This is a genomic window from Kribbella sp. NPDC058245 (assembly GCF_042882005.1).
GTDB lineage: Bacteria > Actinomycetota > Actinomycetes > Propionibacteriales > Kribbellaceae > Kribbella.
The window spans coordinates 1-56,475 of the sequence record NZ_JBHVWY010000009.1 but is presented as its reverse complement, the minus strand read 5'-3'; the positions used below and the strand labels follow the sequence as shown (position 1 = coordinate 56,475).

Here is a 56,475-nt window from a genome sequence, read left to right as displayed (position 1 = left end):
AACGCGACGAGGTCGAGTCGGGGCCGGCGGACGGAGCTGGAGCCGGGGCTGGAGCGGCGGGGGCGGTCGGGCGATTCGGCGTCGGCTTCTCGGCCGTGCTGGCTGTTTCGGACGAGCCTGTCGTGTTGTCGCGCTCGGGCGGCGTGCGGTTCTCCAAGGCCGACACCGCCGCATCCATCGCGGCCCTCGGTGCCACCGCGCTCGACACCGAGGTGCGACGTCGTGATGGCAAAGTTCCCGTCCTGCGCCTCCCCTTCGAAGCCGAGGGCGAGCCGCCCACGGGCTACGACACCGCCGTCATCCTCCCGCTGCGCGACGACGCCGCGGCCTCCCTCGTCGCTCGCCTGCTCGCTGAAGCCGGCGACCCGCTCCTGCTCGCTCTCCCCGGACTCTCCCGCATCGAGATCGAGACCGAGGAGGGGACCCGCGTCCTCGAAGACGCCGAGTCCCGCTGGTGGATTCACCGGACCGCCGGCACCTTCGACCACCAGGAACGCGAGCACCTGCTCGCGGATCGCCCGATCGAAGAGCGCTCTCGCCCGTTCTACTCAGTTCTCTGGGCCCTCCCGCGCGACCCCAGTACCGCGCTCCCGAACGTGGTACAAGCACCGACGCCCACCGAGGAAGCGCTCTCCCTCCCCGCGCTGCTGCTGGCAACATTCCCCCTGGACCCAACCCGACGCCACGTAGCGAAGGGCCCACTCACCGACCGCTTGGTCCAGGAGGCAGCGACCGCCTACGCCAACCTCCTCCACCAACGCGCCGAGGCCACCAGCAACCCACAAGGCGCAGACCTCGCCGCGGGCTCCTACGGCGTGTCTGCCGGTTCCGACGGTGGGTCGTCCGGCGGCGTGCCTTCTGGCTTCGAGAGCGGCGCCTACCCAGACGCCCGTGTTGGCTCAGGTGGTCAGGGTGGGGTGCTGCATTTGGTGCCGACGGGGCTTGCGGCGGGGGTGCTGGATCAGGCGTTGCGGGAGGCGATTCTTGCGGTGCTGCCGGCGACGCCGATCGTGCGTGCGGTTGAGGACGGTGCGTTGCTTCGGCCGCGGGATGCGGTGGTTGTTGAGGGATCCGATGAGGCGTTCAATCGGGTGCTGGCGCCGATCGTTCCGGGATTGATCGGTTCAGCGCGGCAGGACCGGCTCGCGTTGGACGCGCTCGGCGTTCGGCGGTTGGAGTTGGCCGAGGTGGTGGACCAGCTCGGGTCCGCTGCGGCCGACGAGAGCCCCGAATGGTGGAGCGCTCTCTATGCGTCTCTCTCGAGCATGGTGACCGACGCGCTCCTGCGCGAATCCCTTGGTACGTTGCCGGTTCCGCTCGCCGACGGCCGGCTCATCCGTGGCGCACGTGGATTGCTGCTGCCCGGCCCGGAACTCCCCATCGACGTCCTCAAAGAGTTCGGCGAGTACGGCGTTCGCGTCGTCCATCCGGCCGCCGTCGACCCAGCGCTCGAACGACTCGGCGCGATCCCGGCCTCTCCGCGGTCCCTCCTCGAAGACAGCGCCGTACGGACCGCTGTCGAGCACTCGGCCGAGGCAGATGACCCGGAGGCGGTCGCGCACGCCGTACTCAGCCTGGTTGCAACCGACCCCACGCAGGCCGAGGGCCTGTGGTGGTTGTCGGACCTGCTCCTGCGTGATTCGGACGGCGAGCTGGTCCCAGCAAACGCTCTCGTGGTTCCCGGATCCGACGCTGAGGCGGTGCTCGACGACGAAGAGGTTGCTCCAGTCGACGCAGCAGTCCTCGAGCGTTATGGACTGCCCGCGCTCGCGGCTGTCGGCGTACTCGCGACCCTCGGCACCATCACCTCCGCCGATGTCGCGTTGGACCGGTTGCCCGAGGCACTCAAGGATCTCGACGCGATCGAGGACTGGGCGTACGACGTCGCACCGGACGGTTCCCGGTACGGCGCAACGGTCGGCGAGCTGACCGCGATCCGGGATCTCGACTGGATCAAGGACGACGCCTGGCCGCGAGTCCTCGGGATCCTCGGTACCGAACCCGACCTGCGCCGCGCGCTCGTCACCCAGGTTCGCGTGATCGGACCGGACGACCGCCCGCTCGGCGTGCCGTCGTACTCGGCCTGGTGGATCAGAGAGCGCGTTCTCCTCGAGGACGGCGAACCGCTCGCCGGCCGAGCCGATCCCGACGCGGATCCGGTTCTCGCCGCGTTCCTCGACGAAGCGCCGGGGTGGACTCGCGAACTCGATCCTGAGGTCCGTGCGGCCGTCGGGCTGGTACGCGAGGTCGGTGATCTCGACGCGGATGGAATCAGCCTGGTCCTGGAGCGATTGGCAGACCCGGAGCAAGAGATCGCAGAGAGCGATCTCTTGCGTTTCTGGCGACAGCTCGGGACGTTGCCGTTGTTCCCCGGTGACGCACCCGATCACGTCCGGGTGCTGGGGGAGGACGGCTGGACCGAGGTGGTCGAGGCCGAGGCGGCGGTCGTCGCGGACAACCCGATGTGGTTGCAGCGCTCCGATCTCGGCGGCTTCGTCATCGCCTCCGGCGCTGCGGCCGACGGGTTGAGCGATCTCCTCGACGTACCGCTCGCGCAAGAAGTTGCCGAGGGCAAGATTGACGGCGACGGTACGGCGGCCGACGTACCGGACCTGGTGCGGGAGCTCGTGCCCGAGGTGCCGTCACTCTGGTGGGAGCACGAAGAGTTGACCGTCGACGGTGTCGAGGTCTCATGGTGGGTCGACGCCGAGGGCGCACCGCACGCGGCGACCTTCGACGGCCTCGCCAAAGCCCTCGCCTGGGCCAGCTCCCGTTGGGATCGCCGCCACGTCATCCGCGCCGTCCTCAACGAGCCTGACCGAGCCTCCGAACTCCTCACCGACGCCTCCTACGACTAGGCGAGTCCCGACCGACCGGTGTGATCCGCCTTCGCCGGCGTGCGAACCACAGGTAGCCCTCACTCTGTCCGGTCCGCTCGAGGGCGCGCCGGCCGTCGAGCCCGTGAGCGAGCCCTCACCACCGGCACCGTCGGCTGGTCCCTCCTGATCAACGCCGCCTACCTCACCGCCATGGGCGCCACCGGCATGTACATCGCCTCCCGCCGCCTAGGCAAACTCCTCCTCGAGTAATCCAGCGCCGGGGGCGCCGTACCGCGTACACCTACTGGCGACCGCGGACACCCGACCAGATGTCCCCGCCCCCCATTAGGTGTCCGCAGTACCACCCATCCCCAGCCACCAGTTCCTGGTCGTACCTCGTCGGTCCTCCAAAGCGAGGACTGCTGGCCGTCGGCAACGACCTTGCTGTTCAGCACGACGCTTACCGCTTCCGTCACTCCACACACTCCATCAGTGCGGACGTATACACGGATCCGTGGTCGTCTTTGCTGTGATGTTTCCCCTTGTGGATAAGGGATTCTGGCCAGCTAGCGATTTGCATGGGTTCAATCGATGTGCGTAAACTAGAACGCATGTTCGACGATGATGATTTGACGCTGCTGTCGACGGCCGACCTGCTGGAGTCGGCCGTCGGGCAGCGTGCGTTGGCGAACCGGGCCGATGCCCGGGCGCTCGAACACGCCCTGGTCTACGCCGACCGTTTCCACCCCGACTCGTGTGCGCCGCGGTCTGGTCGCCGTGGGTTCGAGGGTCGTGAACGTGGCGTGGTGCTGGGTGGCGAGGGCTGCCCGGAGATCCTGGAGTTCGCGATCGGTGAGTTCGCGGTCGTCATGGGTGTCTCCCATCGCGTCGGTGCCGGAATCATCGGTGATTCCTTGGCATTGCGTCACCGGTTCCCCTTGACCTGGGTCAAGGTCTTGTCCGGTGAGGCGACGCCATGGAAGGCGTGCCAGATCGTGCGTGACTGCGTCGGTCTGTCCGAGGAAGCCGCCCTGTACGTCGATGGCCGGGTCGCGGACTTGATCGACTCCATTACCCCGTATCGGCTGGACAAGATCGTCAAGGCCGCGAAGATGCACGCCGACCCCGACGCCGCGCGTGCCGAGGCCGCTGCGAAGGTCCGCGAGCGCGGAGTGTTCGTAGGTCGTTCGGATGAGCACGGCACTAAAACCATCTATATCCGTACGTCGGTCGGCGCGGCGACCCGCTTCGACGCTGTCATTGACGCGCTCGGTGATGCTCAGCAGTTCCTGGGTGATACCCGCTCGCTGCAGTTCCGTCGTGCCGAGGCGGTCGGCATTCTGGCCGATCCCGTCTTCGCCCAAGAACTCCTAGCCCAAACCCGCCACGCCGCCACCGCGACGACCCCGGACACCCAAGGCGCCCCGGACACTCCAGCCCAGGCCCCGCCGGCCCCCAGTCCGACCACGTCGCAGACCCCCACCCAGGCGTCCGCGGCCTCAAGCTCCGCTGCCTCGAGCGTTCCCACTCGCAGTGCAGACGTTCCCGCTCGCGGCGCTCCAGACCCGCAGCCCCCCACCCGCACCGCCTCGGCCCCAAGCCCCACAACCCGAGATGCCCTGACCTCGGGCTCTGCGGCTTCGAGCCCTGCCACGTCAGGTGTTCCCGCGCGCGGCGCCTCGGCCCCGAGCCCTGCAACCCAGCACACTCCCACGTCGGGCTGTGCGGCTTCGAGCCCCGTCACGTCAGGTGTTCCCGCGCACAGCGGACCGGCCCCGCAGGCTCCCACCCGGAGCGCCTCGGCCTGTGCGGCTTCGAGCCCTGCCACGTCAGATGTCTCCGCACACAGCGGACCAGCCCCGCAGGCCCCCACCCGAAGCGCCCCGGCCCCAAGCCCCGCAACCCCGGATGTCCCGACCTCGGCCTGTGCGGCTTCAAGCTCTGCCACGTCAGGCGTTCCCGCGCGCAACGGACCAGCCCCGCAGTCTCTCGTCCCAAGCGCCCCGGTCTTGAGCCCTGTAACCACGCAGACTCCCGCGGTTTCGAGCTGCGCCGCTTCGGGTGCTCTCGCTCGCAGTGCCTCGGCCCCGCAGCCCTCCACCCCAAGCTCCACGGCCCCAAGCTCCACTGGCCCGAGCCTTACCGCGTCGGGGATTCCCGATCGGACTCCCACCTCGGACGGTCACGCTCCGGGCGGTCTCGCCGCGGACGCTCATGCCTCGGATGATGCAACAGCCCTCAGAGATATCGGTCTGGAGCTGCGACGGCGCTACGGCGGTGGCGAGGATGACTGGGACGACGAGTACTCGGCGATCGTCGTCGAGCCAGGGCTGGATGATGAGGCTGACCGGGATGCTCCGCACCCGAGCACCAGCAACCTGCTCGACCCCTTGGATCATGCAGATCACCCGTCCCGCTGGCCGGTGGAATCGTTCCATCCCGCCGCCGCCCCTGAAACCGACAGCGACACCGGCGAGCCGATGGACGCCGCAGCACAACGCGCACTCGCCAGCCGGCTCGCGCAGATCAAACGCGACGCCTACACCCGGCTCACACCCGCGACGACGCCAAGCGCTCCCGCGCGCCCAAGTGCTGTCGCACGCCCAGGTAAGACCGAAATCTACGTCCACCTCACCGACCGGACCCTCGCCGCCGGCGACGGCGTACTCCGGGTCGAAGGACACGGGCCCGCACTGGCCTCGCAGCTGGGCGAACTGATCGGATACGGGCCCTACATCGTCAAACCGGTCATCGACCTCAACCAGGCAGTCTCGGTCAACTGCTACGAAGCCACCGACCGGATCCGCGAACGCGTCAAACTCACCCACCCCGTCGAACTGTTCCCCTACGGCACCCGCGAAACCAGCAAATCCATCGACCTCGACCACATCACCCCCTACGACCCCCTCGGCCCACCAGGCCAAACCAGCACCACCAACCTCGCACCACTCAGCCGCTACGGCCACCGACTGAAAACCCACGCCCACGGATGGACAGCACACCGCATCAACCCCACCACCCTCGAATGGAGAACACCCCATGGCTTCGTCTTCCACGTCGGCCCCACCGGAACCCACCGCGTCATCACGTCTGATGACTAGTCGGCGGTGGAGCCCAGGCTTTCCGTGAACGGAATGACGAAGCTCCACCCCTCGACTAGCGTGTCCGCGATCTCGCCGAACCGCTGCACCGCTGGGTTCTTGATGTGCAGCTCGAAGGCCTCACGGTTCGTGTATGCCTCGTACCCGTAGATCACGCCCGGCTGGTCCTCCACCTCCCACACATCCAGCCGCAGTGTGCCCGGCTCGTCGTCGCGAGCGACCCGGGCACTCCAGCGCAGGATCTCCAGAAACTCCTCCCGCTTGCCCGGCCGCACCACGAATCGCGCGAGTCCTCCGTACATCAAGCTCCTCCAGCCCGGTCGCCAACCACCTATCGACCGAGCCTAAGACCGGCCGGGGAGCAGCGACATCAGGTGAGGAGGTCGGCCCACTCGTCCTGCGGCGGGTGGATACGCTCGGGCTCGTCGCCCTTGCTGAACATCTCCCAGTACAGCTGGGCGAGGTCGGCGGCCGCAACGGTCTGGATGTCGGCGAAGCGGGGATTCGCTGCGATCGCGTTCGCGTAGGCCCGGGTGTCACGGATGCCGGCCGCAACGGTCAGCGTTCCGGCGTAGACACCGGTACCGGCGAGTTCGGCGTGCAAGGTGTGGATCCAGTGCCGAGCGGCCGCCATCACCGGGCCGACGCCGCTCATCCCTGGCGGACTCTGGACGGCGGTGCCGCCCTGACCGAGGAGGATGCCGCCGGACCCAGCGGCCCGCATCCCCGGCAGGACTGCGCGAACGATCTCGATCGGGCTGTACAGGTAGAGCTCGGCGAATGGGCGCAGCTGGTCCGCCGCGAGGTCGGCGGCCGGGACGAAGAGCACGGTTGTGCCGACCGGGCCGTACTCGATCACGTCGATCTGGCCGAAGCGGTTGGTGATCGCAGCGATCAGGTCCGGTACCTGGGTCGAGTCGGCCAGGTCGGCGCTGAAGGCCGCGGCCTCGATACCTTCCCGGCCCAGTTCGGCGGCGAGCGCCTCGATCGGTTCCTTGCGCCGGGCAACGAGTGCGACGGCGTACCCCTCGGCCCCGAAACGACGGGCGACAGCAGCACCCAGGCCGGAGCCGGCGCCGAAGACAGCAATGGTCGGTGACATGAAAACTCCTTGCAGAGGTCGATTCTTACGTTTAGTGCGTAACCACATGATTGGTTAGAATCGGAGGGCTTACAAAAGGCACATCGGTGTGCGTGACTCACCTGGAGGATCGGATGCGACCACTGGCAGGCCCATGTGCGCGGTGGCCGGGCAACCCGGACTTCATCCGCGAGATCATGGATCGGATCGGCGACAAATGGACGATGCTGGTCGTCGCGACGTTGTCGGACGGCCCCTTGCGCTACACCGACCTGCATCTCTCGATCCCCGGGATCTCGCAGCGGATGCTCACCCGCACCCTGCGCCAGTTGACGAGGGACGGCCTGATCATCCGTACGTCGTACCCAGAGGTCCCGCCGCGCGTGGAGTACACGCTCACCCCACTGGGCGAGAGCCTGCTCAGCAACGTCCTCGCCATGGCGTCGTGGTCGGTCGACCACCACGAGACCATCCGCGCGAACCGCGGGCGCTACGACGCGGCCGAATCCGGCAACCGCTGATCGATCACTGAGAGCGACATCGTTGTCAGAGGTTGATATATCGACTGATCTGCGGGTTTGGCCTCGGTTTTGCAACGTGGCAACGAACTCTTGCCAACGTTGTCAACGCTACTTATAGTCCGTGACACCTCTCGGTCGGTTATGCCGTGGTCAACGCAACGGAAACGGAGGTGACTTTCGTCATGAACGAAAATGCGCCGCGCCCGCAGTTCGAAGACGTCGCCGAGGTCGTCCGCTACCAACTCAGTCGCCGCAGTCTGGTCGGGGGAGGTGCCGCGGCCGCTCTGACCGGTCTGCTGGCCGCCTGCTCCGGTGGTGGCTCGTACTCCGACAAACCCGCCAACAACAAGCCCGTGGCGACGAAGTCGGTCCAGATCGGCAAGGCCAACATCCCGGTCCCGCGGGATCAGTCCGTCATCATCGGCCAGGTCGAGTTCACGGTCTTCGACAGCTTCAACACGATGATCCCGAACGGCGCGCCGAGTGGCGCCGGGTTCGAGATCTGCCGCGAAGCCATGTTCTACCTGAGCTTCGCCACTGGTGAGCTGAAGCCCTGGCTGGCCACGGCGTACAAGTACAACGCGGGCCACACCGAGCTGACGATCACCTTCGATCCGTTGGCGAAGTGGAGTGACGGGAAGCCGCTCACCGCGAACGACTTCAAGTTCACCGTGATGCTGCTGCGCGACCGCCCGGAGCTGTTCGGTGGTGGCGGCGAGCTGAAGGAGTTCGTCAAGGAGATCGTTCTTCCCGACGATCACACCGCCGTCATCAAGCTGACCAAGGCGACGCCCCGTTTCCACTACAACTTCATCGCCGCGATCGCCGGCGGTTTCGATATCCTGCCCGCGCATGTCTGGCAGGGACAGGACCCGACGAAGTTCAAGAGCAACCCGCCGGTCCGCAGCGGTCCGTACAAGCTGAAGACCGCCATCCGGAACCAGAAGATGTTCGTCTGGGAGAAGGACCCGAACTACTGGAACAAGGACAAGCTCGACGTCGCCGCCCAGTACGTCGTCTTCCAGAGCGTCTCGAAACAGGCCGACCAGGCCTCATTGGCCTTCGAGCGGGCCGAGTTCGACGTCGGGTCGATCGACGAGCAGCACGCCAAGCAGCTGCGCAACACCGGTTACCCGAATCTGGTGACGACCCAGTTCCACGACCCGAACCCGCGGGTGATGTGGCTGAACTGCGACCCGGCGCGGGGTGTGATCTCGGAGCCGAAGATGCGCTGGGCGATCAACTACTGCCTGGACCGGGCGAAGATCGGCAAGTCGATCTGGCCGGTCGAAGTGCCGCCGGCGGTCTATCCGTGGGCGGACTACCCGACCAACGACAAGTGGAAGAACGACGAGCTCGCGAACAAGTACAAGTTCGAGTTCAACCTGGACAAGGCCACCGGGATCCTTGACGAGATCTGCCCGAAGAACGCCGCCGGCAAGCGGATGTACAAGGGCAAGGAGGTCAACCTCGAGATCATCACGCCGTCACCGGTCGACGGTGGCGAGTACGCGATCGCGAACGTGCTCAAGACCGATCTCGCGAAGGTCGGCGTACCGGCGACGCTGCGCAGCCTGTCGGGCAGTGTGCACGGCGAGAAGTTCGAGCGCGGTGAGTTCGACATCGACTCCAGCTGGGCCGGGTTCGCCAACGACCCCGAGCAGATGTACTCCGACTGGGAGAGCGCGAAGGCGCAGCCGATCGGCAAGAACGCGGCCGGCAAGAACAAGATGCGCTTCCGGAACACGAAGTTCGACGAGTTGTCGCACCAACTGGCCGCGATGGACCCCTCCGCCCCGGAGGCCAAGCCGCTGATGGACGAGGCGCTGGAGATCTACTTGCAGAACCTGCCGCTGCTGTCGGTGATCCAGACGGGCTACCCGTCGTACTTCAACACCGTCTTCTGGACCGGGTGGCCGACCGATGACGACCTGTACGAAGTGCCGCTGAACTGGTGGCAGCACTTCATCTTCATCCTCGGCAAGATCAAGGCCACCGGTACGAAGGGCCCGGCGTGACGGCTGAGGCGCCGCCGGAGGAAGTTGTCCGTACGACGCCGGAGTCCGCACCCTCCTCGGGGGTGCGGGCCTGGATGTCGCGGCACCCGCTGGCGGCGTACGCCGTGCGCCGGTTCGGGCTCTACCTGGTGGAACTGTGGGGAGCGCTCACCATCGCGTTCTTCTTCTTCCGGCTGATGCCCGGTGACCCGATCCAGACCCTGATCCAGAGCCTGCAGCAGAACTACATCTACAACCAGCAGGCCTCGGCCGAGATCATCGCCCGCTACCGGCACGAGTTCGGTCTCGACGGCAACCTGCTGTCGCAGTACCTGGTGTACATGAAGAAGCTGATCCTGCACGGCGATCTCGGTCCGTCCTTGATCAGCTACCCGACGCCGGCGCAGGACGTGATCCTGCGATCGTTGCCGTGGACAATCGGTCTGCTCGGGATCTCGGCGGTGATGGCCTGGGTCTTCGGCCTGGTGCTCGGTGCGGTCGCGGGCTGGCGGCGCGGCAAGCTCGGTTCCCGGATCATGACGAACCTGTCGATCGCGCTCTCGCATGTTCCGTTCTTCTTCGTGGCGCTGATCCTGGTCTACATCTTCGCGTACTCACTGGGCTGGCTACCGGCCCGATCGGCGTACGACTCCAACATCAATCCAGGGTTCAGCCCTGCCTTCATCGGCAGTCTGCTCAAGTACGGATTGCTGCCAGGGTTGTCGATCGTCGTGATCGGGACGTTCAGCTGGATCCTCTCGACCCGGATGCTGATGGTGCCTGTTCTCGGCGAGGACTACCTGGTGTACGCCGAGGCCAAGGGTCTGAAGCCGTGGCGGATCCTGACCCGGTACGCGCTGCGCAACTGCTACCTGCCGCAGGTCACCGCGTTCGGTATCTCGCTCGGCTTCATCTTCAACGGCAACGTCCTGGTCGAGCAGCTGTTCAACTATCCAGGTCTCGGTACGACGCTGGTCACCGCGATCCAGCAGCTCGACTTCAACACGATCCTCGGCGTCACGGATATCGCGATCTTCTCCGTCCTGACCGCCGTCCTCCTGCTCGATCTCCTCTTGCCGCTGCTCGATCCACGCGTCAAGTACTGGAAGTAGGTGCCGATGCGAATCCTGACAGCTGTACTACGAACGATCCGGAACAGCCGGCGGTTGGCGATCGGGCTGGTGGTTCTGCTGGTGATGGTGCTGATCGCGGTCTTCAGTCCGCTGATCGTGAAGGGGATCGGTGGGTCGACGGATCCGTTGGAGCTGGCGGCGTACGAGCGCTGGCTGGTACCGGGGCCGGGGCATCTGCTCGGCACGGATCAGTTCGGGCGCGATGTGCTGGCGATGGTGGTGAGCGCTCTCTCGGTTTCTCTGCAGATCGGCGCGATCGCCGGCGTGATCTCGACCGTGGTGGGTGTGATCGTGGCGTTCGTCGCGGGCTACAAGGGCGGCTGGGTCGACGGGGTCCTGTCGACGTTCACCGGGATCCTGCTGGTGATCCCGACGTTCCCGTTGCTGATCGCGCTCTCCGCGTATGCGAAGAACGTGAGTCTTTTCCAGGTCGGCGTGATGATCTCGATCTTCTCCTGGCCGTTCGCGGCCAAGACGATCCGCTCGCAGGTGCTGAGTCTGCGGTCCCGCCCGTACGTCGATCTGGCCCGGGTCACGAAGGCCCGCGACCTGGAGATCATCACAACCGAGCTGCTGCCGAACCTGCTGCCGTTCATCGGGGTCGGGTTCGCGTCGTCGGCGCTGGGCGCGATCTTCGGGCTGGTCGGGCTCGAGGTGATCGGGCTCGGGCCGGGTGGCGTGATCGACCTCGGGCAGATCATCTTCAACGCGATCAACACCGGCGCGCTGACGCTCGGCGCCTGGCCGATGTTCGTCGTACCGATCGTCTTGCTGACCTTGCTGTTCGCCGCGCTGAACATGGTGAACATCGGGCTGGAAGAGGTCTACAACCCACGGCTGAGGGGAGTGGCCGGTGAGTGAGTCGGTGAAGGAATCCGCCAAGCACAAGGGCGCCTCGACGGACTCCGGGACGGTGCTGGAGATCAAGGGGCTGGATGTCACCTATTCGACCAGCCGTGGCGACGTACAGGCCGTACGGGGGCTGGATCTCGCCGTCCGCCGGGGCGAGATCCTGGGCATCGCGGGGGAGTCGGGCAGCGGGAAGAGCACGCTCGCGGTGGCGCTGCTGCGGCTGCTCAAACCGCCGGGCAAGGTGACGGCCGGCTCGGTGATGTTCCACCCGGCCGGGCGGTCGCCGGTCGACCTGCTGAAGGTGAACGGCGAGGAGCTCCGGGTCCTGCGATGGAGCGCTCTCTCGTATCTCCCGCAGGGATCCATGAGTTCGCTGAACCCGGTGATGCGGGTGCAGGACCAGTTCAAGGACGTGATCCTGGAACACGCGCCCGCACGCAAGAGCGAGCTGGACACGTTGATCCCGCGGCTGCTCAGCCAGGTCGGCCTGGAACCGCGGGTCGCCCGGATGTACCCGCACGAACTGTCCGGCGGGATGAAGCAGCGCGTCCTGATGGCGATCGCGGTCGCGCTGGAACCCGACCTGGTGATCGCGGACGAACCGACCACCGCGCTCGACGTGACGATCCAGCGGGTGATCCTGCAGTCGCTGGCCGATCTGCGTACCGACTTCGGTGTCACCCTGATGGTGATCTCGCACGACATGGGCGTGCACGCGCAGCTGGCCGACCGGGTCGCGGTGATGTACGAAGGCCGGCTCGTCGAGATCGGCGACGTACGGCAGGTGTTCAAGGATCCGCAGGATCCCTACACCCAGCAGCTGATCGAGTCGATCCCGCGCGTCGGAAGGAGACCAGCATGAAGTCGGAGCTCGAACTTAGGGGCGTGCAGCAACGATTCCACGCCCGCGGGGTCGCCTCCGGCTACATCACGGCCGTCGACGACGTGAGCTTCACGCTCGCCGCCCAGCCGCCCCAGGTGGTCAGCCTGGTCGGCCAGAGCGGCAGCGGCAAGAGCACGATCGCGCGCAACGTGCTCGGTCTGCAGAAGCCGACCGCGGGAAGCGTTCTCTACGGTGGCAAGGACATCTTCAAGCTCAACCGCACCGAGTACGACGAGTACCGGCGCGATGTGCAGCCCGTGTTCCAGGACCCGTACGCGATCTTCAACCCGTTCTACCGGGTCGATCGCGTGCTGTGGAAGGCGCTCAAGAAGTTCGGGCTGACCAAGAGCCGGTCCAAGGGACTCGAACTGATCGAGGAGTCCTTGAGAGCCGTGCGGCTCGAGCCGGAGAACGTTCTCGGGCGTTACCCGCACCAGCTCTCCGGTGGTCAGCGCCAACGCATCATGCTGGCCCGCGTCCACATGCTGCGGCCGTCGTTCATCATCGCCGACGAACCCGTCTCGATGCTGGATGCCCAGGTCCGCAAGCACTTCCTGGACATCCTGCTCGACTTCCAGCGCGAGCACGGCATGACTACCCTCTTCATCACCCACGACCTGTCCACCGTCTACTACCTCGGCGGCGAGGTCATGGTGATCACCAAAGGCGAGATCGTCGAACGCGGACCGGTCTCGACAGTCATGCACGAGCCCTCGCACCCGTACACCAAGCTCCTGCTCGACTCGATCCCGCAACCCGATCCCGACAACCGCTGGACGAACCGCATCACGGTCGACGAACTCGCCGACCAGGAGCGAGCCGACGCCAAGGCCGCAGCCCCGGCGCCGGAAGCCCCCATCCTCTGACCCCGACGATCTAGACCGTGCGGATGGCCGGGTCGCTGAGGCCCGGCTGGCCGGTCTCGACGTGACCGGCGAAGCGGCGTTCGTACGACGCGTCGGTCGGAGTCGTGACGGTGACGTCGTACCAGCGTCGGGTGGTGGTGACGAGGTGTTTCGTCTTGCCTGGTTTGAGATTGAGGATCTTGGGACGGCCGCCGTAGCCGCTGGTGATAGTGACCTTGCGCGCGATGTCGGTGCTGAGGGTGAGCTCGATGTCGCCGGAACGCGTGTCGCGGGCGGTGACCTCGAGGCCCGTCGTCGGCTTGCCGTTGAACGTGCGGAGGAAGCCGTTCGCGCTGTGGACGGTCAGGTCGTAGATGCCGCCGTACGCGGTGGCGTTCCAGCTGTCCGAGACCGTCTTGCCGGCTGAGGTGGTGTACGTCCACGGGCCGTCGGTGCGGTTGAACGCGGTGACGAGGAACTGCGCGCCGGCGTGTGCGCCGGACGAGAACGTCAAGGTGTAACGGCCGCCGGCCGAAGCGCCGTCGATGGTCGATGCATAAGGCAACGGCCTGGTACGGCGGGAGCCGCGTTCCTGGGCGGGGAGCTCACCGAGCGGGGGCGACGCCGGCACGTAGGTCGGGTGCCGCTCGTTGTCCGGCGGCTGGTAGTCCGCGGTGTCGGGGAGCGGGATCTTCTGGGTGTGCGCGGTGTCGAAGTCGAACGCGGAGGTGAGGTCGCCGCAGATCGCCCGCCGCCACGGCGAGATGTTCGGCTCGTGGACGCCGAACCGCTTCTCCATGAAGCGGATGACGGAGGTGTGGTCGAAGACCTCGGAACACGTGTACCCGCCGGTGCTCCACGGCGAGATCACGAACATCGGGACCCGCGGACCCAGTCCGTACGGACCGGCGGCGTACCGGCTGTTACCAGGGAAGTTGTCCGAGGCAACGTCCACCGTGGACAGACCCTGAGCGGCACTGGCGGGCGGGAACGGCGGGACGACGTGGTCGAAGAAGCCGTCGTTCTCGTCGTAGGTGATGAAGAGCGCGGTCTTGCTCCACACCTTCGGGTTCGAAGTGAGGGCGTCCAGGACGCGGGAGATGTACCAGGCGCCGTAGTTGGTCGGCCAGTTGGAGTGTTCGCTGAAGGCCTCGGGGGCGGCGATCCAGGAGATCTTCGGGAGCCGGTCGGCCTTCACATCGGCGCGGAGCTGACCGAAGTAGTCCTCGCCGGCCTTGGCGTTCGTGCCGGTCCGGGCCTTCTCGTAGAGCGCTTCCCCGGGTTTCGCGTTGCGGTAGTTGTTGAAGTACAGCAACGAGTTGTCGCCGTAGTTGCCGCGGTAGGCGTCGTCGATCCAGCCCCAGCCGCCCGGCCCGTCCAGGCCGTCGCCGATGTCCTGATAGACCTTCCACGACACCCCGGCCTGCTCGAGCCGCTCCGGGTACGTCGTCCAGCCGTAGCCGGCCTCGTCGTTACCCAGGACCGGACCGCCGCCGGTGCCATCGTTGCCGACGTACCCGCTCCACAGGTAGTAGCGGTTGGGGTCGGTCGCACCGATGAACGAGCAGTGGTAGGAGTCGCAGAGCGTGAACTTGTCCGCGAGCGCGTAGTGGAACGGCATGTCCTCACGGGTCAGGTATGCCATCGTGGCGACGTGGCCCTTGCCCGGGATCCAGTTGTCGTAGTTGCCGCGGTTGATCGCCGCGTGCCCGTCCGGCCAGCTGTGCGGCAGCCCGGTGAGGAACTGCAGACCGAGATCGTCGGCATCCGGATGGAACGGCGGAACCTCCTTGCCGTTCTTGTCCCGCTGGTAGAACACCGGCCGCCCGTTCGGCTGCGTCACCGGCCGCGGATCGCCGAACCCGCGAACCCCCTTCAGCGTCCCGAAGTAGTGGTCGAACGACCGGTTCTCCTGCATCAGGACGACGATGTGCTCGACGTCGTTGATGTCGCCGTACCGGTGGTGCGCCGGGATCGCGGCGGCCTGCTCGATACTGTTCGCCATCGCGGCGAAACCGGCCGAGGCGCCGGCCAGTTGCAGGAACCTGCGGCGATTGAGGTCTGGCATGCGTGTCTCCTGTCGGACGGGTGGGGCGGATGGAGTGTCAACCACCAGCACTGCATCGCAGGCACCCTAACCTGAACGATTAACTGACGGAAGATGAACTTTCCTGTTTCCAAGTTGTCAGTTTCAGACTCTTTTGATCACTTCCTTGCGAAAGGAGACTCCCGATGGAGCACGTCTGGTACGTCGCGTACGGCTCCAACCTCGCCCTCGAACGCTTCAACTGCTACCTGTACGGCGGCCGCCCCACCGGCGGCGCCCGCACCTACCCAGGCTGCCGGGACCACACCGCGCCGGCCCGCATCGAGGGCGTCGAGATCGCCGGCGGCCTGCTCTTCGCCGGTGCGTCGAAGGTCTGGGGCGGCGGCTCCGCCTTCTTCGACCCGACGGCGCCACGACGCGTCGCCGGTCGCGCCGACCTGCTGACCCCGGATCAGCTGGGTGATGTCGCCGCGCAAGAGATGTGGAGAGAACCCGGGGGAGCGTTCTCTCAAGATCTCTCCGCGTTGCTTCCCGACGTTGCTGAGCTGCACACGATGGGCCCGGGGCGCTACGAGACGGTCGTCCGATTAGGCGAGTACGACGGCCTGCCGATGTTCACGGTGACTCACGGAGACGCGGCCGAGCTGATACCGGTCGCCCCGACAGCGTCGTACCTGCAATGGATCGCAACCGGCCTCGCCGAAGCGCACGGCTGGGACGCGCCACAGATCGCGCACTACCTGATGGGCGCAGCTGGAGTGAGTGAGGGCTGGACTGAAGAGACGCTGTTGATGCTCCGCCCCGGCATGAGCGCCGGGACGGAGCATCAAGGGGGCTAGCGCTTGATGGCTACGCAGGTGGCGGTGGCGGTCTTTGAGGGATCGCTCTCCGACTTTGCGGTCAGCGTGACCTTCGCGACCGGGCTGTGGCCGGCCTTGGTGTAGACGGGGACGCTGACCTGCTGGCCGGCGTTTGCTGTCGTGAGGGCGTTCGGGAGGGAGACCTGCCAGTCCTTGCCGTTCACCTTGGCGGACAGGCGGTAGACGTCACCCTTCAGGTACGCCGAGACGTCCTCGGGGTGCTGTGATGCCGCACCCGCCTTGCCGGTGTTGGTGAGCTTGAAGTTGCAGGTCTGCAGACCGGAACGATCCGGTACGGCGACAGTCGGCAGCACGCGGACACCGCGCTGCTGCGGTCCGGAGCCGTCGAGGGAGCGAATGGCGACGGTGTACGAGAGGACGCCCGCGCGGTCGCGCCGTACGTTGGTGATGTAGAAGTGCAGGCGGTTGGCGGCGTCGGTGTACTCGTACTCGCTCCCCGAATTCGTGCCTGCGTGGAAGAGCGCGTCGGAGAGTTGGCGATAGTCGCCGATCGTGATCGGGACCTTGTTGCCGTCCGGCAGGACGTAGTCGGTCATGTTGATGTCCTGCGGGTTGGCGTCGATCACCCACTCGAACGGTGCCGCATCCTGGTTCTTGGTTTTGGCCAGCAGAACGCCGGAGTCCGGGGTGAACGAGTCGGTGCCTTGCCGGTCGACGACCTCGACGGTGTAGTTCTGGTAGCCGCGGCCGTCGCAGAGCGGATCCTTCGACGTGTCGCACGCGGGCGCGAGATCACCCGCACCACCGAGCTGGATGTTGACCCCGGACAGCCCCTTCGGCCCCGGCTGGTTGGCCCGCGCGGTGACGTCGGCGATCACGACTCCGGAGGTAGCGAGCGCTTCCCGGGACAGGCGCAGGACGTTCTGCTCGTCGACCATGTTGAGCTTGATCTTGTTGCGCAGCATGTGTTGCGCGCCCATCGAGGCTCCGCCGGTTGCCGGGATCATCCACCGGCTGTGTGGACCACCGGGCCCGTTGAAGCTGCCGCGGCTGAGCATCTCCCAGATCCCGGTATACGCGCGCCGGGCGGGCACGCCGTACGGGTTGTTGTAGTTGTCACCGATGCCGAGGATGTGGCTGAACTCGTGCGCGAAGACCGCCATCCCGGAGCTCTCCGCCTGCGTGGACGAACCACCACCGGCGTTCGGCCAGATCGACGAACCGGCGGCCCACGACGTCCAGTCGACGTACCGGGTGTCGGACCAGTTCGGCAGCGCGGGGTCCGGCGGGCCGAAGTCGTCGGTCACGTCCTCCTTGGTCGGGAACTTCATCATCCCGAACTCCTGCCAGGTCGACGACTCGTCCTGACCGGCGCTGAGGAAGAAGACGAAGTCGAACCCGGCCGGTACCTCAGGTCCCTGGTCGGCGACCCACGCCGCGCGGCCGTCGGTGCGGATGTTCCGGTTGCAGTTGTCTCCGGCCGGGCAGTCGCTCGGCTTCTGGAACTCCATCGCGTACTCGTGCGACTTCCCCGGCAGCCGATAAGGACCGAAGCCGGTGAGATCGACGCCGTACCGGCCGCCCGAGTCCTCCATCCAGTACTCGTGCAGCGTGTGACCACGATTCAACGAGCCCGGCGTGTTCAGGAAGTTCTGGTAGAACTTCGCGACCTGATCACGCGGTACGCCGTTCGCCTCGGCACTCGGATTGCCGAACACCGTCGACCCCTTGGGCTTCGTGACCACGAAGTCCTGGTTCGGGTAGTCCAGCAGCACCAGCGCACCCTTGAACGTCCGCTGCGACCCCTTCACGTTCGGGTCGGCCCAGTTCGTCCCGGGCGGCTTCTTGTAGTCCGACCACGTCATGTGGTCCGGGTTCTCCCAGTTCTGCGGATCGATCGCCCCCGGCAGCCCACCGGCTGCCGTCTTCGCCACCCGCTGATCCACCCCCGACTGCTGCCAGGGCTGTTGCTGCGGCCAATGCGGGTACTGCCAGGCATTCACGGGATCCGGGGGAGCGGCCGGCGCGGCGAGGGCCAAGGTCGGCACCGAAACAGCAGCCAGTACGGCGGCCAGTCGCAGGGCAAGACGGTATTTCCGTTGCTCAGACACGGGCGGGCATCCGATCGACGAAGGAGCGGGGGACGGTTGCCCAGCATCTCCCGCCAACGACTGTCACCACAACTCATCCACGTGAAGGAAAACCCCGGACTACCGAGGATTCATGCCGCCGCCCCGAACTCCCCGAGATAGGCCAGATGATGCGAGGTGGCGAACGAGACCACCTTCGTTCTGGAGCCGAGACCGCGGCCGCCGCCGTCGGCCGCCTCGGCCAGCCGATCGTCACCCCACGAGTAGGCGGAGCCGAAGAAGCTCCCCGAATCGATCAGGTTCCTGGAGACCAGGCGGACGGTTCGTTCGGTTCGTAGCTCGACGCCCGTGCTGGCCTCGGGTACGCGCTCGCGAAGGTAGAGCCAATGGTCGCCGCAGGTGTATTTGAGGTTGACGTGTTTGGGCGGGAATCCCTTGGGGTCCCAGACAGGATGTGCGGTTCCGTAGTCGCCTAGACGAAGCTCACGCCTGCCGCCGCTGATCAGCGAACGCCACAGCAGTTCCTCGAAGCGCACCTGTTCCGTCTGGTGGAGGTGGCTGAGCATGCGCGGCACCGATCCGCTGAGAATGGTGGTCGATCGGAACGGCCCGTTGCGGTCGAAGGCTTCGATCAAGGACGCGATCTCGTCGACGCGGAAGTCGTGTGCGCCGGCGATGTACTCGAGGTCGACGACGACGTCGAGGTTGGCGGGATCCACGCCGAGCTGTTCGATCGCGGCTGCTGCCGAAGGAGCTGTCGCCGACTTCGTCAGGATCCGGAGCCCACACCCGTGGGCGAGCTCCCGGGCCAAGTGGCCGACCTTCGCCAGGGTCTGCTGGTCGGCCGCGTGATTGACGACGGGGATGAACGGAATCGGGTCGAGGTGGAACAGGTCGAGCGGCTCGCTCAGGCGGTCCGCGAGCTGCTCGAGGACATCGGCGGGTCCGGAAAAGCCTGGTGCGGCTGCCATGTTGGTCGCGTCCAGCATGACGACTCGACCGAGGTCGAACAGTCGACGAGTGGTGGCGAGCACCCTGTCGAGCAGATTGGCGGTGTCGCCTTTCTCGTCGTACCCCAGCGAGAGCATCGGCTGGACCTGACGGTCGCCCCTGAGCTCGGCGAGAGCATCTAGCTCACCCTGCCTGGCTCGAAGGGCGACGAGCGTTTGGAAGTCACCGGGTGCTGACATGTCCCCCTCCCGTCACTCTGCGTCATTCGAGAGTAACTGGGAGAGCGCGATCCTGCCCAGGACACGGAATGAGATGACTGTATACAGTATGTCGTCGAATGGTTAGTCTGGCCGGGCACTGGCGGCGGCGGATGGAGGAGTTATGTACACGGTCACCGACCCGGCGACGGGTGTGCTGGTGGAGGAAGTGCCGAACTCGACCGAGGCGGAGGTCCAGGACGCGGTCGGGCGGGTGCATGCGGCGTACCCGGCCTGGCGGGGGCGGACCGTTGCGGAGCGGGCGGCGATCGTCGCGCGGGCGGCGGAGCTGTTCGAGCAGCGGGCCGGTGAGCTGGCAGCGATCATGACCCGGGAGATGGGGAAGCGGGTCAATGAGGGACTGGGCGAGGTCGGGATCGTCGTCGACATCTTCCGGTACTACGCGGAGCACGGGCCGGAGTTGTTGAAGGACGAGCCGCTGGAGGTCAAAGGCGGTCGGGCGGTGATCACGAAGGGGCCGATCGGGCCTCTGCTCGGGATCATGCCGTGGAACTTCCCGTGTTATCAGGTGGCACGGTTCGTGGCGCCGAATCTCGTGCTGGGTAACACGATTCTGCTTAAGCACGCGTCGATCTGCCCGTGGTCGGCGCGGGTGATCGAAGAGGTTCTGCACGAGGCCGGCGTACCGGCTGATGTGTATGTGAACACGTTCGCGTCGAGTCGGCAGATCCCGGCGATCCTGGCCGACGACCGGATCGTCGGCGTCTCGCTGACCGGAAGTGAGCAGGCCGGGATCTCGGTCGCGGCCGAGGCGGGGAAGAATCTGAAGAAGACCGTGCTCGAGCTCGGCGGCTCGGACCCGCTGATCATCCTCGACACGGCTGACATGGACGAGACCGTCAATGCCACCGCGACCGCGCGGATGCGGAACTGCGGCCAGTCGTGCAACGCGCCGAAGCGGATCATCGTGCTCGCCGACCTGTACGACGAGTACGTCGACCGTCTGACCAAGCGTGTCGCGGAGTACTACGTGCCGGGCGATCCGTCTGATCCCGAGACCAAGCTCCCGCCACTCGCCTCGATCGCGGCCGCGAATGAGGTCGCAGGTCAAATCACCCGGGCGGTCGAACAGGGCGCGACGCTCAGAGCAGGCGGGCAGCGGATCGGCCCCGGCGCCTACCTGGAGGCGACTGTCCTGACCGACGTCGCACCTGGCACGGACGCTTACTACGAAGAGATCTTCGGCCCGGTCGCGATCGTCTTCAAGGCGACCGACGAGGACGACGCGATCCGGATCGCCAACGACACTCCGTTCGGACTCGGAGCCAGCGTCTGGGGCACCGACCCGCAACAACTGCGTCGCGTCGCCGACCGCATCGATGCCGGCATGGTCTACTTCAACCGCGCCGGAGGTTCCCAGGCCGACCTGCCTTTCGGCGGCATCAAACGCTCCGGCATCGGCCGCGAACTCGGGCCCGCGGGTATCGAGGAGTTCATGAACCACAAGTCGATCAGGCTCTGATGGCAGGTTGGCGCCACGGCGCGTGACGGGGGTTCACGGGCCGTCAGACTTGCGGCATGAAAGACGATCGGTTGGCTGCTGCTGTCGGGAACGCCTCGCTGCTGGGTATCGGCTACGTGCTGTTGCGCCGCTGGCGGTTGGCGATCGCTGCTCCGTTGATCTCGATCGCGCTCGTGCTGCTGGTGGTGGCGCAGAAGGCGCTCTGGTGCGAGATCGTGCTGTTGGTGTGGTGGGTTGCTGTCGTCGTACACGGCTGGCTCCTGGGGGGCAAGCCGGGGACGCGGTCGGCGACCGAGCAGCGGCTGATCGCCTTGTGTGTAACGGTTCCTGTCCTCCTGGCCGGCGTCTTCTTCCGCGTCGAGGCCGTCGGAATCCAGAACGACGTCGCTGACGCGCGCGCAGCCGGCGACTGCGCTGGTGTGACGGCCGCACAGCAGAAGGCCCGGTACGGCGATCGCGTGGCGGATGCGCCGGGGATTGAGCGGCTCGGCGTTGATGTCGAGGCTTGCCAGCAACTGCAGGAGATCGCGCTGCGGTTGGAGGGGACCTGGTCGGGTGATGTCGACCTCCTGGGCGAGCAGTTCGCGAAGCTCGGCGAGGTGCTGGCGAAGCCGGGGCAGGAGAAGACGGTGGAGAAGGTACTCGACCAATACCTCGGCACGGTGACCAAGGGCGGCCCGTGCCCGACGGTCGAGCTGGCGACCTGGCTGCGCGGTCGGCACCAGACCCAGAACGTGCTGGACAAGGCGAACTCGGTCGGCGACGGCCTCGTGCCTGAGGCTCAGTTCGAGTGCGCCCAGTCCGAGGCCAAGGCGGCGAAGTGGCGCGCGGCGCTGGGGCGGTACCAGGAGCTGATCGGGCAGTACCCCCACGCCGCCATCACGCCGAAGGCGCGCGCCGCAATGGCTCTCGTGGCGGTGAAGGTCGAGCTGCTCGACGTCCGCGGCCTGGTCACCTCGGGGGAGTACTGCGACAAGCCGGCGAAGTACAGCGGCGCGCCGCTCTACCGCCGCGGCGTGAACCGCGCGCTGTTCCTCGGTGAGACCAACGAGTACCTCGATCAACTGCCGCGCCAATGGAAGACGGACGTGCCGACCAACGCGTCGGTGGTGATCTGCACTGAGGCGGTGGAGGACGGACCGGCCATCCGGACCTGCCCTTACACCCGCGAAACCGATCCGAACCTTCACTTCAACCGCACCTTCCGCAAGGTCGTGGTCCCGGTGCGGATCTACGCGTTGCGCACCGGCAAACTCGTGCGGACCGGCAAGGTGACGATCACCGGCGAGGCCTGCCCGCTCGTCTACACCGACGACTCGGGTCTGACGCCGGTCTACGGCAGCACGATCTCGACGCCGGTCGATCCCTCGGACGCGAACGTGCGAGCTGCGTTCCAGCCGTTGCTGGTCAGGCGCTGAGCTCTAGGTCTCGTTGACAGACTCAGCTGGGAGCTGTGAGGCTCGGCGCATGACAGAGATCGAGGACGGCCCGCGCTCCCGCACCTTCACCTGGCCGGATCCGGCGGAGATCGCGGCCCGGGTCGGGACGACGTCCGGCCTTGAGATGCTGCAGGCGCTGCGCGACGGGGAGCTCCCGCCGCCGCCGATCCTGCAGCTGATCGGCGCGACCGGCATCGAGGTCGAGGAGGGCCGGATGACGGTCATCATGCCCGCCCAGGAATTCCACTACAACCCGCTCGGCACGGTGCACGGTGGCGTGATCGCGACCCTGCTCGACACCGCCGCGGGCTGCACGGTGCACTCGACGCTGCCGGCCGGTGTCGGCTACACGTCACTCGATCTGAACACGCGCTTCATCAAGCCGGTCACGGTGAAGTCCGGTGAGCTGCGCTGCACCGGTCAGATCATCAGCCGCGGCCGCCGTACCGCCGTCGCCGAAGCGCGGCTGGTGGACGAGCGCGGCACGCTACTCGCGCACGCCACGTCCACCTGCCTGATCTTCGACCTACCTAGCTGAGGAGCTTCTCGACCGCGGACAACCGCACGCAGACCGTCAGTCCGGCGACCGCGGTCTCGAGCTCGTCGAGCTCCGGGTACGTCGGGGCGATCCGGATGATGCTGTCCGACGGGTCGTCGCCGTACGGGTGGGTGGCGCCGGCCGGGGTGAGCGCGATCCCGGCCGCCTTCGCCTTGGCGACGACGTCCGCGGCGCAACCGTCCGGCACCTGCAGCGTGATGAAGTAGCCGCCGGCCGGCGCGTTCCAGGACGCGAACCCGGTGTCGCCGAGGTCGGCGGTGAGGATCTTGTCGACCGCCTCGAACTTCGGCCGGATCAGCCCGGCCAGCTTGCGCATGTGCTCGGCCAGGCCGTCGGCGTCGCGCAGGAACCGCACGTGCCGGAGCTGGTTGACCTTGTCCGGCCCGATGCTCCGCTTCACCGTGTGGCTCGCCCACCACTTCAGGTTCGCCGGCGAGGCGCCGAAGAACGCGACCCCGGCCCCGGCGAAGGTGATCTTCGAGCTCGACCCGAACACGAAGACGCGATCCGCGTACCCGGCCTCAGCAGCCAGCGCCAGTACGTCGGCCAGCTCCGCGTGCTCGTCGGTCAGGTGGTGCACGGCGTACGCGTTGTCCCAGAAGATCCGGAAGTCGGGCGCGGCCGTGGTCATCGTGGCGAGCCGGCGGACCGTCTCGTCCGAGTACGTCGTGCCGGTCGGGTTGCTGTACTTCGGCACGCACCAGATGCCCTTGATCGAGGCGTCGGCGGCGACCAGCCGCTCGACCTCGTCCATGTCCGGGCCATCGGCGGTCAGCGCGACCGGGATCATCTTGATGCCGTAGCGCTCGCAGATCCCGAAGTGCCGGTCGTAGCCCGGCACCGGGCACAGGAAGCTGATCTCGCCGTCGGCCCAGCGGCGCTCGGCGCCCGGCACCTGGCCGAGCAGCGCGAACACGATCGCGTCGTGCATCAGCTCGAGGCTCGAGTTGCCCAGAGCGAGCAGCTGGTCGGCCGGGACCTGCAGTCCTTCGGCGAAGATCGCGCGCAGTTCGGGCAGCCCGTTGGTCCCGCCGTAGTTGCGCAGGTCGGTGCCGTCCGCGCCGACCGGACGCTCGATCGCCCCGAGAATTCCGTCGGCGAGATCGAGCTGTCGCGGCGACGGTTTACCACGGGTCAGATCGAGCTTCAGCCCCTTCGCGGCGAGAGCGTCGTACTCCGCCTGGGCGCTGTCCCGCTGCGCCGTCAACTCTTCCACCGTCAAGGCCGAACCACCCACGACATTTCCCTTCGCTGCACTCGTTACGCACAGCTTAATGGGAGCCGACAGGCAGCTATACCACGGGTCAACGCCCTCCGCAGTTCGGGAACTTCGGGTCCCACGGCGGGCAGGCCGGCTTGGTCGGCTTCGTCGGTGGGACCCCCGGACCGTGCGGAGGGATCGGCGGGATGCCGGGCGTGACCGGCGGCGTCGGGGGAGTGGGCGGCGGCGCGTCGCTGCCGTCCGACAGCCAGAGCGTGATCGTGGCCCCGGGCAGGGCGCCGTCCTCGGTCCGCGGGCTGGTGTAGGCCACCGTGCCGGAGACCGCGTCGGACTTGACCAGGTCGTCGGCGACCGTGACCTTGAAGCCGAGCGCCACGAGCTTGGCGGTCGCCTCCTCCGGCGTCATCCCCTTCACCGACGGCAGGTCCTTCACGTTGCCGCGGATGGTCTTGTCGTCCGGCTGCACGAACTTCGACGTCGCCATCCCGGCCAGGGCGCCGCGCATCGCGGTCTCCCAGATCGGGCCCGCCGTACCGGAACCGGACGCGTCGTGCAGCTGCTTGCCGTTGAAGATCTGCCGGATCAGGTTGTTGTACGGCGGGGTCGCGTCGGCCACGACCGACGCGGCCGCGAGCTTCGAGGAGTACCCGGCGAACCACACCGAGTGGTTCTCGTCGGTCGTTCCGGTCTTGCCGGCCAGGTCGCTGCGGCCGAACTTCAGCTTGCCACCGGTACCACCCGGCTCCATCACCTGGTGCAGCACGTAGTTGACGCCGTCCGCGACCTGCTGGGTCATCACCGGCTTGCAGCTGCGGCCCGGTGTCGCGATCGACTTGCCGCGGACACTCGCGACCGCGGTGATCACCTGCGGGTTGCAGAACGTGCCCCGGGCCGCGAACGTCGCGTACGCACTGGACAGCATCATCGGCGTGATCAGACCCGCCGAGCCCAGTGTCATCGACGGAACCTGCAGCAGCGGCGTCTCGCTCTGGGCGTCGCGCATGCCCATCTTCGCCGCGAGCGTCGCGATCGGGCACAGGCCGACCTGCTCGGACAGCTGCAGGAAATAGGTGTTGGTCGACGCCCGCGCCGCCTCGATCATCGAGGGATCGGCCACGGTCTTGGTCGAGTTCTTCGGGACGTAGTGCGGGTCGGAGGCGGTGCCCTTGCAGGTCTTGAACTCGCGGCCGCTCAGGTCGAGGGTCTGCGGCGAGGTGATCCGGAAGTTGAGCGGAACACCCTTCTGGATCGCGGCGGCGATGGTGAACGCCTTCATCGTCGAACCGTTCTGGAACCCGCCGAAGCCACCGGGGTAGGACTTCTCGACGTTGTAGTTGTACGCCGTCTGGTTCTTCTTGAACCCGTACGGCTTGCTCTGCGCCATCGCCTTCACCAGACCGGTCCCGGGCTCGACGATCGTGATCGCGGCGACGGCCTGGTCGGTGGGCTTGGAGTGCTGGTCGATCGACTTCTGCGCGGCGGCCTGGATCTTCGGGTCGAGCGCGGTCTTGATCGTCAGGCCGGCGGTCTCGATGTAGTTCTCCCGCGCCTCGTCGTCCTTGCCGAAGACCGGGTTGTCCTTCAGCTTGGCCACGACGTAGTCGCAGTAGAACGGGTACTTCGAGTTCGCGCAGCCGTTCGGCACGCTCTGCACCTTGCGGGTGTCGATGACGGGGGTCTTCATCGCGGCCGTCGCCTGCTTGGCCGAGATCATGCCGAGGTCGCGCATCCGCACCAGCACGGTGTCGCGCCGGACCTTGGCCTTCTTGGGGTTGTCGGTCGGGTCGTAGCCGACCGGGTTCTTCACCAGCCCGGCCAGCAGCGCGGCCTGCGGCAGCGTGAGCTTCGACGCGGGGACCCCGAAGTAGTGCCGGGCGGCGGCCTCGACGCCGTACGAGCGGCCGCCGAAGAAGGCCAGGTTCAGGTAGCGGTGCAGGATCTCTTCCTTCGGGATCTTCTGCTCGACCGCGATCGCGTAGCGCAGCTCGGCGAACTTGCGCTCGTAGGTGTCGGCGGTCGCCGCCGCGCGCTCCTCGGGAGTCTTCGCCTTCGCGACCAGACTGAGCTTGACGTACTGCTGGGTGATGCTGGAGCCGCCCTGCGACACCCCACTGCCCGACTGGTTGCGCAGCAACGCGCGGAGGGTGCCCTTGGCGTCCAGGGCGCCGTGCTCGTAGAACCGGTCGTCCTCGATCGCCACGATCGCCTTCAGCATGATCGGGTTGATCGCCTTCAGCGGGACCTCGGTCCGGTTCTCCTGGTAGAGGGTCGCGATCAGGGAGCCGTCGCTCGCCTGGATGACCGTCTTCTGCCGCGACGGCGGGATCTCCAGGTCCTGCGGGAGGAACTGGACCGTGTTGTGCGCGGTCGCCGTGGTCACCCCGGCCAGACCGGCCAGCGGGAGCGCCAGACCGGCCACGAGCGCGCCGGACAGTGCGCTCACCAGGAGGAAGAGGAGCACCGACCGGAGGGCATTCGGGCGGGCCGGCTCACTTCTGTGCATGGTCCGGCACAGTACGGCAGGAGTGGGGGCTTCGGCAGGCCTGAGATCACGGAATTAACACATTCGACGCGCGATCTCACCCTCTGTGATCTCACTTTCACGCGCCGCTGCTCACTGTGCGCTCTTTCTCAGGGAAGCTACCAATCCGTGACCCAACCAGTAGACCGTGACCGGCGTCTCATCGGCAAGAGCAACAGTTGGGGAGGAAATGATGAAGCGATTGATGATCGGGCTGGCCGCACTCGCCACCACGGGGGTGGCGCTGCTGGGGGTGGCGCCGGCCGACGCGCAGGTTGTTGCTGCCAGCAACAGCTCGGCGCTGACCTACGGCCAGCGGAACTTCGACTGCGACCCGGAGTACGGATGCCACGCGTCCGCGGTGCTGCCGAAGTCCTGGAAGTACACCGCGCTGGGTCACGGTGAAGGCCGTTTCACCGACCGCGCCGTACCGCGGATGATCCGGATCGACGCCGATCTGGACAGCCACCCGGGGACGGCGACCGCCGCGCTGAACAAGCAGAAGGCGCTCAAAGGCACCCGGGGGCTGAAGATTCTCGGTCTCCAGAACGGCACGATCACGTCGACGATGCAGCAGGGACCGCTGCGGATCTCGACGCTCGTCTACACCTACCGCAGCGGGTCGGAGACGCGCTGGGTGGCGACGCGCTACGTCGGCTTCCACGGTGACAAGACCGCGAGCGCCGAGGTCACCGTCGGCGGTCGCCTGCAGGACCGCACCCTGCTGGGTACGGTCCTGACGAAGGCCACGCAGTCACTGGCCCTGTACGGCTAGAACCTGCGGTAGGTCGCCGTCGGCCAGCACACCAAGGCGTTTGGTGGCGCGGGTGACGGCGACGTACAGGTCGGAGAGGCCTCGAGGGGACTCGGCGATGATGCCGGCGGGATCGGCGATCAGCACCGAGTCGAACTCGAGGCCTTTGGCTTGCGTGACGTCGAGCAGCGCGACCGGTGCGTCGAGTACGCCCGGGTCGTTGCTGCGGGCAACATCATCCAGTACGGCGGCCAGTTCGGCGTACCGGGGTGACGGGACCAGCACGACGAGCCGGCCGTCGTCCATCGCCGCGCGCTCGGTCTTGATCGCGGTGGCGAGCGCGTCGGTGAACTCCTCGGTCGGTACGGCGCGGATCCACGGCTCGCTGTCACCCTCGCGGACCGAGACCGGTGGCTGGAGGCTGGGATCGATGGCCTTCAGTACGTCGGCCGCGACCGTCATGATCTCGGTCGGTGTGCGGTAGTTGACGGTCAGCTCGGCGCTGCGCCAGCGACGTGGTGCATAGCGCTCGAGCAACTCGGCCCACGATTTCACCCCGGCATCCGTGCCGGTCTGGGCGATGTCGCCGACCAGCGTCATTGACCGGCGCGGGCATCGGCGCATCAGCAACCGCCAGTCCATCGCCGACAACTCCTGTGCCTCGTCGACGATGAGATGCCCGAAGACCCAGCTGCGGTCCGACGACGCGCGCTCGGAAACCGTGCCCGGGTTCTCGATCAGCTCCTGGCGCTTGTGCACCAGATTCTCGAACTGCTCGATCTCCCACGGCATCACCACGATGTTCTCGGCCTCCATCTGCACCTGGACGACCTCGCGCGCGTACTTCCACGCGTCCGCAGCCTCGGCCTCGGCGGCCGCGGCCTGTTGCCTTCTCGCCGCGACGGCAGCATCCAGCTCACCGATCAGTTCGGCGGCTTCGTCGAGCAGCGGTACGTCGGACGCCGTCCAGGGCGCGTCGATCGGGCGGAGGATCGCGGCCCGATCGTCCTCGCTCAGGTGCGGCGCCGCGGCGGCCAGTCGCTCGGGCGACGACAGCAGCACGCTGACCAGGAGCTGCGGAGTGAGCTCCGGCCAGAGATGGTCCAGAACGCCTTGCACGCGGTCATCCTCGGCCAGCTCTTTGTGGATGTCCTCGATGTCCTCTTCGCCGACGTACTGCCGGCCGATCTTGTCGACGACCTGATCGGTCAGCACCTTCAGAATCCTGCGGACGAAGATCCGGCGGGCCGGATTGTGCGGCCCGTCGGATTCGAGTGCCTTCTCCTTGGCCTTCCGGACAGCGGCCGGTCGCAGCACGAGTTCATGCTGATCGACCTTGAACTCCATCGGCGCATCCGGAATCCGCCGGAAGTTCTCCACCGCTTGGGCGAGGACATCGACCATCGCCAGGTCGCCCTTCACCCGCTGCGCAGCAGCCCCTTCCGTAGCGGTCGCCTCCACTCCGGGATAGAGCTCACCAACAGTCGCCAGTACGACGTCGGTCTCGCCCAGCGACGGCAGCACCTGATCGATGTAGCGCAGGAACGTCGTGTTGGGCCCGACCACCAGTACGCCGGTCCGCGCCAACTGCTCGCGATGCGTATAGAGCAGGTAGGCCGCGCGATGCAGCGCGACGACCGTCTTGCCGGTACCGGGACCGCCCTGAACCACCAGTACGCCGGGCAGCTCGGAGCGGATGATCTCGTCCTGCTCGGTCTGGATCGTCGCGACGATCTCGTTCATCCGGCCGGTCCGGCTGGCGCCGAGCGACGACATCAACGCGGCCTCACCGATCAACGTGCTGCGGTCGGTGTCCTGAAGCGCGTCGAGATCGAGGACGTCGTCGTCCACGCCGACCACGGTCCGGCCGTTCAGGCGGATGTGCCGGCGCCGGGTGACGCCGAGCGGCGCGGCCGGAGTCGCGCGGTAGAAGGACTGGGCGAGCGGCGTGCGCCAGTCGATCAGGAGCGGGTCGTACTCCTCGTCGAACAACCCGATCCGGCCGATGTGGAACCGTTCGCCGTCGGTCTCGTCGATCCGGCCGAAACACAGGCCGCGTTCCACCGACGACAGCTGAGCGAATCGGTTGGAGAAAAGCTTGGTGAATGATTCGCGTTCGCTGCTGCCCTGCAGATTGTCGACGGTGTTCTCGCGCTGCACGCGACCGAGCTCACCCCGTGCCCTTTCGCGCAATACGTCGAGCCTTTCGTACATGATCGCCACATGCCCTTGTTCTTCGGCGATTTCCTGTGCCAGCAAGTGATCCGTCACGCTGTCCCCGATCTTGCAAACCCTTGGACTGTCTGATAATCTGGTCTTAGTTGCCCCACCAGGGCAACTTTTCTTGTTTCAGACACAAACACCCAACGGTAGCTATTCCCGGGGTTACTGCGCAAGTAATGCGATCAATTCGCCGTGAATTGGGTGGCGGAGTCGCGGATGATGAGGGTGGTGGCCAGTTCGACGTGGTGCGAGTCGACGGAGTCGCCGGCGGCCAGGCGGAGCGCGGTGCGGAGGGCGACGGCGCCCATTTCGCGCAGGGGCTGTTTGACCGTGGTCAGTGGTGGTGAGGCGAGGCGGGCGACCTGGGTGTCGTCGAAGCCGACCACGCTGAGGTCTTCGGGGATCCGCAGGCCGCGGGAGCGGGCCGCCTCCATCACGCCGAGGGCAACCTCGTCGCTGCCCGCGAAGATCGCGCTCGGCCGGTCCGACAGGTCGAGGAGGGCGGATCCGCCGGCCACGCCGTCGTCGTACAGGAAGTCGCGTTGCCAGATGTAGTGCCGCGGTACCGAGGCGCCGGCGGCCTCCATCGCGCTACGGAAGCCGCTCAGGCGCGCCTGGTTGCAGCCCGAGGTGGGTGGGCCGCCGAGGTAGGCGATCTGCCGGTGCCCGAGCTCCAGCAGGTGTTGGGTCGCGGCCATGCCGCCGGCGAAGTTTGTTGAGCCGACGCTTGTCACGTCCGGCTCGGGGATGTTCGCGGGATCGATGACCACCAAGGGAAGTCGGGCCCGTGAGAGGGCGGCGAGGTCGGCGTCGGTGAGCTCGCTGGTGATCCCGATCGCGGCCCGGCGGCCGCCGGCGATCAGCTCGCGGATCCACCGGCTCGCGCGGTCGGTGACGGTGGATTCGCGCCGCGGATGCGCATTCAGTACGACGTCGACGTCGGCGGACTGGCCGGCCTCGACCACTCCCTGGATGATCTCGACCGAGTAGTTGTTCAAGGCGCCTTGGTAGAAGAGCTCGACCGAGTCCCGGACCACGGTCTCGGGACGGCGGCCGACGTACCCGTGCTGGTTGAGCAGCTCCTGCACCCGGGCGCGGGTCGCGGAGGAGACGTCGCTGCGGCCGTTGAGCACCTTGGAGACGGTGGCGATGGAGACCCCGGCGGTGGTCGCGACGGACGCCAGCGTCACGGCGGCCTTCGGTCGTGGCATCGTGTTCCCCCTGGTGATCGAGGGTTGATTATCGAAAGTTTTCGAAGCGGTTGGCAAGCGGGAAAAGCCTGCTGTGCAAGGCGAGTAGGAAAACTCGCTGACGTCTTGACAGTGGTATCACCGAAACCTACGTTACGAAACACCTTCAGGGAGACGGAGATCACAGTGGATGCCATGACGCCGTATTCGAATGGCATGGCCCGGCGGGCCTTTCTTGGTTTGGTCGGAGCGGGGACGCTCGCGGCCTGCGGCAGCTCCGGACCGACGACCACGCCGGGTTCCACCGGTGGCGGCGCGGCCGGCAGCGGTGCGACGTACTGGTTCCTCACCGGGCAGCCGCAGCAGGGCATCCGGGAGGGGCAGGTCAAGCGGTTCAACGATGCGAACTCGGGCACGCAGCTGAAGACGACCGAGTTCCAGAACGACGCGTTCAAGCAGAAGATCAAGACCGCCATCGGGGCCGGGCAGGGGCCGACGCTGATCTGGGGCTGGGGTGGCGGCGGGCTGAAGAGCTACGTGGATGCGGGTCAGGTCGAGGACCTGACCGACTTCTTCGGGCAGAACGCTGCGCTGAAGGAGTCGATCTTCCCGTCGGCCTTCGGGGCGGCGACGGTCGGCGGGAAGATCTACGCGATGCCGGTCGAGACCACGACGCCGATCGTGCTGTTCTACGACAAGCGCGCGTTCGACAAGATCGGCGCGCAACCGCCGCAGTCGTGGGGCGACATCATGGATCTGGTGCCGAAGTTCAACGGCGCCGGGATCGCGCCGTTCTCGCTCGGCGGGCAGTCGCGCTGGACCAACATGATGTGGCTGGAGTTCCTGTTCGACCGGATCGGCGGCAGTGAGGTCTTCCAGAACATCTTCGAGGGCAAGGCGAACGGCTGGTCGGATCCGTCCGCGCTGAAGGCACTCGACGAGATGCAGAAGCTGATCAAGGCCGGCGGTTTCATCAAGGGCTTCTCGTCGATCACCGCGGACTCCAACGCCGACCAGGCGCTGCTGTTCACGGGCAAGGCCGCGATGATGCTGCACGGCGCGTGGACGTACGGGAACATGAAGTCCTCTGGTGGGGACTTCGTGACCGGCGGGCATCTGGGCTACATGAACTTCCCCGGGGTCGATGGCGGCAAGGGCGATCCGAGTGACACGGTCGGTAACCCGGGGCAGTACCTGTCGATCTCGTCGAAGGCGAGTGCGGCCGACAAGGAGATCGCGAAGAAGTTCCTGGCCAGCAACACGCTCGACGACGCATCGGTGGACGCGTGGGTGAAGTCGGGGAACATCTCGGTCGCGAAGAGCTCGAAGGACCGGCTCGCCGGGATCACCGACAAGAGCGACTCCGAGTGGCTGAACTTCGTCTACAACACGTCGGCGAACGCGAAGACCTTCGCGCAGTCGTGGGACCAGGCGCTGAGCCCGACCCAGGCCGAGACGCTGCTCGACAACATCGCCAAACTCTTCCAGCTGTCGATCTCACCCCAGCAGTTCGCCGACAGCATGAACGCGGTGATCGGCAAGTGAGCTCTGGTACGGCGGGTGGCCCGGGCCGAGCGGCTACCCGTCGTACTGGTTCCTCGCACGGAACCGGTGCGGTCGGGTGGATGGTGTTTCCGGCGCTGCTGATGTTCGTGGTGTTCGGGGTGGTGCCGCTGGTCGGCGTACTGGTGCTGAGCTTTGCGCAGTGGGACGGGTTGGGCGCGATTCACCCAGCAGGGTTCGCGAACTGGGGATCGGTACTGTCCGATCCCGGGTTGCCGCATGCGATCTGGGTGACGTTCGAGATCATGATCCTGTCCTGGGCGGTGCAGACGCCGCTGAGTTTGCTGATCGGAACGTTTCTAGCCGGCCGACAGCGATACCGCGGGCTGCTCGCCGTTCTGTACTTCGTACCGCTGCTGCTGAGCTCGGCCGCGATCGCCATTACGTACAAGGCTTTGCTGGACCCGAACTTCGGGCTCGGGGCCGGCCTCAAGATCGGGTTCCTCACCCAGGACTGGCTCGGCCGCAGTGGGCTCGCGGTCGGTGTGGTGATCTTCGTGGTGTCCTGGCAGTTCATCCCGTTCCACTCGCTGATCTATCAGGGTGGTGTCCGGCAGATCCCGACCACGATGTACGAGGCGGCGGAGATCGACGGGGCCGGCCGGATCCGGCAGTTCTTCAGCATCACGGTGCCGCAGCTGAAGTACACGATCATCACGTCGTCGACGCTGATGGTGGTCGGGTCGCTGACCTTCTTCGACCTGATCTTCGTGCTCACCGCGGGTGGTCCCGGCGATGCGACGCGGGTGCTGGCGTTGGACATGTACAAGCGCGGGTTCCAGGCGAACCTGATGGGCCCGGCGAGCGTGATCGCCGTACTGCTGGTCTTGATCGGCCTCGCGCTGGCGTTGCTGCTGCGCCGGCTGGGCGGCAGTACGACGGCCAGTCAGCAGGAGGGAGCCTGAGATGCGGAAACTGCTGCGGTTGAACTGGCTCGGTGGCTCGGCCGGGTGGTTGTGGCTGGTCGTCGTGATGATCCCGCTGTACTGGATCGTGGTGACGAGTTTCAAGGACCAGTCGGCGTACTTCAGTCAGAATCCGTTCGCACTGCCGGATGCTCCGACGGTGGCGAACTATCAGCTGGTGATCCAGTCCGACTTCCCGCGGTACTTCGTGAACAGCGTGATCGTCACGGCGGGCACGATCATCCCGGCGGTGGCGATCTCGTTCCTGGCGGCGTACGCGATCGTGCGCGGAGCCGGCAGCCGCTTCCTGGCCGGTGTGAACGGGTTGTTCCTGATGGGGCTGGCGATTCCGCTGCAGGCGACGATCATCCCGGTCTACCTGCTGATCATCCGGATGCATCTGTACGACAGCCTGCTCGCGATCGTGCTGCCGTCGATCGCGTTCGCGATCCCGCTCTCCGTGCTGGTACTGACGAACTTCATCCGCGACGTACCGAAGGAACTCTTCGAGTCCATGCGCGTCGACGGTGCAACCGAGTGGGGCATGCTGCGCACCCTCGCGCTGCCGCTCACCCGGCCGGCGCTGGTGACGGTCGCGATCTACAACGGTCTCGGTGTCTGGAACGGGTTCCTGCTGCCGCTGATCCTCACCCAGAGCCCCGAACAACGCACCCTGCCCCTGGCACTGTGGACCTTCCAAGGCCAATACAGCGTGAACGTCCCCGCGGTCCTCGCCTCCGTCGTCCTCACCACCCTCCCCATCGTCATCCTGTACGCCGTCGGCCGCCGCCAACTGCTGAGCGGCCTGACCGCCGGCTTCAGCCGCTGAGTTATTCCTTGCGGTCGGCGATGGCCCGGGTGGTGAGGAGGGCAGCGGCGAGGAGTGCTGCGCTGAGGATTGCTAGGAGGGTGAGGGGTGCGGCGGCTTGGATGGGGGAGCGGTTGCTGTCGGAGAGGAGGCTCATGAGGGCGCGGATGGGGGAGATCCAGCGGATGAGGAGTACGGCGAGGATGGCGGCGGCTGCGGTGAGCATGGCGATGCCGATGCGTGGGATGACGAGTCGGGAGCAGAGCAGGCCGATGGCGATTCCGACGAGGGCTGCGGTGAGGTGGGCGACGACGCCGATGGTGAGGATGCCTGCGGTCACGACGTGCTTGCCGGTGATGAGCGGGTAGCCGAGGCCGATCGCGATCAGAGGGACGCACCAGGTGAGGATCACCGCGACGGTCATCGCGAGGACCTTGGCCGAGCTGCCGATCATCACGAGGGTGATCCGGCGTTGGGTCGGGTCCTCGTGGTTGACGATCGAGACGGTCAGCCAGGTGGTGCACACGAGCATGGCGAGTACACAGAACGCGTACGACGACTGGAGCGGTCCGTTGTCCGACGTCGTACCGACCGCGAGCGCTGCAAGGAAGATCAGGGTCGGCGGCAGATACCGCTGGGACAGCAGCACGCTGGTCATCAGAAACCGGTAGAGAGCGCTCACCGGGCGTTCACCTTCCGTACCGAACAGCCTTGGGAGAGCGCGGCCAGCAGTACCGCGTCGTGTTGCCCAGTCGGTACGACGAGCGTCGTACCGGCGGCGCCGTGATGAACCTCGACCACCTCTGGCCGCGTGGACCAGTCGAGTTCGGGACCTGACGCCAGCACGATCTCGGTGAGTGCGGCTGAGTGGGAATCTGAGCGGGAAACTGAGCGGGAATCTGGGCGGGAAACGTCGTGGAGCGCTCTCTCGTGCAGCTCGCAGGTTCTGGTCGCGGTGGAGCGGACGGTTTCGGTGGAGTGCTCGGTGAAGGCGACGGCGGCACCCGCGTGGGCGGTCTCGGTGAGAAGCTCGCGGAGGGTCGCGTGAGCGGTGGCGTCGAGGCCGGACCAGGGCTCGTCGAGCACAAGCAGCTCAGGCGGTGTCAGCAACGCCTGCGCGAGCGCGACCTTCTGCGCGTTCCCCTTGGACAGCTTCCGCATCGGCGTATCCGCACCACCGGTCAACGCGAGCCGCTCGAGCAACACCGAGGAGCGCTCTCTCGCCGTTCCCGAACCGAGCCCGCGGATCCGGCCCATGTGCCGCAAGTACGCCGACGCCGACAACCGATCGTGCGACGTGAACACATCGGGCACATAGCTGACCACCTGCGCGGACCGACGTACCGTCCCCGACGTCGGCCGGGACAACCCGACCATCAGCTTCAGAACGGTCGACTTCCCCGACCCGTTCGCACCGACCAGCGCCAGCAGCTCACCGGCCTCGACCTGCAGATCGACCTCACTGAGGATCTGCCGGCGCCCGTACCGCTTCGAGACGTTCGTCAGCCGCACAACCTCCATGCCCAGACCCTATCCGCGTCGGGTTCATCACCCGGGAGAGCGGAACGGTCAGAGCGGCCGAGGCGACGAGCGAGGCGGCGGCGAAGAGAGCGATTGCCGGGGCCGGAGCGGTGAGGTCGGCGAGAGTACCGGCGAGGATGGCGCAGATGCCGAAGGTCGTCATCCGCAAGGCGGACTCGATGCCGAGGACCTGGCCGCGTTGATCCGGGGGAGTGAGTTCGACGAGCACCTCTTGCTGAGCGAGGGAGGCGGCGTAGCCGCAACTGCCTAGCGCTACGGCGGCGGCGAGGAGGACGAGCGGGAGGTCGAGGGCGAAGGCCAGGAACGGGACTCCCAGGATGAACCGGAGGTACTGACCGGCGCGGCGACGTTGGGTGCGGGTGAGGAAGCGTCCGACCACGAGGTCGCCGGACAACATGCCGGCGGCTCCGGCCGCGAGCAGCCAGCCGGCGTGCGCACCGGCGTACGGGACGAAGAGGGCTTCGCAGCCAACGACCAGGCCGTTGGGGATCGTGAGGGCGAGGAGGAGTGGTCGGGTACGGGGCTGGCTGAGGAGGCGGCGGTTGCCGCGCCAGGTTTCGGCGAGGCTGGTCCGGGCGCCGCGACGCGGGGCGCGGTCGCGGAGGCCGAAGCGGATGACCGGGATCGTGAGTGCGGAGCACGCGGTCGCCAGCCAGAGGACCGTGGACGGACTCATTGCCTGCAGCAACAATCCGGCGACGCCGAAGCCGGCGATCTGCATGGCGCCGACGGACAGGTTCATCGCCGAGCGGCCGAGGATGAACTGGTCGGCGGCGACGATGTCGTTGAGCAGCCCCCAGCGAACGCCGGAGCCGATCGACAACCCGTAGGCGACCACGAGCGCGAGCGCCAGTCGTGCCGCGGACGGGAGCTGGAAGGCAGCCTGAGCGGTGACGGCCGCGGTCGAGAGGACGGCGAGGACGACGAGGATCCGGCGCGGGCGGGCGGTGTCGGCCGCCGACATCAGCGTCGAGACGCCGAGTACCTGCGCGAGCGACGGACCGAACATGACGAGCGCGGCGAGGAGGGCCGAGCCCGTTGCCGCGTTCACGAGTAGGGCGAGCGTCAGGCTGGTCATGGTCGAGGAGGCGTTGCCGAGCGCGCTCCCGATCCACAGACTGCGGAACTCGGCGTTCGCAAAGATCTGCCGATAGGTCGGTGTCCCCTGGGTCATGTCTGGAAGCTTCGGTGGTGGCACCGTGGGGTCCTACAGTTTCGGGTGGAGGCGAAACCTTGTCCGAATTTCTCGTCGACGCCGACACGCTGGCGAACGCCCGCTTTGCGACGTCCGAGCTCACCGAGACCGTGTCGGCACTCAAGTTGCTGCTGCGTCCGGTCGAGCCGTGGTTCCGCGCGTGGAAGGACACGCACCGGCCGGCCTTCGAGGCGCGGCTTGCCGCCGAGCCGGTGTGGGCGGCGTTGCTGGAGAGCGCTTTCGGGCGTAGCTGGACGGCGGACTTCCTGACCAGCCTGCCGCTGGATCCCGACGCCAAGCTCGCTGACGAACTCGACGCGCTCTTGCGCCTGGACGACGACGAGATCCGCGCGGATCTGCGAGTGGTTCGTGACCCGCTGCCCGCGATCCTGGACTCGGAGAGCGCTCTCGCCGCCAGCGTCGCGGATCTCCTGACCTGGGTCTGGACGCACACCGTCGAACCGGACTGGCCGCGACGCAGACGTCTGCTGCAGGCCGACATCGTGTCGCGGACCTCGCGACTCAGCGAGCAAGGCTGGTCCGGCGTACTGCGCGGGCTGGGACCCGACGTGCAGTGGCTCGGCGACGGGCGGATTCAGGTGAACCGCTGGGACTACCCGGTGACCGACGTCCGCGGTCGTTCGCTGATGTTCATCGCCACGCACACCCAACGCGTCAGCGTCAGTTGGCGACTGCCGGACCGGTTCGCCCTGACCTACCCCGTGACCGGCATCTTCGCCGGCACCACCGCCTTGGCCGAGCCTCTGGTCGACCTCCTCGGCCGCAACCGCGCCCGCATCCTCACCGCCGCCATCGACCCGATCAGTACGACGGCCTTGGTCGCCGCCACCGGCCTGTCCCTCGCGACCATCTCCGACCACCTCCGGATCCTGACGGCGGCCGGGCTGCTCGAACGGCGTCGTTCCGGTCGCTCGGTCCTGTACTGGCAGTCCGACACCGGCCACCGCGTCACCCAGATCCCACCGGAACCTCCCCAGCAACTCGCCTAGGAATCCGGAAGCAGGATGTCCGGAACGAGCCCTAACATCGGCCCATGAACCAAGAGTTCAGGGAGCAGGTACGGGCTGAGCAGCTGACGATCGTGCCGGCCAGCGAGGCGACGTGGGCGGACTTGCGGGCGATCTTCGGTGCGACCGGGGACACGTCGCGCTGCTGGTGTCAGCGATTCCGGATGTTGCCGAAGGAGACCTGGCGGTCTGAGGGTCCGGAGGAGCTTGCTGCTCGGCTGCGCGATCAGACGGCATGCGGTGATCGGAAGGCGTCGGCGACGAGCGGACTGGTCGCGTATCTCGACCGTGAGCCGGTCGGGTGGTGCGCGGTTGCGCCGCGCGCCGATCACCCGAGGTTGTTGCGCGACAACCGCGTCCCCTGGGAGGGACGCACTGAGGACAAGACGGACGCCACTGTCTGGGCCGTGACCTGCTTCGTCACCCGCGTCGGCTATCGGCGGCGAGGTATCAGCAGCGCACTCGCCCGAGCCGCCGCCGACTTCGCCCGCGACCGGGGTGCCCGAGCAGTGGAGGGCTACGCGGACTTCGTGGACGGCGGATCCGTCGGGACCCTCGCCATGTTCACCGACGCCGGTTTCACCGAGGTCAGCCGCCCAGGCCGCCGCCGCGCCGTACTCCGCATCGACTTCGGAGCGAACTCTTAGACCGGTCACAACCTGGGCCGGGATGGTGGATCGCATGACGGAAACGATGATCCGGCCACGATCCCGGACGAAGCGATGGGCGTCGCGACTGGTCGCCGATCTGATGGGGCTGCTCGCGATCGCCGCGGTCGCGGTGACGACCTGGATCTGGGCGCGCGATGGTGGCCTGCTGCAGACCTTCGTGTACCCGCAGTACCTGCTGGAGTCCCAAGCGCTCTACACCGGCCTGCTCTCACAGGTACTGATGGTGTTGATGGTCCTGTTCATGGCCCGGATCCCTTGGGTGGAACAGTCCTGGGGGCACGATGTCCTCGCGCGAAGACACAAGTGGCTCGGATACGTCTCGTTCTGGCTCGCCCTGGTGCACACCGCGTTGTTCGCGCTTGAACGAGTGCAGCGTCGGCCGGCGGAGTGGGCGGGTGCGCTGTGGCAGCTGTTCATCACGGACTCATGGATGCTGTGGGCAACGATCGGTACGCTGCTGATCATCGCCGTGGTGATCACCTCGATCCAGATCGCCCGCCGGCGGTTGCGGTACGAGTCCTGGCACCTGCTGCACCTGTACGCCTACCTCGGCATGGCCTTCGTCCTCCCGCACGAACTTGCCGACGGCATCCATTTCCACGCCGCCTGGACCCGCGCTTTCTGGTGGGTCCTGTACGCCGGTTCGCTGGCCGCCGTACTGATCTGGCGGATCGGATGGCCCTTGTGGGTCTCGTGGCGGCACCGGCTGGTCGTCGAGGCCGTCGTCCCTGAGACAGAGAGCGCTTTCTCGGTCGTTCTCCGGGGACGGCGGCTGGAGCGGCTGCGGACCGAGTCCGGCCAGTTCTTCATCTTCCGGTTCCTGGGTGGGCGGGGCTGGACGCGGGGCAATCCGTACTCGATCTCCGCGGCCCCGACGGACGACGGACTGCGGATCACCCTGGAGGCCGGTGGCGACGGCGCCGAACGGGCGCGCACGTTGGTTCCCGGGACCAGGGTGCTGATCGAAGGCCCGTACGGGACGATGACCGCCGCCCGGCGCCGGCATCCGCGGATGGTGATGCTGGCAGCCGGTGTTGGCATCACACCGTTCCGGGCGTTGCTCGAGGACGCTGACTACGGTCCGGGCGAGGCGACGCTGATCTACCGCTACACCGATGCCGAGCACGCGATCTTCCGGACCGAACTCACCGAGCTCGCCGAGCAGCGTGGCGTTGAACTGATCCTGCTCCCGGGCCGACGCCGCGACGACGGTTCGTGGCTGCCCGCGGACGTCGAGGGGACCGATACCGACGTACTGCTGCGGTGTGTGCCGGACATTGCCCACTGCGACGTCTTCGCCTGCGGCCCGGTGCCGTGGCTGAAGTCCGTCCGGCGTGCCGCCCGCCGGGCCGGCGTCAAGACCCGCGACTTCCATCACGAGGACTACGCCTGGTGATGGCAACCCCCGCAAGAGAAATCACAGGAGGAACCATGAAAAAGATCATCGCGTTCGCCATCGGTACGGCGGCGCTCGTGGCCGGCGCGATCGGCGTCCAAACCTTCGCGACCTCAGGACCGGAGGACGGCAAGCAACCGCCCGCCGCCACCTCCTCCGAGGACCCGGCGAAACCGGGCGACACCGCCCGTCCCGGCTATACCGAGGATCACACCGGCAAACCCGGCGAATCCAAGTAGTCCCCCGTGAACGTCAGGACAGCGGGAGAGTGAGGATGGCTCGGAGGCCGGCGGTGGGGGAGGCGGTGAGGGTGAGGGTGCCACGGTGCAGGTCGGCTTGTTGCTGGGTGAGGGCCAGGCCGAGGCCGGAGCCGGGCGCGCGGGGGGACGGGCCGCGGGCGAAGCGTTCCTTGAGGGAGTCGCGGAGGTCGGCGGGGATGCCGGGGCCGTCGTCGTCGATGGTGAGGAAGACCTGGTGGTCGTCGCGGTGGAGCATGACGTCGACGCGGCCTTCGGGACGGCCGTGCAGGGCCGCGTTGTCGAGGAGGTTGTCGACGGCGGTGCGGAGGCCGGCCGGCCAGCCGTCGAGGATGGGGGCCCGGCCGTCGTCGACGGTCAGCCGGAAGGTGATGGCCGGGTGGCGGTGGCGGGCGCGGCGTACAGATTCTTCGACGAGGTCGGTGAGATCGACGTTCGCGCGGGCCGGCAGGGCGCCGGCGTCGCCGCGGGCCAGGGTTTGCAAGCCCTCCAGGAGTGCGGTGATGCGGGCGTGCTCCGCGAGGGTGGCGGCCAGGACCTGCTGCCGCTGGTCGGTGGGGAGGCCGGGGTTGCGGTGCATGGTCTCGAGATTGATGCCGAGGGTGGTCAGCGGTGTCCGGAGCTCGTGGCCGGCGTCGGCGGTGAAGCGGCGGGTGGACCGGGTACTGGTCTGGAGCTGGGCGAGCATGTCGTTGAGGGCGGCGGTGAGTTCGGCGACCTCACGGGTGCGGGTTTCCGCGGGGAGGCGCCGGCCCTCGTCCATCGTGCGGATACCGGTGGCCGCGGCCCGGAGGCGTTGCAGCGGGCGGAGCACGACAGTGATGATTAGCCACACACCGGAACCGGCGACGACGGTCGCACCGATCGCGATCACGGTGACCAGTTGTGTGTTGGCGGTCAGGCGTTGCTCGACCGGGCCGAGGTCCTGAAGGACCTGCAGGCGGTTACCGTCGGCAAGCGTCTGGGTGAGCGAACGCCAGGTCTGGTCACCGGCGTGGAGCGTGACGTAGCCGTCGGCCGTGGGGATCGGCAGGTCGACGGTCGGCCGGTCGCCGCGGGCGGAGACCTGGCCGTCGTGGATCAGCCGGACGAGCGACTGACTGCCCACCAGCAGGCCGCCGTAGTCGTCATCGGGATGGCCGTCGCCTTGGTCGAGCAACTTGCCGACGTCCTCGCGGACCTTCGCGGCGCGCGAGCCCAGCTGGTTGTCGAGGTCGGCCCGGTCGCGATGGTCGATGCGTACGGCGATGATCAGACCGGTCAGCGCGACCACGACCATCACGAGCAGCGCGACGCTGGCTGTGATCCGGGCGCGGAGACTGCGCGGGACGATGCTCATGGCCGCAGCACGAATCCGACACCGCGGACGGTGTGCAGCAGCCGGCTCTCACCCGCGAGCTCCAGCTTGCGGCGCAGGTAGCCGATGAAGACGTCGACGACATTGGTGTCGACGTCCCAGGTGTAGCCCCAGACCTGTTCGAGGAGCTGGTTGCGGCTGAGCACCTGACCGGAGTGCTGGGCGAAGACGAGCAGGAGGTCGAACTCGCGGGTGGTGAGGCCGAGATCGCGACCGGCGCGGGTGGCAGTACGCCGTACTGGCTCGATGGCGAGTTCGCCGGTGACGACCGGTCGCTGCGTACTGGTCTCGTGGAGTCGGACCAGCGCGTGCAGACGGGCGGCGAGCTCGCCGAGCGAGAACGGTTTGACCACGTAGTCGTCGGCACCGGCGGCCAGGCCGGCCACGCGGTCGTCGATCTCGTCGCGGGCCGACAGCATGCAGATCGGCAGCGTCCGGCCGGCGGCGCGGAGCCGACGGACCACCTCGACGCCGTTCAGGCCGGGCATCATCACGTCCAGCAGGACGACGGCCGGCAGCCGGGCGTCGATTGCGGTCAGCGCGGACTCGCCGGTCGGCGCCGCGCGGACGGTGAAGCCCTCGGCGCTCAGCCCGAACTCCAGTGATTGCCGCAGGCCCGCGTCGTCGTCGACGACCAGAACCTCCGGGATGCGGGCAGCGATAAGACGACCTCCTCGCCGGGTCCGGCGTACCTGGGTCTCAGTCTGCCAACCGATCTACAAAACAGCTTAAGAATCCGCCTGGTGTGACGAGACCGTGTGGAACGGGCGGGGATAGTTGGGGGTATGACGAGTTCGGTGGGCGAGCCAGAGGCCGGTACGGCGGTGGTGGCGTCTCGCGGGGTGTTGTCGCGCGAGGTTTGGTTGGTGCTGGCGCTGTCGCTCGGGGCATCCGGGGTGGCGGCGCTCATCTCGTTTACGGGGATCTTGACGTCGGCGAAGCCGATCAGTGGGCAGACGGCGGTGATTGTGGGGTCGCGGGCGCCGGGGCGGCCTTGGCTGGATCTGGCGTGGCAGGTGTTCGCGGTGGTGACGGCACTGGTGCCGGTGGCGTTGGTGGGGCACTTTCTGCTGCGGGGTGGGGAGTCGCTGCGGACGATCGGGTTCGATCTGGGGGAGCGGCTGCGGGACCTGGGCCGCGGGACCGCGGTTGCGGCGGTGATCGGCGGGGCCGGGCTGGGGTTCTATCTGCTGGCTTATGCGTCGGGTGCCAATTTGAGCGTGGATCCGGCGCAGCTGCCGGACTACTGGTGGCGGATCCCGATTCTGATCGCCGTCGCCGCGCAGAACGCCGTACTGGAGGAAGTCATCGTCCTGGGGTACCTGAACCGGCGGCTGGATCAGCTGGGGTGGTCGGTACGGCGCAGTACGGCGGCGAGTGCGCTGCTGCGGGGGTCGTACCACCTGTATCAGGGGGCCGGCGGGTTCGCGGGGAACGTGATCATGGGGGTGATCTTCTGCTATCTGTACCGGCGGTGGGGGCGGGTGATGCCGCTGGTGGTGGCGCATACGGTGATCGACATCGTGGCGCTGGTGGGGGCGACGTACCTGATCGGGAAGGTCGGCTGGCTACCCGGGTCGTAACCGATCGATGCTTCGTCAGGTTGAGAAGGGCGTGACACTCAACGGGGAAATCGAAATCGCTCACGAAACCGCGCCCAGCCAGCCCGAGATCCATCCGCCGGACGTGGATCCACCGGCCATCGACCCGGGGCTGGCCGCTGCGGCCCTGGCCGTATTCGCCCATCGGCACGAGGTCGTGCATCTGCTGTATGCGGCGACGGACGAGCCGGACGCGCTCGCCCGGATCGCCAACCTGTTGAAGGTGGACGAGTCGACCATCGGGCGGGTGCTCGACCAGCCGCTGCGCTGGATGCTGCCGCAGTTCCGCGCCGAGCTGGAGACAATCTCCGCGACGCCAGGGTGAGATCCGGCTACCGTGTCCCGGTGCAGAGCTATCAGGCGGACATTCTCGAGATTGCTGATGAGCTGACCGAGGCGTACGTGGAGGTGTTCACGGCACCGCCGTTCGAGCACCGGGACCCGGCCGAGACCCGCGCCGCCTTCCGGCAACGGCTGGAGGGCGACGCGCTGCGCGACGGCTTCCAGGCGTGGATCGAGCGGTCCGACGATGGACGGATCTCCGGATTCGTCACGGGGTGGACCACGCCTGCGCCGTTTCGGACGGACCGGTCGTACGGGAGCGTCCTGAAGCGGCTCGGCCCGGAGCAGGTCGACGAGCTGCTGGTCGGCGCGTACGAGGTCGACGAACTCGGCGTACTGGCGCATGCTCGCGGTACCGGCCTCGGGCGCAGGCTCCTGGAGACGGCGACCGCCGAGCGCTCCCGAGCGTGGCTCCTGGCCTGGAACCAGAACTTCGACACCCTCGCCTTCTACCGCCGCCTCGGCTGGATCGAGCCCGAGGTCCGCGGCCCCGAAACCGACATCATCGTCTTCGTCGCCCCCAACTGACCGGCCCCGGCCACTAGTGGTGGCAGGAGACAGGTAGTGGTGGCGTGAGACCGGGTGCCACAGGTCTCCGGCCTTCGGAAGGTGTCTCCGGCCTTTAGTGGTGGCCGGGGACAGGCAAAGGGGGCGGGGCGAGGAGCGCCGTTCACAGGTTGAAGAGGGTGGTGGCGTTCTGCCAGTGGATGGCCTCGGACTCCACCGGCGTGAGGGCGGCGGCGGTGAGGGCGCCCAGGGCTACTGAGGGGTCGATGAGGGTGGCGTCGGTGCCGAACATGAGGCGGCTGGGGCCGATGCGGTCGAGGATCCAGCGGATGCGGTCGGCGTCGGGGGCGGACCAGCAGGGTTCGAACCAGATGTTGCCGGCGCGGCGGGCGGCTTCGGGGACCTGGCGCCAGGCGCCGGCGCCCATGTGACCGGCGATCAGGCGGGAGTCGGGGACTCGGGCCGCTAGGTCCGCGAGGTCGAGGACGGTGTCGCCCCAGGTGTGAACGAGGGTGGGGAGACCGAACTCGGTGGTGAGTTCGATCGCGGCCCGCATGGCAGGGGTGGCGATCGGGGTGCGGCTGTACTCGGTGTGGATCTTGGCGCCGACCCAGCGGTCGTTGCCGGTGACCAGGTCGCGGAGGTCGGCGCGGGCCTCGTCGAGGCGGCGGGGGTCGACGACGAGCATGCCGCGGAGACGATCGTCGGCGGGGAGTTGTTCGGCGAGCGCACGGTTGCCCGCGGGAGCGTCGTACACGATGGACTCGATCGAGGAGACCAGTTGCAGGTCGATGCCGAAGCGGTCCATCAGGTCGAGGTTGACCTCGATCGGGCCGACCTCCATCGAGAAGAACCACGGACCCCAGTGGGCGTGGACGTCGATCAGCATCAGGGCTCCAGCAGCTTGGTCAGGGACTGACTGCCCGCCTGGGCGATTTCGGCCGCGGTCAGCTTCGAGCTGAGCAGGCGGCCGAGCACCGAGTAGGTCTCGTGGAAGGGCGTGCGGGTGCCGAAGACCAGGCGGTCCGCGCCGACCTCGGCCGCGACGATCTCCAGCGAGTCCGGGCCGGTCAGCATCCGGGTCGAGGTGTGGAACCCGGCCTCCGCGCGCGCCAGCAGCACGAAGTCACCGAGGTAGTAGAAGTGCGTGTCCAGGAACACCACCCGCGCTCCGAGCCCTCGCAGCGCCGGCCCGACCACTCGGACGTCGCCCTCGACAAACAGCGTCAGCCCCGCCGCCACGACCAACCCCGCCACATGCCCGAACGACGGGTACGACGGATCCACCGCCTGCGCCGTCGGCGCCAACCGAATCCCAGCGGGCCGGTCGGTGGCGAGCAGCCGCTCCAACTCCCGCTCGGCCCCCAGCGGATCGCGCAAGTCGAGCACTGGGCAGTTCGTCCAACCGTTGCCCTCAGCAACTTCCCGGGCTTCGTCGTTCCCCGACGGTACGTCGAAATGCACCGCCCGCAACGAGGACACCACCCCACCGGAGATCCCGGTCCCGGCGAACACCTCCCGCACCCGCTCCGGACGGCTCCACCGGCCGGTGGTCACGTCATGTCCGACCAGGATGTCGCAGTCGAGCAGCAGTGGGGTATCGGTCATGAGTTCTCCTGGGCGAAGGCGGTGTGCACCTTGCGGATCGCGGTGGCGATGTCGTCCACATCCGCGCCGCTGTAGTTCTCGTTCCAGGGCAGCACGAGCAACCGGCGCTCGATCAGCTCCTCGGCGTTCGGGCACAGGCCCGGCGGGTACTCGACGTCGCCGAGCGGGAAGCCGGATTCGCCGTACGTGATCTTCGAGCGGAGGGCCGGAGCGGCGTACAGCGGCTCCGTGAGGTATCCGGGAGTGCAGGGGACGCCTTCGGCGGTGAGAGCAGCCGCCCAGGGGTGGATGTTGCCGTCCAGGATCAACGGATACTGCCAGTAGACGTGATCGTCGTCGTCCCGGGGCGGGAGGATGCCGAGCAGGTCGCCGATGCCGGCGGTCAACTTGCCCGCGTTGGTACGGCGGTCGTCCACGATCTGCGCGAGTCGGGTCAGCTGCACCCGCGTGACCGCGGCAGCGAGCTCGGTCATCCGGTAGTTCAGCGCGAGGAACAGATACGTCCGCTCGTCCGTGTCGCGTGGCCAGCCCTTGTCGGTGAACAGCCGCATCCGCCGCGCCAGCGCCGCATCGTCGGTCACCACGAGCCCGCCGTCACCCGCGCTGATGTGCTTGCTCTGCTGCAGGCTGAAGCACCCGATGTCACCGATCCGCCCGGCGTACACGTCTCCCACCGGCGCCAGATAAGCCTGCGCGCAGTCCTCGATCAGCAGCAGACCGTGCTTGTCGCACAGCGCCCGCAGTGCGCGGATCGGCGCCGGCTTGCCGAACAGATGGACGGCGAGCACCGCCTTCGTCCGCGGAGTGATCGCAGCCTCGACAGCGGCCGGATCCAGGTTTCCCGTCGCCAGATCAACATCCGCAAACATCGGTACGGCGTTCTGCATCAGGATCGGGAAGACCGTCCCCATGTCACTGATCGGCGTGGTGATGATCTCGTCACCCGGCTCGGGGTTGACCGCGGCCACGGCCAGGTGCAGAGCCGCCGTACCGGAACTGCAGGCAACGGCATGGCCCGCGCCCAGCAACGAAGCGAACTCCTGCTCGAGCGCCGGCACTTCGGAACCCCAGGTGGCGGACAAGATGCCGCTGCGCAGCACTCGCTCGGCCGCCGCGACCTCTTCGTCGCCGAAGCGCCGGCCGGAGGCGTTGAAGACCGAAGGCAAGGGAGTCGACCGGACCGGGGTCCCGCCGTTCACGGCCAGCTCAGGCATATGGCCCCCTGATGGTAATTACGGTCATGGCTGTAATTACCACCGACCCTACTAGATCAGAGGTGCACGCGGTAGACGACCAGCGGCCGTCCGCTGCCGGTACCGATCTGGGTACCGGTCGCATCCGCGAGACCGGCCCGCTCCAGCCGGTTCAGCACGCGGCGGGCCGTGCGCGGCTGGATGCCCAGGTGCTCGGCCACCGAACGCGTGGTCACTCCGTCCTCCGGCTCCGCGTGCACGAGCTCCTGCAGCCGCTCGAGCGTTGCCTTCGACAACCCCGCGCGCTGAGCAAGGAGCTGAAGCTTCGACCGCTGCTGTGCCCGCGGCGTCGCGCCGCCGACCAGGATCAGGTCGATGTCGTTGCGCAGCGAGACGACCGCCGCGGTCCGCCCGGCCGTCTTGGCGCGTCCGAGTGCACGCTTCGCCAGTGCCTCGGTCTCGATCCCGGAACCGCCGATCCCGAACCCGATCCGCACCGGGCCGAACTGTTCCTTCAGCCGGTTCAGCATCCCGAGCTCGGTGAATGACGCGGTTGCCTGCTCAAGCGGACCGCGCGTCGCGACCACGAGATACCGCTTGTCGTCGTACGGGATGACGCTGCCGCCGAGCGAGCCGGCCTCGCGCCGGAGAGCGACCTCACCGGCTGCGGCGATCTCCACCAGGCCGAGTGCGATCTGAGCGTCGTCGCTGCGCAATGAGTCGTGGACAAGCAGCAGGCTGTTCAGCGCGCTGCGCACGGAGTGGATCGACGGCGCGAGCCGGATGGTCGGTCGCTCAGTGCGAAGTTTGTCGTACGCCGATCGCAGGCAGGTGATCGCCACGGTCGCCTTAGCGGCCCGGTGAAACTCCAGTACGTCGTCCGAGCTCAGCCCCGGCCGGTACGGCAGTACCTTGACCCCGCGGGTCGGCAGCCCTGCCTCGGCCAGTGTCTCGTGCACCTGCGCCTCGTCCAGTACGTCGATGCTCATCGACTTGATGTCCTGGCCGTCACCGAGCAGCTCGACGAGCGCCCGCAGCAGCGTGGCGCCGGTGTACTCGACGTGGGTCGCCGGGCGGTCGAGCAGGTCGTGCGCCGCGGCGATCTGGTACGGGACGACGCCCGTGAACAGCCACGCGTCGACACTCGGCGGCGCCGCGGCCATCACCTTCGGGGTATCGGTCTCGCGGCGGTACTTCAGCGGCAGGACCTCGATACCGCGCTGGGATCCGATGATCTTGCACGTGGAGGTGACCAGGTCCGACGGCCCGACCACCCCGATCGTCGTCACCATTGCCGGTCTGCCTCTCTCACCGGGTCAGTCTCGTCAGATCGCCGAGCCCTCGCAACAACCCGCGCCGTACGGCGGCCCTCGTGGTTCTGGACCAGCCGGTACAGTCGAAGCCGTGCTGACTGCCAAAGGGAAGGCGACCCGGGACCGAATCGTGGCCGCGGCCGCTCGGGAGATCCGCGAACGGGGGATTGGCGCGGTGACGCTCGACGACGTCGGGCAGCGCAGCCGGACCGGGAAGAGCCAACTGTTCCACTACTTCCCTGGCGGCAAGGAGCAACTGCTGCTCGCCGTCGCCGAGCGCGAGGCCGAGCGGGTGATCGAGGATCAGGAGCCACAGCTCAGTCGATTGACCAGCTGGGACGCCTGGCAGGAATGGCGCGATGTGGTGGTCGAGAAGTATCGACGGCAGGGCGTGCACTGCCCGCTCGGCGTACTGATCACCGAGATCGGACGGCACACGCCCGCCGCGCAGGCGGTGACCGGCAAGCTGCTGACGCAATGGCAGCAGGCGTTGCAGGCCGGGATCCATCAGATGCAGGCGGCCGGTGAGATTCGCGCCGACGTCGACGCGAATCGGGCGGCCGGGGCGTTGATGGCGGCCATCCAGGGCGGCGTCGCGATCCTGATGGCGTCCGGATCGGCCCAGCATCTCGAGTACGCCCTGGATCTCTGCTTGGACTATCTGCGGGTCAAGACCAGTTGACGACCGGCGGTTGGTAACCCGCTGGCTTGTCGCCAACCTTCGCGCCGGGACTGACCAACCAGCCTTGGTACTCCGGCGTGAACATCCGGTACACCGATTCAGCCGGTACGGCGCTCGCCGTGTCGAGGTCGGCTCGGAGGCCGGCGGGGATCTCGAAGTCGAGCGCGGCCATCGTCGAGGTGAGCTGCTCGGGTGAGCTGGCTCCGACGATCGCCGAGGCGACACCTGGCTGGGTCGCGACCCAGTTCACCGCGACCTGAGCCATGGTTACGCCGAGCTCATCCGCGACGCTCTGCAAGGTCTTCAGGAGATCCCAGTGCCGATCACTCCACGAAAGCTCCGGACCGCCGGCCACGGTCAGGCGGCCTTCTCCGGCCACCTTCTCGAGCTCGTCGCGCCGGTATTTCCCGGTGAGGAATCCACTGGCCAGCGGGCTCCACGCAGTGATGCCGAGACCGAGCGTCTGGGCCATCGGGACGTGCTCGGTCTCGATGGCTCGGTCGGCCAGGGAGTAGGGGAGTTGCAGGCTGACCATCGGTACGGCGTCGTTCTGCGCCCGAGCCGCATACCAAGCCGGTACGTCGGACAGTCCGGCGTACCGGATCTTTCCGGCGCGGGTGAGGTCGTCGAACGTGCGCAGAACCTCGTCGACCGGCGTGATCCGGTCCCAGGTGTGCAGGAGGAAGAGGTCGAGGTAGTCGGTCTGCAACCGCCGGAGCGAGTCCTCGACCGCGCGGATCATGTGCTTGCGGCCGTTGCCGCCGGCGTTCGGATTGCCGGGGTCGACGCTGTTGGTGAACTTGCTGGTGAGCACGACGCGATCGCGGAGAGCGCTCTCTGTGATCAGCTGGCCGAGGATCTGCTCACTCTCGCCCGCGGTGTAGAAGTCGGCGGTGTCGATGAAGTTGCCACCGGCATCGATATAGGTATGGAAGATCGCACCGGCCTGGTCGGGGGTGCGGCCGTAGGGTGCGTGGAAACCGCCGGTGCCGAAGTTCATCGTGCCGAGTGCGAGCGGGCTGACGCGGAGGCCGGAACGGCCGAGCAGGTAATAGTTGTCGAGTGCCATGGAGCCAGCGTTCCTCGGGAAAAATGGACCGGCAAGTACAAACCTTTCGGAGGCGGATGTGGTCCTGAGCGAGGCGCAGCAGCAGGTGCTCACACGGTTGGCGGAGTTCGTCGTACCGGCTGACGCCTGCCCAACCGACGCCTGCCCAACCGACGCCTGCCCAACCGACGCCTGCCCAACCGACGCCTGCCCAACCGACGACAGTCCGTCCGCGGCGGAGGCTGGAGCGGTGGCGTTCATCGAGCGGGTGCTGACAGTGGACCGGCCGGACTGGCGTCCGCGCGTCGAGCGTGCACTTGCGGCGGCGCCGGATCTCGAGACAGCGCTGGCTGATGCGGATGGGGCGTGGCTCGTCCGCCTGATCGCCCAGGGCTACTACGCGGGAGAACCCGCTTGGGCGATGGTGGGGTGGCGGCCGGACGCGGCGGGTGCTTGGGATCCGGTCGCGACTGAGCTGAGGGTTACGCCGCGGAGTGCCTTGGTCGATCGGTACGACGTGGTGGTGATCGGGTCGGGCGCCGGTGGCGGTACGGCGGCCCAGGTGCTGGCCGAGTCCGGCCGGACTGTGCTGGTGGTCGAAGCGGGGGAGTACCCGACGACCGAGTCGCTGGCGCGCGACCACCTCAGGAACCCGCGGTCGGTGGCCGGACTGCCGGCCGGGACCGATCCGGATCCGCAGGGCCGGCCCCGGACCGCGGTCGTCGACGGCGTCACGTCGTACCCGCTGCCGCCCGACGGCGACTGGGGCAACAACGCGTTCACCGTCGGCGGTGGCACGCGGGTGTACGGCGCACAGGCGTGGCGGTTCGTGCCGCGCGACTTCCGGATGGCGACGACGTACGGCGTACCGGAGGGGAGTGGACTTGCCGACTGGCCTATCTCGTACGACGACCTGGCGCCGTACTACACGTTGGCCGAGCAGCGGTTCGGGGTGAGCGGCGGTGGAACCGACCCTTGGCACGAACCACGTGAACTCCCGATGCCCCCACTGCCGAGAACGGGTCCGGCGCATCGACTCGCGGCTGCGGCGGCAACCCTCGGTTGGGGCACGCTCGACGTACCGCTGCTGATCAATTCGGTCGACTACCAAGGCCGCGCCGGCTGCGTCCGCTGCGGCCAGTGCGTCGGCTTCGCCTGCCCGGTCGAGGCCAAGGCAGGCACCCACAACACGGCGCTCCCGGCCGCGCTCGCCACCGGCAACTGCACGCTGGTCACCGGGACCACGGCCGAGCGACTGGTGGTCAGCAACGGGCGGGTCGTCGGCGTCGCACTGGTTGACGGACAACTCTGGCGCCGCACGATCGAGTGCGCCGAAGTCGTCGTCGCAGCCGGTGCCTCCGAGACCCCACGCCTCCTGCTCAACAGCGCTCACCCCGCCGAGCCGCACGGCCTCGGCAACAACCAGGACCAGGTCGGCCGCTACCTCCAGGCCCATGTGTACGCCGGTGCTGTCGGACTGTTCGACGACGAGTTGGCCGATCTGATCGGGCCTGGCGTTTCGATCGCGACCTGCGACTTCCGGCATGGCAACGACGGCATCATCGGCGGCGGCATGCTGGCCAACGAATTCGTGCCGACCCCAGCAGCGACGTACGACTATCTAACTGGCGCCGGCCTCATCCCACGAGCAGGCCTGGCCGCGAAGCAGGCGATGCGCCGCGAGGCCCGCCGCATGCTGCGCGTCGTCGGCCCCATCCAAGAAGTCACCTCAAGCGACTCTCGCATCCAGGTCGACCCGGCAACCCGCGACCGCTTCGGCAACCCGGTCGCCAAGATCAGCGGCTCGATCCATCCCGAGGACGTCCGCGCACAGGCGTTCCTGAGCGCCAAAGCCGAAGAGTGGCTCCTCGCAGCCGGTGCCGTCCGCACCGCCATCAACACCCCCAGCCCAACCGGCCGCGCCAGCACCGGCCAACACCAAGCGGGCACTTGCCGGATGGGCGACGACCCAGCGCGGTCAGCGACCGACCCGTACGGACGGGTCTGGGGTCACGACAACGTCTGGATCGCCGACGCCTCCGTGCATGTGACGAACGGCGGCGTAAACCCAGTCCTCACCGTCCTGGCCAACTCCCTGCGGATCAGCGACCACCTAGTCCGTGGATCAGCGTGAGATGCCGACGCCGCTCTTGGTGTCGCGGCCGTACTTGGCCAGTTCGGCGTCGAGGTCGAGGCGGGTGACGCCGCCCTGCTCGCGATCGGCGTCGGTGAGCTGGTCGGCCGGGATGATCCAGACGATCTCGAACTCGAGGCCGTCCGGGTCCTTGCCGTACAGGGACTTCGTGGTGCCGTGGTTGGACGAGCCGACCAGGGCGCCGGCCGCCTGGAGCTTGGTGGCGAGCTCGGCCAGATCGCCGAGGGTGTCGACCTCCCAGGCCAGGTGGTACAGGCCGACAGTGGTCTTGCCTGCGCCCGAGGCGCCGGCCTCACCGCCGAGCTGGAACAGGCCCAGGTCGTGGTCGTTGGTGGAATCGGGAGCGCGCAGGAAGGCTGCGGTCGGGTGCGCGTCGCCGCCATCGATGTAGTCGAAGCCGAGGACGTCGCGGTAGAACGCAACGCTGGTGGCCACGTCGCGCACGTACAGCACCGCATGGTTGAGCCGGAAGATCGCCATCCGACGATCATAGTTGAAGGCTCAACCTAGGACCAGGTCAGCGCTTGTACTTGCGCTTCGGGGTCGGCTGACCGGGCTTCCCCTTGACCTTGTTCGGCCTGATCTGCTGCTTCTTCGGTGCGGCCTGCTTCTTAGCAGCAGCGGCCGTCTTCTTCGGCTCGGGGGCCTTCTGGCTGCCGCGGGTGCTGTTGGCGGTGCGACCGCGGACGATGCCGACGAACTCCTCCATCAGCTCCGACTCCGCATCCTCGGGCCAGGTCAGCGCGACCTGCGACACGGGCGCGTCCGTCAGCGGCCGGAAGGTCAGATCCTTGCGATGGTGCAGGCGCGCCAGCGACATCGGTACGACGAGCAATCCGGTGCCCATGGCAACCAACGCGATCGCATCCGCAGTGGTCGCAGGACGTTCGTCGATCACCCGGCCCGGCAACGGCTGCTCCCACTCCAGTACGTCGTCCTGCGGGTGCAGCATCAGCTCGTCGGCGAGGTCCTCCAGCGTGACCTCCTCGACCGCCGTGACGACGTGATCCTTCGGGACCACGACGACCGTCTGTTCGACGTACAGGGGGATTGCGTGCAGGCCGGTGCGGTCGATCGGCAACCGCACCAGGGCCGCGTCCGCATCCGCGGAGTGGACGAGGCTGACGGCGTCGGCGGTGCCGACCTGGATCAGCTCGATCGGTGTCCGGGGCAACCTCTCGGCCCAGATCCGCGCCCACTTGGCCGGTGTCACGCCGGGTACGTACCCAAGACGGAAGGAAGAGGTCACGCGGTCAGGCTACCGGTCGGGCCGGGATACCCTGATCCCATGACCGTGCGTAAGACCTCTCAGGACATGAAGCCGGCGACCGCGGCGAAGAAGCTGGATATCTACCTTCCGGCGACTCCGGCCGAGTTCCAGGAGGGGTTCATCTCCCGCGAGGAGCTGACCGCGCTGCAGAACGACCCGCCCGAGTGGCTGCAGGAGCTCCGCAAGAGCGGACCGCACCCGCGCTCGGTGGTCGCGGCCCGGCTCGGGGTGTCGATCAGTGGCCTGGCCCGCGCCGGCGTCACCGACGCGCTGACCACGGACGACATCGACGCGATCCGGGAGGACAACCCGGACTGGCTCGAACACGAGCGGGGCATTCAGGCGGACGTCCTGGCCGAGGCCGCCCGCCTGAAGGACGAGAAGAAGAAGCCCCGCGCCTAGCTCTTGACGCCGGGACCGTAGGGGAAGCGCTGCGCCGGGTCGTACGTCGAGCGCACCGCGTCCAGCCGGGCCAGCGTCTCGGGTGACCAGCACGCCTCGTACGAGCCCGGTATGGCGAAACCGTCGGCGAGGTTGACCGTGTTCTCGGCCGAGGTCCACTTCTGCACACTGGCCAGCACATGCTCGGCCACCCCGGGCAGGACGGTCTCGAACAGGCTCGGGTCGGGAACGCCGACGAAGAAGAACGAGTAGGCCCCGCCGCGCCCGCCGACCGCACTGCCCTCCGGTACGTCGCGCCGTACCGCGCCACCGAGGTGCCGCAGCTCGACCGCGATCAGCGGCACCTGCTGGTCCGGGCCGACCGCACCGAGGAAGGCGTCCGCGAAGTCGCCGTCCAGCTCGTCGAGCAGGACGCCGCGGTCGAACGACGGGCCCGGGTCGGTCGGGTCGTTGTGGATCGACGCGATGTTCGCGGCCGGGATCTCACCGAGCGCGTCGATCAGCACGGCTCCGGCCGCCCGGATCGGCGCGAACAACTGCTCGCCCTCCGCGGCGTCACCGACGTACGCGAACCGGACGTTGAGGACGGTCTTGCCGCGCAGCGGTTCGGGGATGAACGGCAACGGCGGAAGCCGCAGGATCACGGCCGACGTGGTCGCGGCCTCGGGCAGCGTCGTGGTCCAGTCGATCCAGGTCCGGACGACCGTGTCGATCTCGGGTGCGTCGAAGAAGACCGAGCCGCCGTACAGCGTGCTCAGTTCTACCAGCTCAACGTCGACTGACGTGACGACGCCGAAGCCGCCCTTGCCGCCGCGCAGGGCCCAGAACAGGTCGGGATGCTCGGTCGTGCTCGCGGTGACCACCTCACCGGCGCCGGTGACGAGCTCGAAGCGACGGGCCCAGTCGGAGGCGATGCCGAACGTGCGCGCCATCGGGCCGTACCCGCCGCCGAGCAGCAGCCCGATGCAGCCAACCGATGCGGAGGCGCCGGCGATCGGTGCCAGTCCGTGCTCGGCCGCGGCCGCGATCACCTCACCCCAGCGACAGCCGGCCTCGATGTGCGCGATCTTCGTGGCCGGGTCGATGCTCACACCCTTGAGGCGCGACGTCGTGATGACGATGCCCTCGGTGACCGGCTTCGGCAGGCCGTGCCCGGTGGCCAGCACGCGGACCGGCGTACCGGTCTCGTTGGCCGTGGCGACCACGGCGGCGGCGTCGGCGGCCGAGGTGATCGCGACGACGACCTCCGGCCGGTGCACGACATTGGTCTTGAATCCGGCCAGTTCCGCGGTGAACCCCTCGTCACCGTCGGTCAGCACCGGTCCGGCGACGGTACGGCGCAGCTCAGCGGCCAGTTCGGTCGCGTTCGGCACGATCTTCCCCTCTCGATCCACGATTCCTCGCCTCGGAGTCTTTCGCACTCGCAGGTCAGCGCCGGGCCAGTTGCCCCGAGCAACGAAAACCGTGCCGGCAGGGGCCGGTCACGCCCGGTGACGACGCACCGAAACAACACCCCGACTCGACGGTAATAGCGTTGTCCTGAAAGTCTGTGGCAGCGGCCCGGCCAAATCTTGTGTCTCACAAGGGCCGGGCCGTTATACACGCAGGGTGCGACAGGGAGGCGGTCGATGTTCAAGCGTATCGCAGTTGTGAACCGAGGCGAGGCCGCGATGCGGCTCATCAACGCGGTCCGGGAGGTCAACGCCGAGGGTGGCGAGCCGATCGAGACGGTGGCCTTGTTCACGGACGGCGAGCGTACGGCGACCTTCGTGCGCGAGGCGGATCTGACGTACCCGCTCGGTCCCGCGTCGGCGCGCCCGTACCTGGACCTCGCCGTACTGGAGCGGGCGCTGCGCGAGAGCGGCGCGGACGCTGCCTGGGTCGGCTGGGGATTCGTCGCCGAGGACCCGGCCTTCGCCGAACTGTGCGAGCGGATCGGGGTCACCTTCATCGGCCCGTCGCCCGAGGCGATGCGCAAACTCGGCGACAAGATCGGCTCCAAGCTGATCGCCGAGGAGGTCGGCGTACCGGTCGCTCCCTGGAGTCGTGGACCGGTCGAGTCGCTCGAAGCGGCGCTGGCCGCGGCCGAGAACATCGGCTACCCGTTGATGCTCAAGGCAACGGCCGGTGGTGGTGGCCGCGGTATCCGCATGGTCAGCTCCGCCGATGAACTGTCGGACGCCTACGCCCGGACCAGCGAGGAGGCTGCGCGCGCCTTCGGCAGCGGCATCGTCTTCCTGGAGCGGCTCGTCACGGGCGCGCGGCACGTCGAGGTGCAGGTCATCGCCGACGGCCAGGGCACTGCGTGGGCGCTCGGCGTCCGCGACTGCTCGGTCCAGCGCCGCAACCAGAAGGTCATCGAGGAGTCCGCCTCACCGCTGCTGTCCGCCGGTCAGGTCGAGGACCTCAAGGCGTCGGCCGAGCGGCTGGCGCTGGCGGTCGGGTACCGCGGCGCTGCCACAGTCGAGTTCCTGTATCACCCGGGGGAGAAGACCTTCGCCTTCCTCGAGGTGAACACCCGCCTCCAGGTCGAGCACCCGATCACCGAGCTGACCACCGGGTTCGACCTGGTCAAGGCCCAGTTGCACGTTGCAGACGGCGGTCGCCTGGACGGTTTGAAGCCGGCCGAGCTGGGGCACGCCGTCGAGGCCCGGCTGAACGCCGAGGACCCGGACCGCGACTTCGCGCCGTCACCCGGGCGCATCGCCGTACTGGATCTGCCGTCGGGGCCTGGTATCCGGGTGGACACCGGGGTGAGCGCCGGCGACAGCATCCCGGCCGACTTCGACTCGATGATCGCGAAGATCATCGGCTACGGCCGCACGCGGGAAGAGGCGCTGGCC

The 56,475-nt window shown here is 67.6% G+C and carries 51 protein-coding genes (1 of these 51 only partly in view); 28 read left to right on the top strand and 23 right to left on the bottom strand.

The features are described from left to right. A protein-coding gene (locus ACFVWG_RS21655) for a sacsin N-terminal ATP-binding-like domain-containing protein (RefSeq protein ID WP_391545146.1) crosses the window boundary here: on the top strand, positions 1–2,858 show its 3' portion. Its footprint begins 298 nt before the window's first position; only the last 2,858 of its 3,156 coding nucleotides appear in the window; its start codon lies beyond the left edge, outside the window; the stop codon is at positions 2,856–2,858. A gap of 39 nt (positions 2,859–2,897) precedes the next feature. Further along, a complete protein-coding gene (locus ACFVWG_RS21650) occupies positions 2,898–3,089 on the top strand; it encodes a hypothetical protein (RefSeq protein WP_391545145.1) in 192 nt (63 codons plus the stop codon). A 332-nt stretch (positions 3,090–3,421) separates the two neighbouring features. Here ACFVWG_RS21650 and ACFVWG_RS21645 read toward each other — a convergent pair whose 3' ends face one another. Next, positions 3,422–4,183: a hypothetical protein gene (locus tag ACFVWG_RS21645; RefSeq protein ID WP_391545144.1), complete on the bottom strand. Its 762-nt coding sequence runs from the start codon at positions 4,181–4,183 to the stop codon at positions 3,422–3,424. Positions 4,184–4,828: 645 nt separating this feature from the next. Here ACFVWG_RS21645 and ACFVWG_RS21640 point away from each other — a divergent pair. Next, on the top strand, positions 4,829–5,920 hold the full coding sequence (locus ACFVWG_RS21640) for a hypothetical protein (protein ID WP_391545143.1): 1,092 nt from the start codon (positions 4,829–4,831) through the stop codon (positions 5,918–5,920). Here the strand turns inward: ACFVWG_RS21640 and ACFVWG_RS21635 are convergent. Both ACFVWG_RS21635 and ACFVWG_RS21630 read right to left on the bottom strand, forming a co-directional pair. After that, positions 5,917–6,222 carry a putative quinol monooxygenase gene (locus tag ACFVWG_RS21635; protein ID WP_391545142.1) on the bottom strand — a complete coding sequence of 102 codons (306 nt, stop codon included), beginning with the start codon at positions 6,220–6,222 and terminating at the stop codon, positions 5,917–5,919. The two genes, ACFVWG_RS21640 and ACFVWG_RS21635, sit on opposite strands and share 4 nt — an antisense overlap. Before the next feature lie 68 nt (positions 6,223–6,290). Continuing rightward, on the bottom strand, positions 6,291–7,022 hold the full coding sequence (locus ACFVWG_RS21630; RefSeq protein ID WP_391545141.1) for an SDR family NAD(P)-dependent oxidoreductase: 732 nt from the start codon (positions 7,020–7,022) through the stop codon (positions 6,291–6,293). Between the two features lie 113 nt (positions 7,023–7,135). Here ACFVWG_RS21630 and ACFVWG_RS21625 point away from each other — a divergent pair, with 113 nt between their 5' ends. The 6 genes from ACFVWG_RS21625 to ACFVWG_RS21600 all read left to right on the top strand — a co-directional run bounded on the left by ACFVWG_RS21625 (position 7,136) and on the right by ACFVWG_RS21600 (position 13,253). Next, entirely contained in the window at positions 7,136–7,522 is a 387-nt protein-coding gene (locus ACFVWG_RS21625; protein ID WP_391545140.1) for a winged helix-turn-helix transcriptional regulator, read from the top strand. A gap of 182 nt (positions 7,523–7,704) precedes the next feature. After that, positions 7,705–9,540 (top strand): ABC transporter substrate-binding protein, encoded by a 1,836-nt coding sequence (locus tag ACFVWG_RS21620; RefSeq protein ID WP_391545139.1) that lies wholly within the window; start codon positions 7,705–7,707, stop codon positions 9,538–9,540. Then, complete coding sequence (locus tag ACFVWG_RS21615) at positions 9,537–10,631, top strand: ABC transporter permease (protein WP_391545138.1); 1,095 nt, start codon at positions 9,537–9,539, stop codon at positions 10,629–10,631. The genes ACFVWG_RS21620 and ACFVWG_RS21615 overlap by 4 nt, the downstream gene beginning before the upstream one ends. A gap of 6 nt (positions 10,632–10,637) precedes the next feature. Next, complete coding sequence (locus ACFVWG_RS21610) at positions 10,638–11,513, top strand: ABC transporter permease (protein WP_391545137.1); 876 nt, start codon at positions 10,638–10,640, stop codon at positions 11,511–11,513. Further along, positions 11,506–12,366, top strand: coding sequence for an ABC transporter ATP-binding protein (locus tag ACFVWG_RS21605; protein ID WP_391545136.1), 861 nt, complete (start codon positions 11,506–11,508; stop codon positions 12,364–12,366). Before ACFVWG_RS21610 ends, ACFVWG_RS21605 begins: the two co-directional genes overlap by 8 nt. Beyond that, positions 12,363–13,253 (top strand): ABC transporter ATP-binding protein, encoded by an 891-nt coding sequence (locus tag ACFVWG_RS21600; RefSeq protein ID WP_391545135.1) that lies wholly within the window; start codon positions 12,363–12,365, stop codon positions 13,251–13,253. The genes ACFVWG_RS21605 and ACFVWG_RS21600 overlap by 4 nt, the downstream gene beginning before the upstream one ends. Positions 13,254–13,263: 10 nt before the next feature. Here ACFVWG_RS21600 and ACFVWG_RS21595 read toward each other — a convergent pair whose 3' ends face one another. Continuing rightward, complete coding sequence (locus ACFVWG_RS21595; protein WP_391545134.1) at positions 13,264–15,300, bottom strand: phosphocholine-specific phospholipase C; 2,037 nt, start codon at positions 15,298–15,300, stop codon at positions 13,264–13,266. A gap of 164 nt (positions 15,301–15,464) precedes the next feature. On the opposite strand from ACFVWG_RS21595, the gene ACFVWG_RS21590 reads away from it, so the two are divergent. After that, the gene (locus tag ACFVWG_RS21590) at positions 15,465–16,118 is read left to right on the top strand and encodes a histone deacetylase (RefSeq protein WP_391545133.1); all 654 of its coding nucleotides are present in this window, start codon (positions 15,465–15,467) and stop codon (positions 16,116–16,118) included. On the opposite strand, the gene ACFVWG_RS21585 is transcribed toward ACFVWG_RS21590, so the two are convergent. Together ACFVWG_RS21585 and ACFVWG_RS21580 are read right to left on the bottom strand one after the other, a co-directional pair. Further along, positions 16,115–18,211, bottom strand: coding sequence for a M6 family metalloprotease domain-containing protein (locus ACFVWG_RS21585; protein ID WP_391545132.1), 2,097 nt, complete (start codon positions 18,209–18,211; stop codon positions 16,115–16,117). The two genes, ACFVWG_RS21590 and ACFVWG_RS21585, sit on opposite strands and share 4 nt — an antisense overlap. 110 nt (positions 18,212–18,321) lie before the next feature. After that, positions 18,322–19,380, bottom strand: coding sequence for a hypothetical protein (locus ACFVWG_RS21580; protein ID WP_391545131.1), 1,059 nt, complete (start codon positions 19,378–19,380; stop codon positions 18,322–18,324). Between the two features lie 142 nt (positions 19,381–19,522). On the opposite strand from ACFVWG_RS21580, the gene ACFVWG_RS21575 reads away from it, so the two are divergent. The 3 genes from ACFVWG_RS21575 to ACFVWG_RS21565 are packed head-to-tail and all read left to right on the top strand — an operon-like array spanning position 19,523 to position 22,858. Further along, positions 19,523–20,881: an NAD-dependent succinate-semialdehyde dehydrogenase gene (locus ACFVWG_RS21575; RefSeq protein WP_391545130.1), complete on the top strand. Its 1,359-nt coding sequence runs from the start codon at positions 19,523–19,525 to the stop codon at positions 20,879–20,881. Positions 20,882–20,937: 56 nt separating this feature from the next. Further along, positions 20,938–22,299 carry a tol-pal system YbgF family protein gene (locus tag ACFVWG_RS21570; RefSeq protein WP_391545129.1) on the top strand — a complete coding sequence of 454 codons (1,362 nt, stop codon included), beginning with the start codon at positions 20,938–20,940 and terminating at the stop codon, positions 22,297–22,299. 49 nt (positions 22,300–22,348) lie between these two features. Then, positions 22,349–22,858 carry a PaaI family thioesterase gene (locus tag ACFVWG_RS21565; protein ID WP_391545128.1) on the top strand — a complete coding sequence of 170 codons (510 nt, stop codon included), beginning with the start codon at positions 22,349–22,351 and terminating at the stop codon, positions 22,856–22,858. Here ACFVWG_RS21565 and ACFVWG_RS21560 read toward each other — a convergent pair. Continuing rightward, positions 22,851–24,101, bottom strand: a complete 1,251-nt coding sequence (locus ACFVWG_RS21560; protein ID WP_391545127.1) for an aminotransferase class I/II-fold pyridoxal phosphate-dependent enzyme — start codon at positions 24,099–24,101, stop codon at positions 22,851–22,853. The genes ACFVWG_RS21565 and ACFVWG_RS21560 overlap by 8 nt on opposite strands. Before the next feature lie 82 nt (positions 24,102–24,183). Further along, on the bottom strand, positions 24,184–26,604 hold the full coding sequence (locus ACFVWG_RS21555; protein ID WP_391545126.1) for a penicillin-binding protein: 2,421 nt from the start codon (positions 26,602–26,604) through the stop codon (positions 24,184–24,186). A 211-nt stretch (positions 26,605–26,815) separates the two neighbouring features. Between ACFVWG_RS21555 and ACFVWG_RS21550 the strand changes: the two genes are divergently transcribed. Then, positions 26,816–27,397, top strand: coding sequence for a hypothetical protein (locus tag ACFVWG_RS21550; protein WP_391545125.1), 582 nt, complete (start codon positions 26,816–26,818; stop codon positions 27,395–27,397). Here ACFVWG_RS21550 and ACFVWG_RS21545 read toward each other — a convergent pair. After that, positions 27,377–29,647, bottom strand: coding sequence for a HelD family protein (locus ACFVWG_RS21545; RefSeq protein ID WP_391545124.1), 2,271 nt, complete (start codon positions 29,645–29,647; stop codon positions 27,377–27,379). The two genes, ACFVWG_RS21550 and ACFVWG_RS21545, sit on opposite strands and share 21 nt — an antisense overlap. A 134-nt stretch (positions 29,648–29,781) precedes the next feature. Next, complete coding sequence (locus ACFVWG_RS21540; RefSeq protein WP_391545123.1) at positions 29,782–30,810, bottom strand: LacI family DNA-binding transcriptional regulator; 1,029 nt, start codon at positions 30,808–30,810, stop codon at positions 29,782–29,784. Positions 30,811–30,984: 174 nt separating this feature from the next. Between ACFVWG_RS21540 and ACFVWG_RS21535 the strand changes: the two genes are divergently transcribed. From ACFVWG_RS21535 to ACFVWG_RS21525, 3 genes are read left to right on the top strand one after another with little or no spacing between them, the layout of a single operon-like run. After that, positions 30,985–32,334 (top strand): extracellular solute-binding protein, encoded by a 1,350-nt coding sequence (locus ACFVWG_RS21535; protein ID WP_391545122.1) that lies wholly within the window; start codon positions 30,985–30,987, stop codon positions 32,332–32,334. Next, entirely contained in the window at positions 32,331–33,257 is a 927-nt protein-coding gene (locus ACFVWG_RS21530) for a carbohydrate ABC transporter permease (protein ID WP_391545121.1), read from the top strand. The genes ACFVWG_RS21535 and ACFVWG_RS21530 overlap by 4 nt, the downstream gene beginning before the upstream one ends. Before the next feature lies 1 nt (position 33,258). Then, the gene (locus ACFVWG_RS21525; protein WP_391545120.1) at positions 33,259–34,086 is read left to right on the top strand and encodes a carbohydrate ABC transporter permease; all 828 of its coding nucleotides are present in this window, start codon (positions 33,259–33,261) and stop codon (positions 34,084–34,086) included. A 1-nt stretch (position 34,087) separates the two neighbouring features. Here the strand turns inward: ACFVWG_RS21525 and ACFVWG_RS21520 are convergent, their stop codons facing one another. Genes ACFVWG_RS21520 through ACFVWG_RS21510 form a run of 3 tightly spaced genes read right to left on the bottom strand, consistent with a single transcriptional unit; the run spans position 34,088 to position 36,781 of the window. After that, positions 34,088–34,747 carry a hypothetical protein gene (locus ACFVWG_RS21520; protein WP_391545119.1) on the bottom strand — a complete coding sequence of 220 codons (660 nt, stop codon included), beginning with the start codon at positions 34,745–34,747 and terminating at the stop codon, positions 34,088–34,090. Further along, complete coding sequence (locus ACFVWG_RS21515; protein ID WP_391545118.1) at positions 34,744–35,586, bottom strand: ABC transporter ATP-binding protein; 843 nt, start codon at positions 35,584–35,586, stop codon at positions 34,744–34,746. The genes ACFVWG_RS21520 and ACFVWG_RS21515 overlap by 4 nt, the downstream gene beginning before the upstream one ends. Continuing rightward, on the bottom strand, positions 35,525–36,781 hold the full coding sequence (locus ACFVWG_RS21510; protein ID WP_391545117.1) for a hypothetical protein: 1,257 nt from the start codon (positions 36,779–36,781) through the stop codon (positions 35,525–35,527). Before ACFVWG_RS21510 ends, ACFVWG_RS21515 begins: the two co-directional genes overlap by 62 nt. A gap of 59 nt (positions 36,782–36,840) precedes the next feature. Here ACFVWG_RS21510 and ACFVWG_RS21505 point away from each other — a divergent pair, with 59 nt between their 5' ends. From ACFVWG_RS21505 to ACFVWG_RS21490, 4 genes are read left to right on the top strand one after another with little or no spacing between them, the layout of a single operon-like run. Beyond that, complete coding sequence (locus ACFVWG_RS21505) at positions 36,841–37,812, top strand: ArsR/SmtB family transcription factor (RefSeq protein WP_391545116.1); 972 nt, start codon at positions 36,841–36,843, stop codon at positions 37,810–37,812. A gap of 44 nt (positions 37,813–37,856) precedes the next feature. Continuing rightward, entirely contained in the window at positions 37,857–38,477 is a 621-nt protein-coding gene (locus ACFVWG_RS21500; protein ID WP_391545115.1) for a GNAT family N-acetyltransferase, read from the top strand. A 34-nt stretch (positions 38,478–38,511) separates the two neighbouring features. Then, positions 38,512–39,897 (top strand): ferric reductase-like transmembrane domain-containing protein, encoded by a 1,386-nt coding sequence (locus ACFVWG_RS21495; protein ID WP_391545114.1) that lies wholly within the window; start codon positions 38,512–38,514, stop codon positions 39,895–39,897. Positions 39,898–39,932: 35 nt separating this feature from the next. Then, a complete protein-coding gene (locus ACFVWG_RS21490; protein ID WP_391545113.1) occupies positions 39,933–40,136 on the top strand; it encodes a hypothetical protein in 204 nt (67 codons plus the stop codon). A gap of 13 nt (positions 40,137–40,149) precedes the next feature. On the opposite strand, the gene ACFVWG_RS21485 is transcribed toward ACFVWG_RS21490, so the two are convergent. Both ACFVWG_RS21485 and ACFVWG_RS21480 read right to left on the bottom strand, forming a co-directional pair. After that, positions 40,150–41,493, bottom strand: a complete 1,344-nt coding sequence (locus ACFVWG_RS21485) for an ATP-binding protein (RefSeq protein ID WP_391545112.1) — start codon at positions 41,491–41,493, stop codon at positions 40,150–40,152. Further along, complete coding sequence (locus tag ACFVWG_RS21480; RefSeq protein ID WP_391545403.1) at positions 41,490–42,149, bottom strand: response regulator transcription factor; 660 nt, start codon at positions 42,147–42,149, stop codon at positions 41,490–41,492. Before ACFVWG_RS21480 ends, ACFVWG_RS21485 begins: the two co-directional genes overlap by 4 nt. A gap of 147 nt (positions 42,150–42,296) precedes the next feature. Here ACFVWG_RS21480 and ACFVWG_RS21475 point away from each other — a divergent pair, with 147 nt between their 5' ends. From ACFVWG_RS21475 to ACFVWG_RS21465, 3 genes are read left to right on the top strand one after another with little or no spacing between them, the layout of a single operon-like run. Then, entirely contained in the window at positions 42,297–43,094 is a 798-nt protein-coding gene (locus ACFVWG_RS21475; RefSeq protein WP_391545111.1) for a CPBP family intramembrane glutamic endopeptidase, read from the top strand. Between the two features lie 31 nt (positions 43,095–43,125). Beyond that, positions 43,126–43,437, top strand: a complete 312-nt coding sequence (locus ACFVWG_RS21470) for a hypothetical protein (protein WP_391545110.1) — start codon at positions 43,126–43,128, stop codon at positions 43,435–43,437. 20 nt (positions 43,438–43,457) lie between these two features. Then, positions 43,458–43,982: a GNAT family N-acetyltransferase gene (locus ACFVWG_RS21465; RefSeq protein WP_391545109.1), complete on the top strand. Its 525-nt coding sequence runs from the start codon at positions 43,458–43,460 to the stop codon at positions 43,980–43,982. A gap of 142 nt (positions 43,983–44,124) precedes the next feature. On the opposite strand, the gene ACFVWG_RS21460 is transcribed toward ACFVWG_RS21465, so the two are convergent. The 4 genes from ACFVWG_RS21460 to ACFVWG_RS21445 are packed head-to-tail and all read right to left on the bottom strand — an operon-like array spanning position 44,125 to position 48,054. After that, on the bottom strand, positions 44,125–44,850 hold the full coding sequence (locus ACFVWG_RS21460) for an amidohydrolase family protein (protein ID WP_391545108.1): 726 nt from the start codon (positions 44,848–44,850) through the stop codon (positions 44,125–44,127). Then, positions 44,850–45,569, bottom strand: coding sequence for a hypothetical protein (locus tag ACFVWG_RS21455; RefSeq protein ID WP_391545107.1), 720 nt, complete (start codon positions 45,567–45,569; stop codon positions 44,850–44,852). The genes ACFVWG_RS21460 and ACFVWG_RS21455 overlap by 1 nt, the downstream gene beginning before the upstream one ends. Then, on the bottom strand, positions 45,566–46,783 hold the full coding sequence (locus tag ACFVWG_RS21450) for a DegT/DnrJ/EryC1/StrS family aminotransferase (protein ID WP_391545106.1): 1,218 nt from the start codon (positions 46,781–46,783) through the stop codon (positions 45,566–45,568). The genes ACFVWG_RS21455 and ACFVWG_RS21450 overlap by 4 nt, the downstream gene beginning before the upstream one ends. A gap of 56 nt (positions 46,784–46,839) precedes the next feature. Next, on the bottom strand, positions 46,840–48,054 hold the full coding sequence (locus ACFVWG_RS21445; RefSeq protein ID WP_391545105.1) for a helix-turn-helix domain-containing protein: 1,215 nt from the start codon (positions 48,052–48,054) through the stop codon (positions 46,840–46,842). A gap of 112 nt (positions 48,055–48,166) precedes the next feature. Between ACFVWG_RS21445 and ACFVWG_RS21440 the strand changes: the two genes are divergently transcribed. Continuing rightward, positions 48,167–48,757 (top strand): TetR/AcrR family transcriptional regulator, encoded by a 591-nt coding sequence (locus ACFVWG_RS21440; protein ID WP_391545104.1) that lies wholly within the window; start codon positions 48,167–48,169, stop codon positions 48,755–48,757. Here ACFVWG_RS21440 and ACFVWG_RS21435 read toward each other — a convergent pair. Then, complete coding sequence (locus ACFVWG_RS21435) at positions 48,744–49,826, bottom strand: aldo/keto reductase (RefSeq protein ID WP_391545103.1); 1,083 nt, start codon at positions 49,824–49,826, stop codon at positions 48,744–48,746. The genes ACFVWG_RS21440 and ACFVWG_RS21435 overlap by 14 nt on opposite strands. A gap of 58 nt (positions 49,827–49,884) precedes the next feature. On the opposite strand from ACFVWG_RS21435, the gene ACFVWG_RS21430 reads away from it, so the two are divergent. Beyond that, the gene (locus tag ACFVWG_RS21430; RefSeq protein WP_391545102.1) at positions 49,885–51,939 is read left to right on the top strand and encodes a GMC oxidoreductase; all 2,055 of its coding nucleotides are present in this window, start codon (positions 49,885–49,887) and stop codon (positions 51,937–51,939) included. Here the strand turns inward: ACFVWG_RS21430 and ACFVWG_RS21425 are convergent. Together ACFVWG_RS21425 and ACFVWG_RS21420 are read right to left on the bottom strand one after the other, a co-directional pair. Further along, positions 51,931–52,440 carry a VOC family protein gene (locus ACFVWG_RS21425; protein WP_391545101.1) on the bottom strand — a complete coding sequence of 170 codons (510 nt, stop codon included), beginning with the start codon at positions 52,438–52,440 and terminating at the stop codon, positions 51,931–51,933. The genes ACFVWG_RS21430 and ACFVWG_RS21425 overlap by 9 nt on opposite strands. A 37-nt stretch (positions 52,441–52,477) precedes the next feature. Next, entirely contained in the window at positions 52,478–53,209 is a 732-nt protein-coding gene (locus ACFVWG_RS21420) for a LysR substrate-binding domain-containing protein (protein ID WP_391545100.1), read from the bottom strand. A 39-nt stretch (positions 53,210–53,248) separates the two neighbouring features. Here ACFVWG_RS21420 and ACFVWG_RS21415 point away from each other — a divergent pair, with 39 nt between their 5' ends. Further along, positions 53,249–53,632 carry a DUF5997 family protein gene (locus tag ACFVWG_RS21415; protein ID WP_391545099.1) on the top strand — a complete coding sequence of 128 codons (384 nt, stop codon included), beginning with the start codon at positions 53,249–53,251 and terminating at the stop codon, positions 53,630–53,632. Here the strand turns inward: ACFVWG_RS21415 and ACFVWG_RS21410 are convergent. Further along, positions 53,629–55,026: an FAD-binding oxidoreductase gene (locus ACFVWG_RS21410; protein WP_391545098.1), complete on the bottom strand. Its 1,398-nt coding sequence runs from the start codon at positions 55,024–55,026 to the stop codon at positions 53,629–53,631. The genes ACFVWG_RS21415 and ACFVWG_RS21410 overlap by 4 nt on opposite strands. Positions 55,027–55,260: 234 nt before the next feature. Between ACFVWG_RS21410 and ACFVWG_RS21405 the strand changes: the two genes are divergently transcribed. After that, a partial coding sequence (locus ACFVWG_RS21405) for an acetyl/propionyl/methylcrotonyl-CoA carboxylase subunit alpha (RefSeq protein WP_391545097.1) occupies positions 55,261–56,475 on the top strand: 1,215 nt, incomplete at its 3' end.

Coding starts and splice junctions, on each gene's coding strand:
- ACFVWG_RS21415 (WP_391545099.1), top strand. CDS start 53,249: ATGACCGTGCGTAAGACCTCTCAGGACATGAAGCCGGCGACCGCGGCG.
- ACFVWG_RS21580 (WP_391545131.1), bottom strand. CDS start 19,380: ATGTCAGCACCCGGTGACTTCCAAACGCTCGTCGCCCTTCGAGCCAGG.
- ACFVWG_RS21510 (WP_391545117.1), bottom strand. CDS start 36,781: ATGACCCAGGGGACACCGACCTATCGGCAGATCTTTGCGAACGCCGAG.
- ACFVWG_RS21500 (WP_391545115.1), top strand. CDS start 37,857: ATGAACCAAGAGTTCAGGGAGCAGGTACGGGCTGAGCAGCTGACGATC.
- ACFVWG_RS21620 (WP_391545139.1), top strand. CDS start 7,705: ATGAACGAAAATGCGCCGCGCCCGCAGTTCGAAGACGTCGCCGAGGTC.
- ACFVWG_RS21445 (WP_391545105.1), bottom strand. CDS start 48,054: ATGGTGACGACGATCGGGGTGGTCGGGCCGTCGGACCTGGTCACCTCC.
- ACFVWG_RS21535 (WP_391545122.1), top strand. CDS start 30,985: ATGACGCCGTATTCGAATGGCATGGCCCGGCGGGCCTTTCTTGGTTTG.
- ACFVWG_RS21490 (WP_391545113.1), top strand. CDS start 39,933: ATGAAAAAGATCATCGCGTTCGCCATCGGTACGGCGGCGCTCGTGGCC.
- ACFVWG_RS21540 (WP_391545123.1), bottom strand. CDS start 30,810: ATGCCACGACCGAAGGCCGCCGTGACGCTGGCGTCCGTCGCGACCACC.
- ACFVWG_RS21435 (WP_391545103.1), bottom strand. CDS start 49,826: ATGGCACTCGACAACTATTACCTGCTCGGCCGTTCCGGCCTCCGCGTC.
- ACFVWG_RS21460 (WP_391545108.1), bottom strand. CDS start 44,850: ATGCTGATCGACGTCCACGCCCACTGGGGTCCGTGGTTCTTCTCGATG.
- ACFVWG_RS21495 (WP_391545114.1), top strand. CDS start 38,512: ATGACGGAAACGATGATCCGGCCACGATCCCGGACGAAGCGATGGGCG.
- ACFVWG_RS21455 (WP_391545107.1), bottom strand. CDS start 45,569: ATGACCGATACCCCACTGCTGCTCGACTGCGACATCCTGGTCGGACAT.
- ACFVWG_RS21600 (WP_391545135.1), top strand. CDS start 12,363: ATGAAGTCGGAGCTCGAACTTAGGGGCGTGCAGCAACGATTCCACGCC.
- ACFVWG_RS21525 (WP_391545120.1), top strand. CDS start 33,259: ATGCGGAAACTGCTGCGGTTGAACTGGCTCGGTGGCTCGGCCGGGTGG.
- ACFVWG_RS21515 (WP_391545118.1), bottom strand. CDS start 35,586: ATGGAGGTTGTGCGGCTGACGAACGTCTCGAAGCGGTACGGGCGCCGG.
- ACFVWG_RS21550 (WP_391545125.1), top strand. CDS start 26,816: ATGAAGCGATTGATGATCGGGCTGGCCGCACTCGCCACCACGGGGGTG.
- ACFVWG_RS21565 (WP_391545128.1), top strand. CDS start 22,349: ATGACAGAGATCGAGGACGGCCCGCGCTCCCGCACCTTCACCTGGCCG.
- ACFVWG_RS21630 (WP_391545141.1), bottom strand. CDS start 7,022: ATGTCACCGACCATTGCTGTCTTCGGCGCCGGCTCCGGCCTGGGTGCT.
- ACFVWG_RS21485 (WP_391545112.1), bottom strand. CDS start 41,493: ATGAGCATCGTCCCGCGCAGTCTCCGCGCCCGGATCACAGCCAGCGTC.
- ACFVWG_RS21575 (WP_391545130.1), top strand. CDS start 19,523: ATGTACACGGTCACCGACCCGGCGACGGGTGTGCTGGTGGAGGAAGTG.
- ACFVWG_RS21610 (WP_391545137.1), top strand. CDS start 10,638: ATGCGAATCCTGACAGCTGTACTACGAACGATCCGGAACAGCCGGCGG.
- ACFVWG_RS21450 (WP_391545106.1), bottom strand. CDS start 46,783: ATGCCTGAGCTGGCCGTGAACGGCGGGACCCCGGTCCGGTCGACTCCC.
- ACFVWG_RS21425 (WP_391545101.1), bottom strand. CDS start 52,440: ATGGCGATCTTCCGGCTCAACCATGCGGTGCTGTACGTGCGCGACGTG.
- ACFVWG_RS21635 (WP_391545142.1), bottom strand. CDS start 6,222: ATGTACGGAGGACTCGCGCGATTCGTGGTGCGGCCGGGCAAGCGGGAG.
- ACFVWG_RS21475 (WP_391545111.1), top strand. CDS start 42,297: ATGACGAGTTCGGTGGGCGAGCCAGAGGCCGGTACGGCGGTGGTGGCG.
- ACFVWG_RS21555 (WP_391545126.1), bottom strand. CDS start 26,604: ATGCACAGAAGTGAGCCGGCCCGCCCGAATGCCCTCCGGTCGGTGCTC.
- ACFVWG_RS21595 (WP_391545134.1), bottom strand. CDS start 15,300: ATGCCAGACCTCAATCGCCGCAGGTTCCTGCAACTGGCCGGCGCCTCG.
- ACFVWG_RS21590 (WP_391545133.1), top strand. CDS start 15,465: ATGGAGCACGTCTGGTACGTCGCGTACGGCTCCAACCTCGCCCTCGAA.
- ACFVWG_RS21625 (WP_391545140.1), top strand. CDS start 7,136: ATGCGACCACTGGCAGGCCCATGTGCGCGGTGGCCGGGCAACCCGGAC.
- ACFVWG_RS21570 (WP_391545129.1), top strand. CDS start 20,938: ATGAAAGACGATCGGTTGGCTGCTGCTGTCGGGAACGCCTCGCTGCTG.